Source organism: Corallococcus sp. CA054B, from assembly GCF_003611625.1.
Classification (GTDB): domain Bacteria; phylum Myxococcota; class Myxococcia; order Myxococcales; family Myxococcaceae; genus Corallococcus; species Corallococcus coralloides.
The window spans coordinates 1-57,671 of the sequence record NZ_RAVY01000014.1 but is presented as its reverse complement, the minus strand read 5'-3'; the positions used below and the strand labels follow the sequence as shown (position 1 = coordinate 57,671).

Sequence of the window (57,671 nt, the reverse complement as noted above, 5' to 3'; positions counted from 1 at the left end):
CGCGCATGAACGGGTTGTTCGCCAAACTCGCCTTCACCACGCAGTCCGCGTTGGGGACCAGCGAGATGAGGAACACCACGTCGATGAGTGACGGGTGGTTGGCCAGGATGAGCAGCCCGGAGCGCGACAGCTTCTCCACGCCCTGCAGCTCGTAGCGCAGCACGCCCAGCGCGCGCATGTAGCCGACGAAGAAGCGGAACGTGTAGTGCACCGCGAGCCGCGCCAGCCGCTGCTGCCGCTTCGGTTCGCGCACGAAGAGCATGAGCAGCGGGAAGTAGAGCAGCCGCAGCGCCAGCCCCCCCAGCCCGAAGGTGGCGAAGGACAACCCGGTGGCGAAGATGCGCCAAGGCCGGTCGAGCTTCTCAAGCATGGCGCGCCCACCGCCAACACCGGCCGCCCGTCGCGTGCTCCCACCGCGAGGCGCCGGAAACGAGGAAGCGCAGGGCACGCAGGTCCGCCGGAAGGTCCGCCGCATCCAACGGCGCGGCGGGCGAGTCCGGGGCGCTGTCCGCGCAGTCCAGGTGGATGGCGTCCGCGCCGGTGCTGGCGGAGAGGAGGCAGGCCCATGCGTGGGGAAACGCCACGTCCCGGGAGAAGTGTTCCCACGGCGTGGGCACGGGCTCGTCGTAGACGACGACCATCACCCGGGGGACGCCGTCTGACAGCAGGCCACAGGCCTCCGTGAAGGCGGCCTCCACCGTCTCTTCGCCCGCGGCGATGGCGGCGTAGGCGGACGTGTCCCCGCGCGCGATGGAGTAGAGCGCGCCGATGGCGTTGTGCACCGACAGGCTGAAGGAGGTGGGCGACAGCGGCTCCGAGCGCGCCAGCTGCGTGAGCAGCTCCACCGAGCGGCCCAGGTCTCCATAACGCGATGCGAAGATGACGGGCGCGTCCGGCGCGTCCACGTGCGCGTCATAGGCCGCCTGCAACGCGATGCGGCCCAGCCGATCCACCCGGCGTCGCATCATCGCGGGCATCGCCGCGAGCGCTGGCGTGCCTTCCGCGGGGAGCGGATGCGGGGTCGCGAGCCACGTTTCCCAGGAAGCAGGATTGACGAGTCCGGGGGCCCAAGCGGCCCAGCGCTGTACGGAGAATCCCATCATCGTGACGGAGAGGCCCCAATCGCCCCCAAAGACAACCTTTACCAAACCATTCACAGGGTGACAATTGGGCCCCTGGCCCGAGCGGGCCGGGCGCCGGGAGCCTGTCCTGCCGCCTGCTCTGCGTTCGTTGCAACCCCACGTTCTTGTTGAAGGAAGACGCAATGGGGCCTCGACCTTCACGTTCTTCCGGGTTTGTCCAGGGAGATGGCGCGCCCGTGTGTCGCGCGGTGCGTGAAAGGCCCCGCGAGTCATTCGAAATGGGCGGTGGAAACGGGTTGTGAAGGTGGCCTGCGTGACGTGGCGGCGGGCGCGCGTATTCACGCGGCGCGTGCTTCCCCTGCGCGTTTCAGGACTCGGAGGGGAAGAGGGCGCGCAGCTCGCGGAGCGTGCGGGGGCTGGCGCCGCGGGGGCCGGTGACCCAGATGCGCTCGGGCTCCAGCGCGAGTTCGCGCCAGGACACGGCGCCGCCGTCTGGCATCAGCACCTCGCCGTCCAGGCGCACCACCGAGTGGCGCCGGGACACCGCTTCCAGCCCGAACAGCAGCCGCTCCACGTCCGACCAGCGCGCGGGGGAGAACAGCAGGTCCACGTCCGACAGCGGCCGCACGAAGGGCACGCCCGAGCGGTGCTGCCAGGCCAGCGAACCGAACACGCCCACCGTCAAATCCAGCGCGCTGCCCAGGGCGATGACGTCGTCCAGGGCGGGGCCCCAGGCCGCGGGGGCCGTGGCGCGCACCTCCTGCACCGTGGGCGGCGGCAGGTGGCGCTCCACGGCGGACAGCGCCACGTGCAGTGACAGGTGGCGGCGGCCGGGCAGGGTGAGCCCCAGGCGCAGGTCGTCCTCCCGGTCCGGCAGGTCCTGGCGGGCGACGGCGAAGGGCCGGCCTTGAGCCCGCCACGCCGTGACGTGCACGAGGACGTCCGGGATCAAGGGAGAGCGCAGGGCTTCCGCCCAGTGGTCGCCCAGGTACACCCAGTCATGCCGCACCGGACGTTCACCGCCCATCAGCGGGAATCTCCTGCCGCCAGGGGGAAGCCGGGCCCGCTTCCGCGACGCGGGACGGGGCTGCCCCCGGGACAGGCGGAAGCGGAAGCGGTGGAGCTCACTCCTCGATTCATTACCCGGATTCACGCCGCCGGTGGGAGCGATCCTGCACCAGCCCGTGCCGGTTGCTCGCGGACGCGTGAATCTCCCCGGAAATCCGGGTGGGAGCAGAGCGCACGCATCAGGGTTTCCCCTGAGATTCCCCTTCCGCGCGGGGAGCTAGCGGGGCTTCTGGAGGAGGGGGCTCACGGCGCTCACGTGCTGGCGGCGCATGTCGATGAGGATGTCGTAGTTGCGCGGCTCCGGGGCGACGGGGCCGGCGGCGAAGCGGTAGAGGCCGCTCACGTCGCGCTCGCGGGGGAAGCGCTCCTTCACCAGGGCCTTGAGCATCTCCTTGGCCACCCACTCCGCGTCCACGGAGACGGAGCCGAACTCGTCCAGGTAGTGGAAGGGCGCGGTGGAGTCCGACTGCTTCGCGGTGAGGACGAAGACGCGCGGCTTCCTGTCCGGGACGACGAGGCTCGCGCCCTGCTCCATCACCGCCAGCTCCCGGCCCTGGGGCAGGGCGAACAGCTCCAGGGACTGCTCGTGCGCGAGCAGGGCGCTGAAGGCGACGAACGCGGTGAGCAGGCCCGTGGCCATGCGCGGGCCATGCCTGGGCCAGATGGTGCCCAGGTTCACCAGCGACGCGGCGAAGAACACGGCCCAGACGCCCGTGAGCGCGTTGAGCGTGCGGTAGGTGGGCCACCGCTCCCCGGCGAGGAAGCTCACCGAGTACGCCGCGCCCGACAGCGTCACCAGCGCCAGCAGCCAGCGCCCCACGCCCCCGAGCCCCGAGCGGCGCCCCTCCACCGCGATGCCCATGCCCAGGAGCGTCAGCGTCAGCACCACCATGGCCCGGTAGCCGTCCATGTCGCCTACCGGCGCCTCGTTGAGCGCGGACAGCGCGAGCGCGTTGGGGAACACGTGCGTGAGCGCCCAGACGGTCTTGTCCACCCAGTGCTTCTCGAAGCTGAGCCGGGGCGAGGGCGAAAAGACGCCCGCCTTGAACAGCACCTGGGTGACGGCGTACGCGAGCGCCAGGCCCGCGACCATCACCAGCAGGTGCTTGAGCATCCAGCGCGCGGTGTCCTTCAGCGACACGTCGCGGTGCACCACCAGCGACGCCGCCAGCAGCACCGCGGAGAACAGGCCGCTCACCTGATAGATGAGCGTCGCGGTGGCCATGCTCCCCACCGCGGCCAGCGCGTACGGCCACCGGACGGGGGCCTCCGCTCCCGGCGGACCGAGGGCGCGGCGGGCGAAGGCGAACGCGCCCAGACCCAGCATCAGCGCCAGGGCCTGCGGCCAGCAGATGCTCCAGTTGGCGATGACCTGCGCGGACGGCGTCACCGTGAGGAACCCCGCCAGCAGCGCGGCGGAGCCCGGCCTCCAGCCCTCCTTGCGCAGCAGCAGGAACACCGCCGCCGCGAGCACTCCCAGGCCGGCCACGCCCATGAGGCGCAGCCCCATCAGCCCGTCGATGCCGTCGGCCGCCTTCGCGGACACCTCCAGCATCCAGCCGTAGAGCGGGCGGCCCTGTGACGCACAGAAGCGGAGGATCTTCCCCGGCTCCTCGCGCGCCTCACGCAGGATGGCGTAGTCGTCACGCAGGCCATACCGGTGGATGACCGCGCTCCAATAGATGAGCCAGGGAAGCAGGAGCAGCAGGGCCACGGTGCCGGGAACCACCAGCGCGCGCGGCGGGAGACGCTTCATCAACGAGAAGGCCATCGAAGTTGACGCAACGTAGCAGACGCCTCCCACTGACTCCCGGAGGAACCGGGACACGGCAGCGTTCCAGTCACGGTGAGAAGGGCGGGGCTCCAACCACCTGCGCGTCCTCGCCGAACTCCGGGCCTCGGGGCGCTCTCACGACGGTGAGCACGGGCCGCGCGTCCGCGAGCGACGGGGTGAAGAGGGAGGGCTGATCCGGGTCCGCGAACACCGTCGCGAAGTCCTCCGGGGCCAGGCCTCGCGCGAGCCGGGCCGCGAACGAGTCCTTGAGCAGGCGCACGTAGTACTCGACGTCGTAGTCGCGCGCGTCGTCGCCCGTGGGCTCGCCCGGAGCGGGGCGCGGGGCGGGCTCTCCGTCCTCGGTGAGCGCTTCCGGGAGCAGGCCCGCGCGGCCGCCGGTGGCGCGGTAGATGCGCACGCGCTCGCCCAGGGACCAGTGCTCACGGCCGTTCGTGAGCAGCGCTTCGTAGGGCAGCTCCCTGCGCTGCTTGCGCGTGGCCAGGTACTGCGAGGGGGACTTGGTCAGCCGCACCTGCGCGGAGACCTCGAAGGTGGGCACCTGGCGCCGCCGGAGTGCCATCACCGCGTCCACGTACGTGTCGCGCACGGCGCGCACGTCGCCGGCCAGGAGGTGCTGGAGGGCGCGGCGCAGGAAGTCCTCGCCATAGGGCTCCGCGCGGCTGGAGCGGAAGGCCACGCCGCGCAGGAGCAGCGGCCCGGCGTAGGGCTGGAGCGCGTAGTTCTTCGGTTCGTGCGACAGCATGGCGGCGTAGCGCCCGTCGAACTCCAGCTTCACGCGCGGCGGCAGCAGGGCCGCGACCTCCGACACCACGCGCCGCTCGTCGGTCTCCGTCCAGGCCTCCGGCACCGCGAAGTAGACGCCGTCCGTGTCTGCCTCCAGCAGCGTCACGCCCCGGTGCGCCAGCTCGCGGCACATCAAGCCCAGCAGCTCGCGTCCGCGCCGCGTCACCTCGTTGGCGGCGTGCACGTCCGAGAAGCGGGTGAGGCCCACCGCGCCCAGGTAGCCGTAGGCGGAGTTGATCAGGATCTTCATCGCCGCGGAGATGGCTTCGTGCGTGTGGCGCTCCGCGGAGCCGGGCGGGGCCTTCTTCGCCTTGGCCTTCGCGTCCAGGCGTTGATCCACCAGCCGGTCCACCATCGCGAGCAGCGCGTTCAGCCGGTCGCGCTTCGGCCCGATGCGGTACTGGCGCATCAGCGACGGGTAGAGGCTGGCCACGTCCGCCTTCACGATGTGGCGCGCGACGCCGGTGGCGAACAGGTGCAGCGCCGCGCCGCTGTGGGACGTGCCGTCGCCGGATTCGTGCGCCGGCAGCGCCGCGCCCGAGCGCACGTAGGCGCGCACCATCAGCGGATCCAACACGCCCGTCGCCGGCCCCGCGTCCGCCAGCCGCTCGTAGCGCCGGGGGGCCATGCGCGCGAGCGCGAACGCCGCGCCGCCCAGGAGGTGCGCCAGCCCCGCGGCCTCCGTCACGTCCTCGCGTGCGTAGCGGCGCACGCGCTCCGGGTCCTTCAGGAAGACCTCGTGGATGCGCGCGCCGGGGATGAGCTCGCGGTCCGGTCCGGACAGGCCCAGGTGCCGCGCCACCGCCTTGAGTCCGTGGCCGGGCAGGTCGCGGGCGGCGAAGTCGTGGCGGCGCACGGCGTCCAGCGTGTCGATGAACTCGCGGCCGGGGACGGTGTAGCGCGCGCGGCGCATGGCGTCCGCGTCACGGCCTCCGGGCCCCCGGTTCAGCGCGGCGCCCCTCGCGGACGGGCGGTGGCGCAGGCCCGGCAGCCCCGCGCGGCCCAGCGCCAGCGGCACGTTCAGCCGCTTCGCGCGCTGGTCCAGGAAGGGCAGGTCGAAGCCGTGCAGGTTGTGGTTCTCCACCACGTCGGGGTCGGCCTCGCGGATGCGCGCGACCAGCCGGCGCAGGAGGTCCGCCTCGCCCGCGTCGCCGTCCGCCGTCACCTCCAGCGTCTCCGCGCGGCCATCCGGGGCCCTCAGCGCCACGAGGAAGATGCGGTCCCGGGATGGATCCAGGCCGGTGGTCTCCAGGTCGAACTGGAGCCTTCGCAGGTCGTTGAAGCCCAGGTCGCGGAAGTACGTGCGGCCGGTGGCCACCAGGTACTGCTCCTCCGGAGGCAGCGCCAGCGCCGCGGCCGGGCCCAGGTCGCGCAGGTGGCCCACGCGTTGGTCCAGCCGCTTCGATGCGCCCTTGAGCACCGCGGACGCCAGCGCGCGGCCGTCCTCCGCGCTGACGAGGAAGCGCAGCGCGCCGGGCCCCTCCAGCTCCCGGTACGTCACGGCTCCTGGCACGGGCGGCACCGGCGGCGGGCCCTCCGGGCGGAGCGCGTCCCCCAGGTGCTCCAGGTCCTGGAGCGACGCGAGCAGCACCCAGGGCCGGTACCTTGCGTCCTCGCGCAGGCGCGCGTGCGTGCCCGGCTGCCGCTTCCAGATGAAGGCGCGCCCGTCCGGCTCCGCCCAGACGGACACGATGCCCGGCGTGGGGTCCCATCCCCACAACCACTCGTCCTCCAGCGGATGGGGCGGCGGGACCATGTGCGGGGACTCGGGGGACGGAAGGCGCGGCGCGCGGGCGCTGCTCCAGGCGCTCATAGGCGCGCGAGGGCCCGCTTCGCAAGGGTGGGCGGACAGGAGCGGCGTGGCGCTGTCGGGAGGGCTTCGCATCGCGGGTGCCTGCCAGCAGCTTGAGGCCCCCGGCTGACAGCGGTATGTCAGGATTCACCGTCATGCAGCGCACCGAGCGACTCTTCGCCCTCGCCGAGTACCTGAGGGGCCGCCGCACCGGCGTCACCGCGGAGGTGCTGGCGGAGCGCTTCAGCGTGACGGTGCGGACCATCTACCGGGACCTGGACGCGTTGCGCGCCGCGGCGCTGCCAGTGGGCGCGGAGCGGGGCAGGGGCGGCGGCTATGCGCTGGACCGGGGCTACAGCCTGCCTCCGGTGAACTTCACCGCGCGCGAGGCGGCGCTGGTGGTGGCGCTGGGGCGATTCGCCATCGGCATGCGGCTGTTGCCCTTCACGGGGACGCTGGAGTCGGCGCTCGACAAGGTGCGCTCGGCGCTGTCCACGTCCGCGCAGCGGGAGCTCCTGGACCGGCTGCGCGAGCTGACGTTCCTGGGCGTGCCGTCGCTGCCCACGCGCAAGCCCGTGCGCGAGGCTCTGGAGCGCGCGTGGTTCGAGCGGCAGCCGCTGCGCATCACCTACGTGGACGGCAACTTCCTGGAGACGGTGCGCGAGGTACGCATCGAGTCCGTGGTGATGGACCGGCACGAGACGCGGCTGGACGCGGTGGACCTGGCGTCTGGCGAACGGCGCCACTTCCGGCTGGACCGCATCACCCGGGCGGAAGTGGTGGGGGCCTGACGCGCGAGGCAGGGGACGCGCGAGGGCCGGCCCTTCGACCCGGCGGGCTGAGCCGGGTGGAATGTGCACAGCATGAAGGTCAGGGGCTCCGAGCCCCAGCGCTTCCAGGAGATCCGTCCGGTGTCTTCCCCTCTTCCGCGGCACGTGCGCGTCGCCATCGTGGGTGCGGGCTTCGCCGGGCTGGGCATGGCCATCCGGCTGAGGCAGGAAGGCATCAACGACTTCGTCATCCTGGAGCGCGCGGGCGACGTGGGGGGCGTCTGGCGCGACAACGTCTATCCCGGCTGCGCGTGCGACGTGCAGTCGCTGCTCTATTCGTTCTCCTTCGCGCCGAACCTCGGCTGGTCGCGCGTCTACTCACCGGGCTGGGAGATCCAGGCGTACCTGCATGACTGCGTGCGGCGGTTCCAGTTGGAATCCTTCCTGCGCTTCGGGCACGCGGTCCTCTCCTCGAAGTGGGACGTGACGACGCGGCGCTGGGTGCTGGAGACGTCCCACGGCGTCCTCACCGCGGACGTCTTCGTGGTCGCGGTAGGCACCTTGAGCGAGCCCGTGATTCCACCGCTGCCCGGCCTGGAGCGCTTCCGGGGCAAGGTGATGCACTCGGCGCGGTGGGATGTGAGCTACGCGCTGGCCGGACGTCAGGTGGGCGTGGTGGGCACGGGCGCGTCGGCGGCGCAGATCGTGCCGGCCATCCAGCCGGAGGTGGGCCGGCTCGTCCTCTTCCAGCGCACGCCCGCGTGGGTGTTGCCCCGGGGCGACAAGCCCAACAGCGCCCTGCGAAAGGCCCTGTACCGGTGGGTGCCGGGCGCGCGGTGGCTTCTGCGTGAGGCGCTGCGCGTCCTGCGCGACAGCCTGGCCCTGGGCTTCCAGCACCCGTGGATCTTCCGGCTCGCGCAGCGAGGGGTGCTCTGGCACATGCTGAAGGGGGTGAAGGACCCGTCGCTCCGCGACCGGCTCACGCCCCGGTACACGATGGGGTGCAAGCGCATCCTCGTCTCCGACGACTACCTGCCGGCCCTCACGCGCCCGAACGTGGAGGTCGTCACCGCGTCCATCCGCGAAGTGCGCGAGGACGCGGTCGTCACCGCGGATGGCGCCGTCCATCCGGTGGACACGCTCATCTTCGGCACCGGCTTCCAGGCGACGGACATGCCCCTGGGGCACCACATCCAGGGCAGGGACGGCCGGACGCTCGCGCAGGTGTGGGCGGGCAGTCCCCGGGCCTTCCTGGGCACCACCGTGAGCGGCTTCCCCAACCTCTTCCTCCTGGAGGGGCCCCACACCACCCTGGGCCACACCTCCGTGCTGTTGATGATGGAAGCCCAGGTGGAGCACGTGCTGGGCGCGCTGCGCTACCTGGAGGCCCGGGGCGCCGCCGCCGTGGAGCCGGATCCACGAGCCCAGGACGCCTTCATGCGCGACCTGGATGCGCGGCTGTCCCGCTCCGTATGGAACCAGGGCGGGTGCCGGAGCTGGTACATGGATGCCTCGGGGCGCAACTCCGCCCTCTGGCCTGGCTCCTCCACGTCCTTCCGCCACCGGGTGGAGCACTTCGAGCCGTCGGACTACGTCACGCTTCCCCGGGCGAGCGTGCCTCTCACGCTCCGGTCTTGAGGCGAATCGCGGGGCTCAGGACTTCTTCGCGCGCTTCCGGGTCGCGGTCTTCCTCGCGGTGGCGGGCGCGCGCTTCTTCGCCGTCGCACGGCGGGCGGCCACGGTGGTTCGCGTCTTCTTGGCGCCGGAGCGTTTGGCGGCGGGCTTCGCGCGCTCTTGCGACGCGTGGTAGCGCTCCAGGAGCTTCGTGCCCTTGGTGGCGAGCCGCTTCGCTCCAGCGGTGTCCTTTGGCACGGGTTCGCCCCAGGCGCGAGCGGACAGGGCGAGGCGCGTGGGCTTGCCCTGATCATCCACCATGGGCCCGCGCGGGTGCGCGAAGTGGCGGCGCAGGAAGCTGCCCTTCCTGCGCAGCTTCTCCGGCGTGTCCTCCTTGCCCTTCACGCCGGGCTTGAGGTTCGCGCCTTCCTTCTCGTGGAACCACTCGCGGCCCGCGGCGGTGAGCCCGCCCTTTGGATCCTTCAGGCGCCGCGTGCGCGTGACGCTCTTGCGAGTGGGTGAACGGGTCGGCATCGGACGTGCTCCTCTTTGAACGCCGGTGAAGGCTTCCGCATGAGAGGTAGGTCGTCCCGGCCCTGCAGGCACGACGTGACAGGCTGCCTGCTTCCTACGGCGTGGGTTTCGCCTCCGGGGACACCAGCGAGTCCGCCAGCGCACGGATGGCGCGCGCGTGCGAGTGCCACATGTCTTCGCCGTTGAAGATGTCCAGCGGACGCTGGGGTGGCAGGCCCCGGGCCTCGTGGTCCTGGCCCTTCGCGTCGGCGTAGTGCTCGTTCGACAGGTGCACCGTCCATCCGTTGGGCAGCGGCTTGACGAGCATGTCGGAGAACGCGCCTCGCGTGGCCGTGCCCACGTGGACGACGTTCGGGAGCGCGCGCAGGGCCAGCGTGAGGACCTCGCCCGCGCTCACCGTGACGTCGCTGGTCACCACGTACACGGGCCCGTGGAAGGACGGACGTGACGAGGGCTGGAGCGTGAACTCCTGCGGCGGAACGTCCTTCGCGCCCGTCGCCCACTTGGAATACGCGCGCCCGGGTTGCGCCGTGAAGCGCTCCGCGACGGCGCGAGCCACGGCGTCGTAGCCGCCCCGGTTGTTGCTCACGTCCAGGATGACCGCGTTCGCACCCGCGAAGGTTGTCAACGCCTCGTCCAGCACCGGCTCCAGCGCGGCCAGCTCCTGGGCCAGCGTGGGCGTCCTTCCTTCCTCCCCGGCGACGAAGCCGCCCATCGTCAGCAGGTTGAGGTAGCCGACGCGGGGCGCGGCGAAGCCCCAGAGGACGCGCTGGTTTCCGACATGATGGCCCTCGCCGCGCAGCACGGTCTGGAGGGTGCCGTCGCGGTAGGCGCGCATCCATTCGCGCTGCACCTCGCGCTCGGGACGCGCCGTCGCGGCGGCTGCCTGCTCCAGCATGGCGAAGGTGCCCGTGGGTTGGGGCTCGTACGTCAACGTGTCCGAGTCCGCGTCGCCCGCGATCAGCTCCACGTGCGCATCGTTCAGCGAACGGAGCGCGTCCGCGAAGAGGGTGAACAGCGCGCGGCCGTCCATGCCCGGCGTCACCCGCGAGCGCTGCGCGTCCAGGCGGGCCAGCCAGTCCGGGTCTCGCTGGGGGAAGGAGGCGTAGTGCTCCGCGAAGGTCGCCCGGAACACGTCGAACAGCTCCAGCGCGCTCCACACATGCGGCGTGTCGCAGCGGGCGGGCAGGGCGGCCAGCCGGTCGAAGCGGTAGCGCGTCTCCCCCGGCCCGGCGAGGAAGTCCCGGACGTCCGCCGAGGGCCCCGGCTCCTGCACCCCGAACATCTCCATGAGCTCCGCCGACGATGCCGGATCCGGATGGCACCCCGCAGCCGTCTCGTGGTGCAGGCGCAGGCCCTCCGGCGTCACCGAGAGCAGCCAGCCGTACCCGCGCGAGCGCCACACGCCATGCGCGTCCGAGGCGCTGGCCTTCGGCGTGGCGTGCGGCGTGGCGCATGCGGCAATCAGTCCTGCGAGGACGAGGAGAACGGCGTCGCGCCAACTTCCTCCACCACCCGACACCCCACCGCGAGCGGGACGGGGGATGCGGAGCGTGCGCTATAAACCTCGCGCGGGGTGGAGGTGGCCTGCCCGCTGATGGGAGACATCATGGGTGGAGTCGCTCGGAAGTTGGGATGGGTGGCCCTCGCGCTGGCCGGGGCCTTCTGTCTGGGCGTGGTGGCGCTGCACCGGGGAGAGTCCATCAGTGCCATCTGGCTGGTGGCCGCCTCGGTCGCAACCTTCATGCTGGGATATCGTTTCTACGGCCGTTTCATTGCCGAAAAAGCGCTCCAGGTCGACCCGTCCCGCGCCACGCCCGCGGAGCGCCGCAACGACGGCCTGGACTACGTACCCACGGACCGGTGGGTCGTGTTCGGCCACCACTTCGCGGCCATCGCGGGCGCGGGGCCGCTGGTGGGCCCGGTGCTGGCGGCGCAGATGGGCTACCTGCCCGGTACGCTCTGGATATTGGCGGGCGTGGTGGTGGCCGGCGCGGTGCAGGACTTCGTGACGCTGTTCCTGTCCGTGCGCCGCGACGGCAAGTCGCTGGGCGACATGGTGCGCATGGAGCTGGGGCCCGCGGCCGGCGTGACGGCCATGGTGGGCGTGCTGATGATCATGATGATCATCCTCGCGGTGCTTGCGCTGGTGGTGGTGAAGGCGCTGACGCACAGCCCCTGGGGCACCTTCACCGTGGCGATGACCATCCCCATCGCGGTGGCCATGGGCCTGTACCTGCGCTACGTGCGGCCCGGCAAGGTGCTGGAGGTGTCCATCGTCGGCTTCGTGCTCCTGATGCTCAGCATCTGGCTGGGTGGTCAGGTCTCCGAGTCCGCCACCTGGGGCCCCTGGTTCACCTTCGACAGCCGCACGCTGGCGTGGCTGCTCATCGGCTACGGGTTCTGCGCGGCGGTGCTGCCGGTGTGGCTGCTGCTCGCGCCGCGCGACTACCTGTCCACCTTCCTGAAGATTGGCACCGTGCTGCTGCTGGCGGTGGGCATCGTGCTGGCGGCGCCGCACATGAAGATGCCGGCGGTGACGCGGTTCGTGGACGGCTCCGGGCCGGTGTTCTCCGGCAGCCTCTTCCCGTTCCTCTTCATCACCATCGCGTGTGGCGCGGTGTCCGGGTGGCACTCGCTCATCGCGTCCGGCACCACGCCGAAGATGCTCGCCACGGAGGGCGACGCGAAGCTCGTGGGTTACGGCGCCATGCTGATGGAGGCCTTCGTGGCCATCATGGCGCTCATCGCCGCGTCGGTTCTGGAGCCGGGCGTCTACTTCGCCATGAACTCGCCCGCGGCGCTCATCGGCACCGAAGCGGCGCAGGCGGCGGCGACGATCAGCCAGTGGGGCTTCGTCATCACCCCGGAGGTGCTGGAGCAGACGGCGCGCGACATCGGTGAGACGACCATCCTGTCCCGCGCGGGCGGCGCGCCCACGCTGGCGGTGGGCATGGCGCAGATCCTCCACGGGCTGGTGTCCGGCAAGGGGATGATGGCCTTCTGGTACCACTACGCCATCCTCTTCGAGGCCCTCTTCATCCTCACCACCGTGGACGCCGGCACGCGCGTGGGGCGCTTCATGATTCAGGAGCTGGCGGGCCTGGTGTACGCGCCGCTCAAGCGCACGGAGTCCTGGGGCGCGAACCTGCTGGCCACCGGGCTGTGCGTGGCCGCCTGGGGCTACTTCCTCTACCAGGGCGTGGTGGATCCGCTGGGCGGCATCAACACGCTGTGGCCGCTGTTCGGCATCGCCAACCAGATGCTCGCGGCGGTGGCGCTCACGCTGGCCTGCGTGACGCTGGTGAAGATGAAGCGCGAGCGCTACGTCTGGGTGCCCGGCATCCCCGCCGCGTGGCTTGTGCTGTGCACGCTCACCGCCGGCTTCCAGAAGGTGTTCGGCGGCGACGTGCGCGTGAGCTTCGTGGCCCACGCGCGGGCCTTCTCCCAGGCGGTGGCCGAAGGGCGTCTCATCGCCCCGGCGAAGTCCGTGGAGGAGATGGAGGCCATCATCCACAATGACTACCTGGATGCCGGCCTCACCGTGTTCTTCATGGGGGTGGTGGTGGCGACCATCCTCTTCGGCCTGCGCGCCGCGCTCCGAGCCCGGAGCTCGCCGGTGCCCACGTCGCACGAGACGCCCTACGTGGCCGCCGCCGCCGTCCCGGTGAAGCCGTGAGGCGCGGATTCGTTCAGGCACTCCAGCGCGGCTGGCGGCAGGCCGTGCGCACCGCGCGGTCGATGATTGGCGTGCCGGATTACGACACCTACGTCGCCCACATGCGCCGTCACCATCCGGACAAGGCAGTGATGACCTACGCGGAGTTTTTCAACGACCGCCTCCAGGCCCGCTACCGCGGCGGTGGCGGCCGGTGCTGCTGAGCGGATGAGGCGTTGAGTCTTCCGGATAAAACTGCTTAGTGGGTTTTACGGGTCAGGCCCGTTCAACCTCTTCGCAGGAGTCTGCCGTGTCTCGTACCTCGACGCCGTTCCGGATGTGGGCGCTGGGCGCCGTGTTTCTCGCATCGTTGGGAGGTTGTTCGGGCCCGGAGGACGCGCCTGCCGCCGGTGAGCCGGTGGGGAAGGTGGAGTCCGCCGCGCTGTCGACGCGGGTGGTGGGCTACCTGCCGACGTGGGCGGGGGACGTGAACACGTTGCAGTACTCGAAGCTGTCTCACATCAACTACGCGTTCGCGCTGCCCACGGCGTCCGGCGGGCTCACGGGGGTGAGCAGCTCTGACGCGCGGCTGCGCTCGCTGGTGACGCAGGCGCATGCGCAGGGCGTGAAGGTGCTCATCGCCGTAAGCGGCTGGAACGACGGCAACGACAGCGCCTTCGAGCAGATGGCGGCCAACGCGGGCACGCGCACGGCGTTCGTGAACACGGTGGTGAACTTCGTCAACGCGGCCGGGCTGGACGGCGTGGACATTGACTGGGAGTACCCGGACCCCGGCACGTCGGGGAACAACTACGCGGCGCTGATGCGCGAGCTGGGCACGGCCATGCACAGCCGGGGCAAGCTGCTCACGGCGGCGGTGGTGGCCAACGGCTACACGGGCGGCGGCGTGCAGGCGTCCGTGTTCAGCGACGTCGATTTCCTCAACATCATGGCGTACGACGGCGGGCAGCCGCATTCGACGTATGACCTGGCGGTCCAGTCGCTGAACTACTGGAAGGGGCGCGGCCTGCCGGCGTCCAAGGCGGTGCTGGGCGTGCCGTTCTACGGGCGCTCGCCGTCGAGCTACGTGGGCTATTCGGAGCTCGTCGCTCGCGACTCGCAGGCGCCCTACAAGGACAACGTGGGGGACGTCTATTACAACGGCATCGCGACCATCCAGGCGAAGACGCAGCTGGGGAAGCAGAACGGCGGCGTGATGATCTGGGAGCTGTCCCAGGACACGTCCGGGAGCACGTCGCTGCTCAACGCCATCTACTCCGTGGCGCAGGGCACGGGCGGCGCGGGGGCGTACCGGCTGGTGACCAAGGCCTCCGGCCGGTGCGTGGACATCAACGGCCCCAGCACGGCGGACGGCGCCACCATCCACCAGTGGGCCTGCCACACGGGCACCAGCCAGCAGTGGTCGATGGAGGCGACGGACAGCGGCTACTACCGCTTCGTGTCGCGCTACAGCGGCAAGGCGCTGGACGTGCGGGACGTGAGCACGGCGGACGGCGCGGGGCTCCAGCAGTGGTCCTACGGCGGCGGGAGCAACCAGCAGTTCAAGCCGGTGGCGCTGGGCAACGGCTACCACCGGCTGGAGGCACGCCACAGCGGGAAGGTGCTGGACGTGACGGGCTGCCAGCAGGGCAGCGGTGACGGCACGCTGCTCCAGCAGTGGACCTGGTCCAACAACGACTGCCAGCAGTTCCGGCTGGAAGCGCTGTAGCCCCTTCGAGGGAGGCGGGACCGGCGCGGTGCCGGCCCCGTCGTGCCCCGGGAGCCGTCCCAGGCGCGGTGCGGATGGTATAGGGGCATCCGCGATGACTGATTCACTCTCCCGGTGGGGACAGCTGCTCCGTCGTCCCATCGACCTGGGATGGGAGCGCCTGCGCGCCCCGTATGCGACGGCGCTGGGGGTGTGCTTCGCGGTGCTGGCGCTGCGCTCGCATGCGCGGCTCTTCCAGGCGCACCTGTGGGCGGAAGATGGAGCGGTGTTCCTGACGGATGCGCTCGCGCACGGCTTTGGCGCCACGTTCATCCCCTACGCGGGCTATCTGCACATCGTTCCCCGGCTGCTGGCCTGGGGCCTGTCGCTCCTGCCCATCGAGGCGTTCGCGCTCGGGCTGGCGTTCGTCATCCTGGCCATCAACGCGGCGGTGTTCGCGCTCATCGCGCGGGTCCGCTTCCGCTGGCTGGTGCCCCATGACGGCGTCCGCGTGCTCGCCGCCATGGCGTTCTGCTTCCTGCCGGGGACCTGGGAGGTGACGGGCAACCTCGCCAACCTCCACTCCATCCTCTTCTACGCGGTCATGCTCGTGGCGCTCCAGGACCTGGAGCGGCCTTTGGGAATCGCCGACGGAGTGGTGCTGCTCGCGGCGGCCTCGAGCGCGGGCGAGAGCGTGTTGCTCGCGCCGGTCTTCCTCCTGCGTGGCGTGATGCGGTGGCGTGACGGCCGGCCTTCGCGCGAGGTGCTCTGGGAGGGGCTGGCGGTGGTGGTGCTGACGGTGCCAGCGGGGGTGAACATGGTGCTCTTCCGTCAGTCCGGCATGCCCGCTTCGGACTTCGCCCACTGGCCGCTCTCCCGCATGGCCGAGCACCTCTGGAACACGCTCAACGTCCGCTACGTGCTGCACCCGGTGCTGGGCGACGGAGGGACGATGTCCTATTTCCGCCGGCCGCTCGCGGTCCGGATCCTGGTGGCGTGCGGGTTCATCGCCGTGCTCGCCCTGGGCCTTCGCCGGGTGCCCGCGCGCCCACGCGGGTTGCTGCTGGCCGCCTGCGCGTGCGTCTTCCTGTTGATCCCGCTCACCTGGTACGTGCGCTCCGGATCCGCCGATTACCCCACGTTCGGCAGGTTCTGGGATCCGGGCGTGGTGGAGGACCGCTACATGCTGTTCGCGCTCCCAGCGGGCGTCGTCCTGTGGGTGGCGGCGCTGGCGAGGTTCCGGCCCCTCTTCGCCGCGGGCCTGTGCGTCGCCGTGATGGTGCTGGCCTACCCACGGTGGGCCTTCGAGTCGTGGGGCCCCGAGCGCGACTGGGCCCGGAGCGCCCACCTCATCCGCGTGACCCGCGAGACACCGGGCGCGGAAGCCTCCGTGCCCATCAATCCCATCGGGTGGTCCGTCTTTGTTCGAGGCGCCCCGCGCCCGGGGCCGTGACCGCGGTCAGGGCTCCTGGGCCTTCGCGAGCGCGTCGCGCAGCCTGTCGGCCAGCACCTGGACGTGGGGCGGCTTCAGGAAGGAGTAGTGGTCACCGGGCACCGTGTGCGCGTCCAGCCCGCCGGGCGCGAAGGCGGCCCAGCCGTGGTCCCAGCGTGAGTCCTCCGCTTCGAACACGGTGAAGGGCCCGCTGGCCGGAGGCGGCGCGTAGACCCAGGCCGCGTGCAGGTGGACCTCGAACGCGTGGCGCATCTCGCGCAGCGGCTGCTCCGCCGCGAGCAGGGGCTGGCTGGCCTGCTCCAGCGCCTCCATCCACTGGTGCGCGGAGAGCCCGTCGTTCGGAGGCAGCGGCTGGCCCGAGGCGCGCAGCAGATCCTCCAGGAACATCGCGCTCAGCCGCGCCTTCGCGTTCGCGTCCTCCGGGTTGCCCGAGTGCAGGCTCGCGGAGGTGTCCAGCAGCGCGAGCAGCGCCACCGTCTCGCCTTCGCGACGCAGCTGGTGGGCCATCTCCCACGCGACGCTGCCACCCATGGACCAGCCGCCCAGCAGATAGGGGCCGCGCGGTTGGACCTCGCGTATCGCGCGCACGTAGAGGGCGGCCATCCGCGGAATGGATTCGCAGGGGGGCTCCGCGCCGTCCAGGCCGCGGGCCTGGAGTCCGTAGAAGGGCTGCTTCGGCCCCAGCGCACGGGCCAGCTCCGCGTAGGGCGCGACGTTGCCTCCCACCGCGTGGACGCAGAAGAAGGGACGCACGCCTTCCTGTCCCTCCTGGATCGCGACGAGCGGCGTCCACGGCGTGGCGTCGTCACGGAGCAGGCCCGCGAGGTGCTCCACGGTCGCGTTCTGGAAGAGCGCCGCCACGGGCAGCGGCCGGCCCAGCCTGGCTCGGATGGCGGACTGCAACCGCAAGGTCAGCAGCGAGTGCCCACCCAGTTCGAAGAAGTTGTCGCGCACGCCAATGGGATGCACGCCCAGCACCTCCTCCCAGATGCGCACGAGCCGCAGCTCCAGCGGCGTCCGGGGCGCCACCAGGGCCCGCGTGGCTTCACGGCCTCCTTCGGGCGCGGGCAGCGCCTTGCGGTTCACCTTGCCCGAGGGCGTCAGTGGGAACTGCTCCAGCGGGACCCAGCGCGCGGGCACCATGTATTCCGGCAGCCGCTGCTGGAGGAAGCTCCGCAGCGCGCCGACGTCCAGCGCCTTCCCGGCGGCGCCCACCACCCAGGCCACCAGCCGCTTCTGGCCGCTGCCGTCGTCCCTCGCATCGACGATGCAATCCCGCACCGACGGGTGCTGCGCCAGCGCCGCTTCGATTTCTCCCAGCTCGATGCGGAAGCCGCGCACCTTCACCTGCGCGTCGCGTCGTCCGAGGTACTCCAGCGTGCCGTCCGGCAGGAACCGGGCCCAGTCGCCCGTGCGGTACAGCCGGCCTCCCGGCGTGGGGCTGTGAGGGTCGGGGATGAAGCGGTCGGCGGTGAGGCCGGGCTGCTCCAGGTAGCCGCGGCAGACCTGGACGCCGCCCACGTACAGCTCGCCCGTCACGCCTCGCGGCACCGGGCGCAGGTGCGCGTCCAGCACGTGGATGGCCACGTTGCTCAACGGCTTACCAATGGAGGGCAGGTCCGGCCACGCCGCCGGGTCTCCCTTCAGCGACAGCGACGTCACCGCGTGGGCTTCGGAGGGCCCATAGTGGTTGTGCAGCACGGCGCCCGTGCGCTTCATGAAGCGGCGGAGCGCGGGCGTCATGCGCAGCTGCTCGCCCGCGACCATGATCTCCCGGACGCGAGTGGGGAAGGTGCCCTCGCGCTCGGCTACCTCCGCCAGGTTCTGGAGCGCGACGAAGGGCATGAAGAACCGCTCGATGCCCGCGCCTTCCAGCAGCGCGAGGAGCTGACTTGCGTCGCGGCGGACCTCGTCGGTGAGCAGCACCAGCTCGCCGCCCGCGGCCCAGGTCGCGAACAGCTCCTGGAAGGACACGTCGAAGCTCAGCGCGGAGAACTGGAGCGTGCGCGCCCCGGGCGCCACCGAGTCTCCCAGCTGCCAGTGGAGCAGGTTCACCAGCGCCTCGCGGTGCATGGCGATGCCCTTGGGCGTGCCGGTGGAGCCGGAGGTGAAGATGACGTAGGCGAGCGCCTGTGCGTTGCCCACGAGGTCGGGACGCGCGTCGGACTCACGGGAGAGGAGGTCCGCCTGCGTGTCGAGCTCCAGCGACAGCGCGGTGCCGCTGGCCAGGACGCCGCGCAGCGCACGCGACGTGAGCAGCACCGCCGCCCCCGACGCCTGGAGCATGGCGGTGAGCCGCTCCGGCGGATAGGCCGGATCCAGCGGCACGTAGGCGCCCCCCGCCTTGAGCGTTCCCAGCACGGCTACGGCGAGTTCCAGCGAGCGGTGCAGATGGATGCCTACGCGGACGTCGGCGGTCACGCCATGCCGGCGCAGGTGGTGCGCCAGCTGGTTGGAGCGGCGCTCCAGCTCTCCGTAGGTGAGCGACTCAGCTCCGAAGCGCACTGCGATGGCATCAGGCGTGCGCGTGGCCGTGGCCTCGAAGAAGGCATGGACGCCAGGCACGGCGGGATAGGGCACCGACTGGAGCGTCCACTGCGCGAGCTGCCGCTGCTCCGCGTCGGTGAGCAGGGGCAGCGTGGCCAGCGGGGCGTCCGGTGCCGCGAGCGCGCTTTCGAGGAGCTGGGTGTAGTGGTCCGCGAAGCGCGCGACCGTGTCTTCGTCGAAGAGGGCGGTGTTGTACTCCCAGGCGCTCGACCAGCCCTCGGGCGACTCGCGCACGAAGAGGGTGAGGTCGAACTTGGCCATGCCGGGCTCGAAGGTCAGCGCCCGCACGGAGACACCGGGCAGCTCCCAGGGGGCTCCGGCGTTCTGGAAGACGAACATCACCTGGAACAGCGGCGAGCGGCTCAGGTCCCGCGAGGGGACGAGCGCATCGACGAGCTGTTCGAAGGGCATGTCCTGGTGGGCGTAGGCACCAAGGCAGGCCTCGCGAACGCGGCCCAGCAGCGCGCGGAAGCTCTCCGCGCCGGAGGCATCCACGCGAAGGGCGAGGGTGTTGGTGAAGAAGCCGATGAGGTTCTCCACTTCGCGACGGCCACGCCCGGCGATGGGGGTGCCGACGACGATGTCCTCCTGGCCGCTGTGACGGGCGAGCAGCGCGTGGAAGCCCGCGAGCAGCAACATGAAGGGCGTGACACCCGCATCGCGCGCCAGTGACTGGATGGCGGCGGGCAGGGAAGCAGGCAGTGGGCGCGAGAACTGGAGGCCCTTGAAGGACTGCACGGGCGGACGCGGCCGGTCCGTGGGCAGGTCCAACGTGGGCGGCGCGCCGTCCAGGTGCTGCTTCCACCACGCGCGCTGCGCCTCCAGGGTTTCCCCCTGCATCACCTGCCGCTGCCAGGCGGCGAAGTCCGGGTACTGCACGGGGAGCAGGGGCAGGGCCGGGGATTCGTGCCGCAGGCTGGCGGCGTAGAGGGCCTTGAACTCACGCACCAGGATGTCGATGGACCAGAAGTCACAGACGATGTGGTGCATGACCAGCAGCAGCGTGTGACGCTCCGGCGCGGTGCGCACCAGCGTGGCACGCACGAGAGGGCCATGCTCCAGGTCGAAGGGCTTGCGCACCTCCGCTTCCGCACGCTGACGGAGCGCATCCTCCGAGGCCTCCTCCAGCGCGAGCGTCAGGGGCTGATGCGCACGGACGTGCTGCACGGGCTGGCCGTGCGCTTCGGAGAAGGTGGTGCGCAGGGCTTCGTGGCGCTGGACGAGCGCCTCCAGCGCGGCCTCCAGCGCGCGGGCATCCAGTGGCCCCTCCAGCTGGAAGAAGAAGGGCACGTTGTACGCGTAGCCTTCCGGATCCAGCCGCGCGAGGAACCACAGCCGCTGCTGCGCGAAGGACAGCGGCAGCGGCTGCTCGCGCGACACCTCGGCGATGGGGGGCGTCGGCGGCCCATGGCCCCCCTTCTTCAAGGCCTCCAGGCGCTCGGCGAACCTTGCCACCGTGGGTGCTTCGAAGAGCAGGCGCACGGGGACGTCCTGCTGGAGCACGTCCCGCAGGCGCGACACCACGCGCGTGGCCAGGAGTGAGTGGCCTCCCAGCTCGAAGAAGTTGTCGTGCGCGCCCACGCGGCTCACGTTCAAGAGGGGCGCCCACAGCTCCGCGACCAGGGACTCCCAGCCCTCTCGCGGCGCGACGTAGGTGTCCTTGCTCCCGCTCGCGTCGGGGGCGGGCAGTGCCTTGCGGTCCACCTTTCCCGAAGGCGTGAGCGGCAGCCGCTCCAGCTTCACGATGGCGGAGGGCACCATGTGCCCCGGCAGCTTCGCGACGAGGCGGGTGCGCAGCGCGACCTGCTCCACCTCCGCGCCGACGACGTAGGCCACCAGGCGCTTGTCACCGGGGACGTCCTCGCGCACGACGATGACCGCGTCCGTGACGCCCTCCGAGTCCTTGAGGGCGGTTTCGATTTCTCCCGGCTCGATGCGGAAGCCGCGCACCTTCACCTGCGAATCGTTCCGGCCGAGGAAGTCGAGCACGCCGTCGGCGCGCCACCTCGCGCGGTCTCCTGTGCGATACAGCCGCGCTCCTGGCGTGGTGCTGAACGGATGCGGAACGAAGCGCTCCGCCGTCAGCGCGGGCTGGTGCAGGTAGCCCCACGCCAGGCCATCACCGCCCACGTACAGCTCACCCGCCACGCCCACGGGGGCCGGGGCGCCCAGCGCGTCCAGCACGTAGGCCTGCGAGTTGGCGATGGGGGCACCGATGGGAATGGGGGCTCGCGCATCCGCGGGGACGGTCAGCCGGTGCGCGGTGGAGAGGGTCGTGTTCTCCGTGGGGCCGTAGGCGTTGACGATGAGCTGGCCCTCTTCCAGAAGTCTCCGCGCGGCCACCGGAGACATCACGTCTCCGCCCGTCAACACCTGCCGTACGCTCGCGAGCGCGCGGGGCTGCGCCATCACCATCTGCTCGAACAGCGCGGTCGTGAGGAACAGCGTGGTGATGCCTTCGCGCTCCAGCGTCGCACCCAGCTCCTCCAGCGACGGCGAGTGGGCCGGGAAGACGACCAGCTTCGCGCCGTGCAGCAGCGCGCCCCACAGCTCCAGCGTCGCCGCATCGAAGGAGATGGGCGCCAGCTGGAGGAACACCTCCTCCGGCCCGAACCGCGCGTAGTTCGCGCCCGTCACCAGCCGCACCACGCCCCGATGCGGGATGCACACGCCCTTGGGGCGGCCGGTGCTGCCGGACGTGTACATGACGTAGGCCAGCGCGTCGGGAGGCACGTGGATGCGCGGCGCCTGCGTGGACTCCCGCGCGAACGGATGCCACGACGGCTCCAGCACCACCACCCGCGCCTCCAAGGCCGCGAGCTTCTCTTCCTGTCCCGGCTGCACGAGCAGCACTGGCAGCCGCGTGTCCCGGGCCATGAAGAGGAGGCGCTCGGCAGGGTAGGACGGGTCCAACGGGACGTAGGCGCCACCGGCCTTGAGGATGGCCAGCGTGGCCACCACCATCTCCAGCGAGCGGCCGGTGCACAGGCCCACCGGGGTGCCTGCGCCCACGCCCAGTCCCCGCAGGTGATGCGCGAGCTGGTTCGCGCGGGCGTCCAGCTCCGCGTACGTCAGGTGGTTGCCCTCGAACGCCACCGCGATGGCGTGCGGCGCGCGCGCGGCATGCGCTTCGACGAGGGAGGGCAGGGACGCATCGCGCGGATAATCCGCGTGGGTGTCATTCCAGGACACCAGCAACTGCTGACGCTCGTCCTCGGAGAGCAGCGGGATGCGGGAGAGGGGCCGCTCGAAGTCGGAGACGGCGGCCTCCAGCAGCAGCGTGTAGTGCGCGGCCATGCGCGCCACCGTCGCCTCCTCGAAGAGGGCGGTGTTGTATTCCCAGAGGAAGCCCAGGCCCTCCTGGGATTCCTGCGCGAAGAGGGTGAGGTCGAACTTCGACATCCCCGTCTCCACATCCAGCGGCTCCACGGCCAGCTCCGGCAGGGCCCGCGCCGGAGCGCCTCCGGCGTTCTGGAGGACGAACATCACCTGGAACAGCGGCGCGCGGCTGGAGTCGCGCTCGGGCTGGAGCGCGTTCACCAGCTGCTCGAAGGGCAGGTCCTGGTGGGCGAAGGACTCCAGCGTCACGTCGCGCGCGAGCTCCACCAGGTCGTGGAAGCTCGTGTCCCGGGTCGCGGTGAGCCGCAAGGGCACCGTGTTGATGAAGAAGCCGACCAGCCCCTCCAGCTCCTGCCTCTGACGGCCCGCGAGCGGCGCACCGATGACGAGGTCGTCCTGCCCGCTGTAGCGGGAGAGCAGGGCGTGGAAGCCCGCCAGCAGCAACATGAAGGGCGTCACGCCATGGCGCTGCCCCAGGGCCTCCACCGCCCGGGACAGCGCGGGTGAGGCCTTCCATGCGAGGTGCGCGCCCTCGAAGGTCTGCACCGCTGGACGCGGCCGGTCCGTGGGCAGCATCAGGGCAGGAGGCGCATCCTGGAGCCGGGCCTTCCACCATCCGAGCCGCTCATCCACCGTCGCGCCCACCCATGCCAGGCGCTGCCAGCGCGCGAAGTCCGCGGGCTGGAGGGGCAGCGCGGGAAGCTCCGCCGCGGATCCACCTGTCTCCTCGCGGTAGAGCGCCTTCAGCTCGCGCTCCATCACGCCCAGCGACCAACCGTCGCAGATGATGTGGTGCAGCGTGATGAGCAGGGCATGGTCCCCATCACCCACGCGCACCAGCGTCGCGCGCAGCAGGGGGCCTTCGGCGAGGTCGAAGGGACGGCGCACCTCCGCCTCCGCCCGACGCGTGAGCGCTTCTGAGGAGGTCACCTGTTCGCGGCGCAAGAGCACGTCCATTGCCGGAGCAATGCGCTGCACCGGCTGACCCTGGTGCTCCACGAAGGTCGTGCGCAGCGCCTCGTGGCGCTGGACCAGGCGCTGAAGACTCCGCTCCAGCGCATCCGCGTCCAGGGGACCGGTCCAGCGCGTGAACCAGGGCAGGTTGTACGAGAACCCGTCCGGATCCATCCGGGTGAGGAACCACAGGCGCGCCTGCGCGAAGGACAGGGGCGGTGTCTCTCCAAATGGGCGCGGCAGGAGCGGCGGCTCCGCGTCCTGCCCCGCCTCCGGCTTCAGCGAGGCCAGGTGCTCCGCCAATTCCTCCACGGTGGGGAAGGCGAACAGCGCGCGTACGGGCAGATCCACCTGGAGCCGGTCGCGCAACCGCGACGTCACCTGCGTCGCCAGGAGTGAGTGGCCTCCGAGTTCGAAGAAGTGACCGTGCACCCCCACGCGTGGCAGTTGCAGCAGCGCGGCGAAGACGGCCGCCACCTCCGTCTCCAGCGGCGTGCGCGGGGCCACGAAGTCCCGGGCTGCTTCCGCGTCGTCGTCCGGGGCCGGCAGGGCGCGGCGGTCCAGCTTGCCGCTGGGCGTGAGCGGGAACGCATCCAGCAGCACGAAGGCCGCGGGCACCATGTACTCCGGCAGCCGCTCGCGCAGCGCCGCCTTGAGTTCCCCTGCGTCCACGGACGCCCCTGGCTGCGTCACCACGTAGGCCACCAGGTGCTTGCCCCGGGCCGCGTCCTCGCGGGCCACCACCGCCACGTCCTTCACGCCCGGCAGCTTCGCCACCGCCGCCTCCACCTCCGGCAGCTCGATGCGGTAGCCGCGCAACTTCACCTGCGCGTCGCGCCGGCCCAGGAACTCCAGCGTGCCGTCCGGCAGGTATCTGGCGAAGTCACCGGTGCGGTACATCCGCGCGCCCGGGTGCGGGCTCAGCGGATCCGGCACGAAACGCTCCGCCGTCAGGTCCGGCCGGTGCAGGTAGCCTCGCGCCAGTCCCGCCCCGCCGATGAACAGCTCGCCCGCGACGCCCACCGGCACCGGCTCGCCGTGCGCGTCCAGCAGGTACGTCCGCGCGTTGGTGATGGTGCGGCCGATGGGCGGCAGGTCCGGCCACGCATCCGGGTTTCCCTTGAGCACGTGCGCCGAGGCCGCGTGCGTCTCCGTGGGGCCGTAGTGGTTGTCCAGCACGCACCCGTCCAGCGCGTGGAGCAGCCTGCGCAGCGCGGGCGTCATCCGCAGTTGCTCGCCGGCGGTGTTGATCTCCCGCAGCGACGTGGGCACCAGCCCTTCCGCGTCCGCCACCTCCGCCAGGTGCTGGAGCGCGACGAAGGGCAGGAAGATGCGCTCCACGCCATACGCGCGCATCAGCGTGAGCAGCGCCCGGCCGTCGCGCCGCGTGTCCTCCGGCATGAGCACCAGCTCGCCGCCCGCGGCGAAGGTGGGCAGCATCTCCTGGAAGCACACGTCGAAGCTCAGCGCGGAGAACTGGAGCGTGCGCCCCCGGGGCGCGGCGGAGCGGCGCACCTGCCACTGGATGAGGTTGAGCAGCGGGCGGTGCGGCATCGCCACGCCCTTGGGCACGCCCGTGGAGCCGGACGTGAAGATGACGTAGGCCAGCGTGTCCGGCCCTCCCACGGGCTCGGGCGCTGTCGCGGGCGTGCCGGGGTCGTCCTCCAGGAACAGCCGCTCCACGCCGTCCTCCGGCAGGCCGGACGCCAGCGAGCGCCGGGTGACGAGCACCTTCGCGCGCGACGTCTGGAGCATCAGCGCCAGCCGCTCCGGCGGATAGGCCGGATCCAACGGGCAGTAGGCCGCCCCCGACTTGAGGATGCCCAGCACGCCCACCGCCAGCTCCAGCGAGCGGTCCACGCACAGCCCCACCGCCGTGTCCGGCGTCACGCCGCGCGCCCTCAGCGCGTGGGCCACCCGGTTCGCCCGGGCCTCCAGCTCCGCGTACGTCAGGTGCGCATCCCCGAAGCGCACCGCCACCGCGTCCGGGCTCCTGCGCACGCTGTCCTCGAAGAGGGCGTGCACGCCGGAGCGCACCGGCACCTCCGCGAAGGTGTCGTTCCAGTCCACCACCGCGCGCTCCCGCTCGCGCGGCGTCAGCAGGGGGAGCGCGGAGACAGGAGCCTCCGGCCGGGCGACGGCGCCCTCCAGCAGGCGCGCGTAGTGCGCGGCCATGCGCGCCACCGTCCCCTCGTCGAAGAGGTCCGCGTTGTACTCCCAGCGGGCCTCCATGCCGCTAGGGTCCTCGTAGAGGAAGAGGGTGATGTCGAAGCGCGCGACGCCGGGCTCGAAGTCCACCTCCGTCACGGTGAGGCCGGGCCACTTGAGCGCGGCCCACGGCGAGTTCACGTGCACGAACATCGCCTGGAACAACGGCGAGCGGCTGGGGTCGCGCTGGGGCACCAGCAGGTCCACCAGTTGTTCGAAGGGCATGTCCGGGTGCGCGTACGCGCCCAGGCACACGTCGCGCACGCGGGCGAGCAGCGCCAGGAACGTCGGGTCGCCGGACGCGTCCAGCCGCAGCGCCAGCGTGTTGGCGAAGAAGCCGATGAGTCGCTCCACCTCGCGACGGCCGCGCCCCGCCACGGGCGTGCCCACCACCAGGTCCTCCTGCCCGCTGTAGCGCAGCAGCAGCACCTGGAACGCCGCCAGCAGCGCCATGTACGGCGTGACGGCCGCCTTGCGGCTCAGCTCTCGGATGCCCGTGGCCAGCGCTGGAGGCATGGGCAGGCGGTACACCGCGCCCCGCGACGTCTGGCGCGGCGGGCGGGGCCGGTCCGTGGGCAGCTCCAGCGCGGGCGGCGCTCCCGAGAGCCGCTCCTTCCACCACGCGCGCTCGGCCTCCAGGAAGTCGCCCGTGAGCGTCTGGCGCTGCCAGTGCGCGAAGTCCGCGTACTGCGCCGGCAGCTCCGGCAGGCGGGGCGGCTCGTTGCGCGTGAAGGCGGTGTAGAGCGCGCTCAGCTCGTTCGCCATCCACCCCAGCGACACCGCGTCGCAGACGATGTGGTGCGTGACGAAGAGCAGCGCGTGCTCGTCCGGAGCGAGCCGCGCCAGCGTGGTCCGCACCAGCGGCCCGCGCTCCAGGTCGAAGGGCCCGCGGGCCTCGGCTTCCGCATGGTCGCGAAGGGCGCGCTCACGTGCATCCCCGTGCGTGGACAGGTCCACCCCGCGCAGGGGCACATCCAGCGCCGGAGCGATGCGCTGCACGGGCTGTCCATCCACGGAGGCGAACGTGGTGCGCAGCGATTCATGCCGGGCCACCACGGCCTGGAGCGCCCGCTCCAGCGCGCCCGCGTCCAGCGCCCCTTTCAGCCGCACGAAGAAATAGACGTTGTACGTGGCGCTCGTGCCCTCCAACTGCGCCAGGAACCACAGGCGCTGCTGCATGAAGGACAGCGGGAGCGCCTGAGCGCGGGAGACGAGGGGCAGCGGGGCGCGCTTCTTCCCCGGCGTGGCCGGCGAGGAGGTCGTCATCGGAAGGCTCCGTTACACTTCGAAGGCGGCGAAGCCGCGCGAGCGCAGGGCGCGCAACAGCACGGCGAGGACGAAGAACCCCAGGGCCGCGCTCGCGGTGACCCACCGGATGCCCCAGCGGTCCCCCAGCGCGCCCTGCAACCACACGCCCAACGTGAAGCCCACGAAGAGCAGCATCGCGCTCAGGCTGGCGATGCGCGCCTGGAGCTCGTTGGACACCCGCGCCAGGCACAGCGCGGACAGCCCCGTGAGCGTCAGCATGTACAGCGCGCCCAAGGCCATCACCGCGACCGCCGCGACCGCCAGCGACGGTGACAGCCAGTACGCCGCCGCCGTGGGGCCAATCAGCAGCAGGCCCACTTCCAACAGCCGCCCCTTGCCAAGCCGGTCCGCGAGCGCCCCCGCGCTCAGCGCCGCCAACAGCGAGCCCACGCCCTGACACGTGACGAGCACCGACGTCGCGCCCGCGTCCAGCTGGAACACCTGGATGGCCATCACCGGCGCCAGCGCCGTGAAGGGCGCGATGCACACCGCGATGGCCAGCGTGCCGCCCAGCGCCACCACCAGGGCCTCGTCCGCGAGCGCCACCCGGAAGCCCTGCCGGATGCCCGCCCACAGGCCGCCGAAGTCCGCCGTCTTCCCCGCGGCGGTGGCCCGCACCTGCGTGAGTGACAGCAGCACCGCGGCAAAGGACAGCGTGTTGAGGAGCAGCGCCCAGGCCACGTCCGCGTGCGCGATGACGAGCGCCCCCAGCGCGGGCCCGCAGATGCGGCCCAGGTTGTTCTGCGCGGCGTTGAGGCTGAGCGCGCTGTGCAGGTCCTCCTTCGGCACCGACACGGCGATCATCGCGGAGTACGCGGGCGTGAAGAGCGTCACCGCGCAGCCGTTGAGGAAGGAGATGACCGCCACCCACTGCACGGTCAGCCTTCCGCTGAAGGCCAGCACCGCCAGCGTGCCCGCGAGCACCATCTGCACCAGCGCCCCCACGCCCACCGCCCGGCGCCGGTCGAACCGGTCCCCCAGCGCGCCTCCCAGCGGCGACAGCACGATGGCCGGCAGGAACGTCAGCGCCGCCACGCCCCCCGTCCACTCCGCCCGGCCCGTGACCTTCGTCACGTACACGCCCAGCGCCAGCACCTCCATCCACGTGCCGATGTTGGACAGCGCCGCGCCGCTCCACAGCAGGGCGAAGTCGCGGTGCCTGAGCACGCGCAGCGAGGACAGGCGGGACGGAGGAGGCGTGGACACACTCGCTTTCTAATTCACCGAGAGCGCCGGGTGTTCACGGACTTCCAAGCTGTTTGGTTTAGATGGAGTTCCGGCGGAAACGTGCAGTCCTGCTTCAGTTCCGCCGGGGCAGGCGCAGGGTGAAGGTGGAGCCTTCACCCAGGGTAGAGCGGACGGAGAGCGAGCCGCCGTGCAGCTTCGCGAGCGCGGCGGCGATGAAGAGGCCCAGGCCGTGGCCGCGCCCGCGGTCCTCGTCCGCGCGCTGGAAGCGGTCGAAGACGTGGGGCAGGGCGTTGGCGGGAATGCCCACGCCCCAGTCGCGCACGTGGACGAGGACGAGGCCCGGGTTGAGCGTCAGGCCCATCTCGACGTGGCGCGACGTGCCGCTGTACTTCACCGCGTTGGACAGCAGGTTGTTGAGCACCTGGCGCAGCCGCTCCGCGTCCAACATCAGCGGCTCCACCGGATCCAGGGCGTGGAAGGAGAAGTCGAAGTCCGGCTGCAGCTCGCGCCACTCCTGGACGAACTCCTGGAGGAACGGCATCAGCTCCGTGGGCGCAAGCTTCAGCTCCAGCTTCCCATCCGCCAGCCGCGAGGCGTCCAGGATGGACGTCACCAGCCCGTTCATCCGGTCCAGCTGGCGCAGGATGGCCTCCGCGGAGCGGCGCTCGTCGTCGATGCCGCGCTTCTGCACCTTGCGCATGAGCAGCTGCGTGTTGAGCCGCGCCGAGCTGAGCGGCGTCTTCAGCTCGTGCGCCACCCAGTTGAGCATCTCCTCGCGGGCCAGGCTCAGGGCGTTGGGAGCCTCGCGCGCGGCGGGGGGCGCCTCCTGGTGGGCGGCCTGGTGGTTCTGGAGCGCCTGGCTCACCGCCTGCTCGAAGGTGGACAGGTCCACCGGCTTCGCGAGGAACGTCTGCGCGGCCTCACGCCCCTGCGGCCGCGCCGCGCTCAGGAGCAGGAAGGGCACGTCCGACAGGGTGGGCTCCGAGCGCATGGCGTGCAAGAGCTGCATGCCCGTCTTGCGCGGCATCATGTGGTCGCTGACCACCAGGTCCGGCGTCTCCGTGCGGGCGAGCAGCAGGGCCTCCTCGCCGTTGTGCGCGCGCACCACGCGGTGGCCCAGGTCCTCCACCACTTCGGAGAAGACCTCCAGGAGCGCCTCTTCATCCTCCGCGATGAGGACCAGGCTCATTCACCCACTCCTCCGATGTTGGTCCCCAGGGGGCGGGCCTGACCGGTGAGCAGGCCCACGGCGGAGCGCAGCGGGGCGAGCACCTTCACGCCCGTGTTGTTGATCTGGAACTCGCGCAGGTCCGCGGAGTATTCGCTGTCGCGCATCTTGAGCACGGACAGCAGGCGGTGCATCTGGCCGTGCAGCTCCACGTAGCGCAGGAGCAGCAGGTTCTCCCCCAGGCTGGCGACGGGCGCGTCGTTGAAGTCCAGCTCCGTGCCCACGATCTTCGACACCTCGCGGGTGACCACGGTGGTGACTCCCCGCATGCGCAGCCGCATCGCCAGCGAGGCCAGGAAGGTGCGCCGCCGCATGGGGTCCAGGATGGACAGCTCCAGCTCCGTGAGCCCGTCCAGCACCAGCCGCCTGACGCCGAGCGCGTCCACCTGCTCCAACAAGTCCCGGATGATCTCGTCCGCCTCCGACTCCATGGGTGCCAGGTAGTGCAGGGTCAGCCGTCCATCGTCCAGGAGCGAGCCCACGTCCAGTCCCACGCGCTGGGCGCGGGCCCGGAGCATGGCCGGAGCATCGAAGAAGGAGACGAAGAGCGACTTCTGCCCGTGGCGCGCGCCATCCGCGGCGAAGTGCAGGGCCACCAGCGTCTTGCCAATGCCCATGCTCCCCGCGAGCATCGTGGTGCTGAGCTCCGGAAGCCCCCCGTGCATCAGCGCGTCCAGCTCCGGAAGCCCGAACCCCATGCGCTTGAGCGTGGGCGGCTCGTCCCGGAGCTCCACGGGGACGGCCTCCATGCGCGGGATGAACTCCACGCCGCTCTTGCGCATGAGCATGAGGTGCTCTCCGACGAGGTGGGGCCGGCCGCGCAGCTTCACGACCTCCACCCGGCGCACCCGGCGCGAGCCGTGAGGCTGGACGGACAGCGCCACGATGCCGTCCACCGTGGTGGCCTCTGGCAGTTCCATCAACCGGCCCAGCGGGTACTCCGTGGTGAACAGGCCAATGCAGTTGCATGCGGCCAGGCCGATGCCCAGCTCGTAGAGGAACTCGCGCAGCCGTGCCTCGTCCTGCCAGAGGTCCCGGATGGAGCGCAGCCCGTCGATGAAGAGCATGGCCGCGCCGCGTTCGCGCACCGTCTGGAGGATCAGCTCCCGGGCCTCCTTGGGGCCCCGCTTGAGCGCGGAGTAGGCGCTGATGAGGAAGAGCTTCTCGCCCAGCAGGTCCGGCTGGAAGAAGGAGAAGGTGGACAGCGCCTCCATCAGCTTGTCGTGGGGCTCCGAGGTGACGGTGACCACCACCACGGGCGTGCCGCGCGCCGCGGCCGCGAAGGCCACCTGGCTGCACAGCACCGTCTTCCCCGACCCCGGCGTGCCGGTGACGATGAAGGACTGGCGCGGAGGGATGCCTCCGCCCAGGAGGATGTCGAAGCTGGGGATGCCGCTCTGGAAGAGAGATGTCTTGCTGCTGGGCATTCCGGGGTCCGTCGGACAGCGAGGGCAATGCGCGCGGGCTTCCGCCGTTCGGAAGAACGCGCCGGGACAAGGTGCGCACGAGGGGCGAGCAGGGCATGCCCGAAGCGCCCTGCGATGGTTTCGTGGCATAGCCGACACCCCCAGGGGGAGCCAGTCTGGTGATTCCACACCCCGGGCGGATCGGCGACCGGTCAACACCTCGGGACGCCGGCCAGGCGTCCCACCGGGCGTCAGCGCGACGGCGCGGGTTGCTCGTCCGGCGCGCGGGCGCTGAAGCCCCGGAAGAGCAGCAACGACACCACGAGCCCCACCGCGCACACCGCGGAGACGTAGTGCGCGGGCGCGAGCGGGTTCTGTTTCAGGGCGAGCGTGACGGCGAGCGGCGTGAGGCCGCCGAAGAGCGCGTACGCCACGTTGTAGGAGAACGACAGTCCGGAGAAGCGCACCGCCGGGGGGAAGGCCTGCACCATCACCGCGGGCACCACGCCAGCCACGCCCACGCAGAACCCCACGCCCGCGTAGAGCGGCACCAGGTGCTCCGGCGCGCTCGCCACGCCCCGGTAGAACAGCTGCGCGGCGACGAGCAGCATCCCCGAGCCGATGGCCATGGCCCGCGTGGGCCCCAGCCGGTCCGCGAGCAGGCCGTAGCAGATGCAGCCCACCGTGAGCGTGAGCGTGGCCACGCTGTTGGCCGCCAGCGCCTTCGCGGGCGGGATGCCGTGCAACTGCTGCATCAGCGTGGGCGTCATCAGGATGACCACCACGATGCCCGCGGTGAGCACCCAGGTGAACAGCATGGACACGACGACCGCGGGCGCGTGGCCCCGGAGCGCGGCCTTGAGCGGCAGCTCGCGCACCAGCGCCTTTCGCTGGCGCATCTCCTCGAAGACGGGCGTCTCCTCAAGCCAGCGGCGCAGGAACACGGCGAAGAAGCCGAACACGCCGCCCACCACGAAGGGAAATCGCCAGCCGTACGCCAGCACCTGCTCCGGCGTGAAGGCGGTGTTGACCGCGGTGGCCACCAGCGAGCCCAGCAGGATGCCCAGCGTGAGCCCGGAGGTGAGCGTCCCGCACGCCAGGCCCACGCGGCGCTCCGGCACGTGCTCGGAGACGAAGACCCACGCGCCCGGCACCTCGCCGCCCACCGCCGCTCCCTGCAACAGCCGCAGCGTGAGCAGCAGGAGCGGCGCCGCGTACCCGGCCGTGGCGAACGTGGGCAACAGGCCCATGCACAGCGTGGGCACCGACATCAGGAAGACGCTCAGCGTGAACATCCGCTTGCGCCCGGTCCGGTCCCCGAAGTGCGCCATCACGATGCCGCCCAACGGACGCGCCAGGTACCCCGCCGCGAACAGGCCGAACGTCTGCAGCTGCCGCAGCCAGTCCGCCGTCTCCGGCGGGAAGAACAGCTTCCCCATCACCGCCGTGAAGAACACGAAGATGATGAAGTCATAGAACTCCAGCGCGCCCCCCAGCGCCGCCAGCCCCAGGGTTCGGATGTCCCGGGCGGACAGCGGACGGGGAGCGGCCAGCGGGGACGGAGCGTCGGAAGGGAAGGTCGCCATGCGCGGAGGACCCGGAGGATATGCCGTACGCCCCGTGTGTCAGCGATCCATCACGTTGTTAAAGTGTATTCTCCGTAAAACCTGTTGACACGTTGTGCGAAACTTGTGGGGAGGTCTCGGCATAGGTATCTTCCGGGAATTGCGAGTTCCGTCCCGGGAGTACAATTTGGACAGGGTTGATACCGCGACGCCTTCGCCGGCCGCACCCGGGGTGGACATCCTCTTCGGGAAGTACCGAATGGTGCAGCGGCTCGCCACGGGCGGGATGGCGCACCTGTTCCTGGCGACCATCGACGGGCCGGACGGCTTCTCCAAGGCGTGCGTCATCAAGCGCATCCTGCCGGAGTACGCGAACCTGGAGCCCTTCGCGCGGATGTTCGCGGACGAGGCGAAGGTGGCGGCGCTGCTGACGCACCCGAACATCGTGCAGGTGTTCGACTTCGGGAAGATCGACGGTCAGTACTACCTGGCGATGGAGTGGATCCAGGGCCAGTCGCTGGACCGCATCATGCGGCACGCGGCGGCGGCCAACATCCCGCTGGGGCCCCGGGTGACGGTGGACGTGGGCCTGGCCATGTCGGACGCGCTCACGTACGCGCACGCGAAGACGCTGTCGGACGGGACGCCGCTGAAGCTGGTGCACCGGGACATCACGCCGGGCAACGTGCTGGTGTCGCGCGACGGCATCGTGAAGCTGGCGGACTTCGGCATCGTGAAGAGCTCCGTGAACCTGGAGCGCACGGTGGCCGGGGTGGTGAAGGGCAAGTACGCGTACATGTCCCCGGAGCAGATCACGAACCGGGAGCTGGACCACCGCTCGGACCTGTATTCGCTGGGCATCGTGCTCTACGAGGCGTCCACCGGGCGCCGGCTGTTCAAGCGCGATTCGATGGAGGCCACCATCATGGCCGCGTCGGCGGGGGACGTGCCGCCGCCGTCGCACGTGGCCCCCGGCTTCCCGCCGGACCTGGAGCGCATCCTGCTCAAGTGCCTGGCGAAGGACCCCGCGCAGCGCTACCAGACGGCGCGCGAGCTGCACGACGACCTGGAGCGCTACCGCACGGCGCAGCACTGGACGTCCGGCGGCCGGGAGCTGGCGTCGCTGATGGCCACGCTCTTTCCGCCGGATGCCTCCGGCCGCGTGTCCACGGCGCTGGCGGTGCCGGGGTCCATGCCAGGCTCGTCGCCGGGGGCGTCCGCGGACGCTTCGGGCATGGGCTCCACGCGCATGCCCAGCGGCATCTCCGGCCCGTCGCCCTTCGCGCCGCCGGAGCACGCGGTGGACCTGCGCGAGCCGAGCGCTCTGGTGCCCACGAGCATGATGCCCCGGAGCACCGGGACGGGCTCCACCACGGGCGTCATCCCGCCGCCGGAGCAGGCGGCCGCGGACGGGGCGTTCCCCTGGGGACTGGCCGCGGCGGCGGGCGTCGCGCTGGTGGGCAGCGCGGTGTTCTGGCTGTTCATCGCGTGAAGCGCGGGCGCACCGTGTCGTCGTGGGAAGTGGGACTTTGAACGTGAAGAATCAGAAGACCTGGGTCGCCGTCATCCTGCTGGGCACCGTGGCCGTGAACGCCGGGGCGTACCTGGTGGTCCGCTCGCGCAAGGCCGCGCAGCCCGAGCCCGTCGCCACGAGGCCTCCCGCGCCCACGCCCGTCGTGGCCCCACCCCAGACCGTGGCGGCCGTGGCCCCGCCCAAGGAGGACGCGAACGCGGGGCTGGTGCGGGCGCTGCGCGCGTCGGGCCTGGCCGCGCTGGAGGACCGCGACTACGAGCGCGCGGTCGAGCAGTTCACGGAAGCGCTCAAGCTGCGTCCGGATGACAGGGACAGCGACCTGACGCGGCTGTTGGGCATCGCCACCGACCTGCGCGCGCGTGAGCAGTCGAAGACCGCGCAGGCGCCCACGCCGCGTGAGCCGGCGCACACCCGCGCGCCGCCCCGCACGCGCGCCGCGAAGCTCGCCGCCGCGCGGGCCGCCCGCGAGCAGCAGGCCACTCCGGCCGCCGCGCAGGAGGATGCGCATGGCGGGCTCCTGCTGGTGACGTCCACGCCGCCGGGGCTGGTGGTGATGGTGGATGGCAGGGCGGTGGACCTGACGCCGGCGCGGCTGCCGGTGTCCGCGGGCACGCACCGCGTGGTGCTCGCGCAGGGCGACCGCCGCCTGTACGAGGAGACGGTGGAGGTGGACGCGGACTCGGTGCGCTCGCTCAACCGCGACCTCACCGGGGAATTGGCGCCGCCCGCGCAGAAGCCGGCCGTGGCGCCGGTGGCGGCCGTGACCCCGGTCTCGCCCCCAGCGGCGGGTGGACCCGTGGCGCCCCCGCGCGACCCGGAGCCCACGCCGCCGCCGGAGCCCTCCGTGGCCAAGGCCGCCGTGGCGGCGCAGCGGGGCGACCTGGAGGTGACGTCTCCGGGGCTCTATGGCGAGGTGTGGATCAACGGCCGGCCGTATGGCTTTCCGCCCATCTCCGCGCAGGCCCTGCCGTCCGGCCCCGCGAAGGTGGAGGTCCGCGTCAACGGCGAGGTGAAGCGGCGCATGACGGTGGAGGTCGAACCGGGCCGCAGCACCCGCGTGCGCGTGAAGTGAAGCAAGGCTCACCCCCGCATTCGACGCAGCATTCGTAGTCCCAGAAGCTACCCCCCCAACTTCGAGAAGGTTGTTTCGTATGGGCTTCACCAGGCACGGGCGTCGTGTGTGTGTATGGCTTGCGCTGCTGGGCGCGGGCACGGGCTTCGCGCAGACGGCGCCGGAGCCCACCCTGAACCCCGGTCCACCGGAGACGCCCTCCGCCCAGGCGCAGCTGGAGGAGGAGCCGGAGGTGCACAGCCAGGTGGCGTCGTTCGCCATCACGAAGCTGCATGACTCGCCGGCCGTGGTGACGGCCATCACCGCGGATGAGATTCGCGCCTCCGGTGCGCGCGACCTGATGGACGTGCTGTTGCAGGTGCCCGGCTTCTTCTTCGGCGTGGACGTGCAGGGCACGGTGGGGCCGGGCTTCCGGGGCCTGTGGGGCCAGGAAGGCAAGGTGCTGCTCATCATCGACGGCAAGGAGATGAACGAGCAGCTCTACTCCACCATGCAGCTGGGCCACGAGTTCCCGGTGGAGCTGATTGAGCGCATCGAGGTCGTGCGCGGTCCCGGCTCCGTCATCTATGGCGGCAACGCGGAATTGGCCGTCATCAACGTCATCACCCGGGGCATCCAGGGCAGCACGGACGCGCTGGTGGTGGGCACGTACGGACAGCTGACGCACGGCCTGGGCCGGCGCAGCCTCACGGTGTCCGGCCGCAAGGTCTTCGAGAGCGCGCCGGGCCTGAGCGCGTTCGCGTCCGCGTCGCTGGGGCAGGGGCAGCGCAGCGACGCGGTGTTCGAAGACTTCTACGGCGACTCCGCGAGCATGAACGGCGCGTCGGCGATGGACCCCACGGTGGTGCAGGCGGGCGTGGGCTACCGGGACCTGCAGCTGAGCATCCTGTACCAGCGCCAGGACACCACGTCCGTCGTGTCCGTGGACGAGGTGCTGCCCACGCCCGCGAACACCGACTTCGAGTCGTTCCACGCCGAGCTGAGCGACCGCTTCCGGCCCACGGACCGGATTGAAATCATCCCCCGGCTGAACCTCACGCTGGGTGAGTCCTACCGGGACTCGGACGAGTCGTCGGAATTCTTCTACGACAAGCGCTACCGGCGCCTGCGGGGCCGGGCCCTGGCTCGCTGGGCGGCGTTCGACTTCCTCCAGCTCACGGGCGGCGTGGACCTGGCGTTCGACCAGGGACAGCTGCGCGGCCCCGCGGGCATCGGCCTGCAGGAGCCCTTCAACGGCGACGAGGACGTCGTCTCCTACCGCAACGTCGCGGCCTTCATGGAGGTGTACTCGGACAACCCCATCGCCACGGTGGTGGCGGGCGCGCGCTTCGAGGACCACAGCGCCTTCGGCAGCTCGTTCGTGCCGCGACTGGTGCTGCTCAAGTCCTTCGGGCCGGTGAGCGGCAAGGCGCTCTACAGCCGCGCCTTCCGCGCGCCGGGCATCGAGAACATCTCCCTGGGCGACGACGTCCGGCCGGAGCGCACCACGGTGTACGAGCTGGAGGCCTCCGTGCGCCTGGGCGAGGGCCAGAGCTTCAGCGCCAACGCCTTCGACGTGGGCGTGACGGACCCCATCATCTATTCGTACGACCCGATCACCGCGTCGGAGGCGTACCGCAACCTGGGCCGCCTGGGCAGCCGGGGCATCGAGCTGGACTACCGGCTGCGCGGGTCCTGGGGCCGCGCGCAGGCGGGCTATTCGTTCTACCGGCCGGGCGGGCGCAACGACGTGGAGGACTACCTGGTGCCCGGCCAGCCCAACGCCTTCACCGGCCTGCCCACGCACAAGGTGACGCTGTCGGGCACGGCGAAGGTGCTGCCGTGGCTGTCCGTCAGCCCCACCGCCGTGCTGGTGGGCCAGCGCTTCGCCGTAGGGGCCCCGGACGAGGAGGGCGTGTCGGAGGTCCAGACGCTGGCGCCCCGGCTGCTGCTCAACCTCTTCGTGCGCGCGGAGAACGTGGGGACAAAGGGCCTGGAGATTGGCGCGGGCGTCTACAACCTGCTGGGCAGCGACTTCCGGGTGGCCCAGCCCTACAACGGCGGCCACGCGCCCCTGCCGGTGTTCAGCCGCGAGTTCATGGTGAAGCTCACCTACCTCTTCGAGCCGTCCTACGACGACGAGTAGCCTGGCCGTCAGCCAGGACGCATCCGACGTTGCGCAAGGGCGTGGCGGGGCGTAGGGAAGCCGCCTGCCATGTCCGAGAACACCCAGCTCCTCGAAGCCGTCCGGAAAGAAGCCAAGCCGGGACTCTGGTCCAAGGGCGTCAGCCTCGCGCGGGACGGTGCGGTGGCGCTCCAGTCGCGCACGGGCTCGGAGGTCGAGCTGCGCGTGAAGGTGGCGGGCCGGGCCGTGGCCTTCACCGTCGTCCTCTATCCGGGCGACGAGGCGTGGGAGTGCGACTGCCCCAGCCCGGTGGACCCGTGCGAGCACGTGGTCGCGGCGGCCATCTCCCTGGACAAGGCGGAGAAGCAGGACGCGCCGCTGGAGGCGGTGTCGGAGCGCTGGTCGCGCGTGGTGTACCGCTTCACGCGCGTGGAGGGCGGGCTGCAGCTGCACCGCGTCCTCGCGCACGCGGACGGCACGGAGGAGCCGCTGGAGGACCTCACCGGGCGCCTGGCGAAGCCCCAGGCCGGCGTCACGTTGCAGGTGGAGCAGGTGGACCTGGTGATGGAGCGCCTGTTGGAGCGGCGCACCCGGGGGCCGCTGCTCGCGGAGAAGCTGGACGCGCTGCTGCGGGCCCTGGAGCCCGCGCGCAACGTGCTGCTGGACGGCCGGCCGGTGGCGGTGTCCAGCGAGGTGCTGCCCCCGCGCGCGAAGGTGGAGGACAAGGGCCAGCAGTGGGTCATCACCATCACGCGCGACCCGCGCATCACGGAGGTGGTGAGCCCCGGCGTCGCGCTGACGGCGGAGTCCCTGGTGCGCCTGGGCGAGACGGCGATGACGGGCGCGTGGCTCCAGCACCTGCCGCTCGTGCGCACGTATTCGCCGGAGCAGCTGGGCGAGTTGTCCGCGAAGATATTGCCGGAGCTGGCGCGGCGCATGCCGGTGGACATGCGCAGCCGCCGCCTGCCGCCGCTGGACCGCGACCTGAAGCCGCGCATCCTGCTGGAGCTGAACCAGCTCACCCAGGGCCTGTCGGTGCTGCCCACGCTGGTGTACGGCGCGCCGCCGACGGTGCGCATCGACAACGGGCGCATGGTGTACCTGCGCGGCGCGGTGCCGCTGCGTGACGAGGCCGCGGAGCAGAAGCTGCTCCACCAGCTGCGTGACGAGCTGAACCTGGTGCCCGGGCGAAGGCTGACGGTGCAGGGCCCGGAGATGATGCGCTTCGCGGACAAGCTGCGGAAGTTCCGGGGCGACCTGGGCGGCGACGCGGCGGGCATCGTCAGTCCGGACATGCGCCTCAAGCCATCCCTGCGCGTGGAGGGCGGCGCGTCTGGCGCGGGCGTGCCGGAGGTGCGCTTCACGCTGGAGTTCGAGGTGGAGGGCGGCAAGGGCGGCGCGCGCACGGTGGACGCGGCGGCGGTGGTGCGGGCGTGGACGGAGGGGCTGGGGCTGGTGCCGCTGGACGGTGGTGGCTGGGCGCCGCTGCCCCGCGCGTGGCTGGACAAGAACGGGCAGCGCGTGGCGGACCTGCTGGCCGCGCGTCAGGCGGACGGCCGTGTCGCGAACCACGCGCTGCCGGAGCTGACGCAGTTGTGCGAGTCGTTGGACCAGCCGCCGCCTCCGGGATTGGACAAGCTGGCCCCGCTGGTGGAGGGCTTCGAGAAGCTGCCGCCGCCGGTGCTGCCCGCGGAGCTCAACGCCACGCTGCGCGCGTATCAGCAGCAGGGCGTGAGCTGGCTGTCGTTCCTGAAGGGGGCGGGGCTGGGCGGCATCCTCGCGGACGACATGGGTCTGGGAAAGACGCTCCAGACCATCTGCATCCTGGGACCCAAGTCGCTGGTGGTGTGCCCCACGAGCGTGCTGCCCAACTGGGTGGCGGAGCTTCAGCGCTTCCGGCCTTCGCTGAAGGTCTGCGTGTACCACGGCCCCGGCCGCAAGCTGGACCCCGCGGCGGACATCACGCTCACCACGTACGCGCTGCTGCGCCTGGACGCGGCGGTGCTGGGCGCGCCCACGTGGGAGGCGGTGGTGCTGGACGAGGCCCAGGCCATCAAGAACCCGGAGAGCCAGGTGTCGCGCGCGGCGTTCGGGCTCAAGGCGAACCTGCGGCTCGCGCTCAGCGGCACGCCGCTGGAGAACCGCCTGGATGAGCTCTGGAGCCTGATGCACTTCACCAACCCGGGCCTGCTGGGGGGCCGCCGTCAGTTCGAGGAGAAGACGGCGCAGCCCATCGCGGACGGCAAGCCCGGAGCGGCGGATGGACTGCGCCGCCGCATCCGCCCGTTCATCCTGCGCCGCCTCAAGCGGGACGTGGCGCCGGAGCTGCCGCCGCGCACCGACTCCGTGATGCACGTGCAGCTGGATGAGCGCGAGCGCTCCGTCTACGACGCGGTGATGGCCGCGACGCGCGCGGAGGTGGTGGCGCTGCTCAACGAGGGCGGCAGCGTGCTCAAGGCGCTGGAGGCGCTGCTCCGCCTGCGACAGGCGGCCTGCCATTCCGCGCTGGTGCCGGGGCAGCACGCGAAGACGTCCTCCAAGGTGCAGACGCTGGTGGACGCGCTGGAGACGGCGGTGTCGGAGGGCCACAAGGCGCTGGTCTTCTCCCAGTGGACGTCGCTGTTGGACCTCATCGAGCCGGGGCTCAAGGAAGCGGGCATCGGCTTCGAGCGGCTAGACGGAGCGACGGCGAACCGGGGCGAGGTGACGTCGCGCTTCCAGGGCCAGGACGGAGCGCCGGTGCTGCTCATGTCACTGAAGGCCGGAGGCACGGGCCTGAACCTCACGGCGGCGGACCACGTGTTCCTGATGGATCCGTGGTGGAACCCGGCGGTGGAAGCGCAGGCCGCGGACCGCGCGCACCGCATCGGGCAGGAGCGGCCGGTGATGGTCTACCGGCTCGTGTCCCAGGGCACGGTGGAGGAGAAGATTTTGGGCCTCCAGGAGAAGAAGCGCGCCCTGTTCGAAGCCGCGCTCAGCGAGGCCGCGGGCGCCGCCGCCATCACCCGCGAGGATCTGCTCCAGCTCTTCGCATAGGGCGTCGGCGTCACTTCAAGACGCCGCACGTCCGCCAATCTCCGGGAAGCGCTCGTAGGCCCGCTTGAGCGCTTCCAGGTGGGCGGGATTGTCCAGGTCGAGCGGCCCGTCAGTGAGCTGCACGACCCACCCGCCCGATGCCGTACGCCGCGCCCGTGAAAGCAGTTCGGTGTCGCGAACAGGATCCGGGAACCCGATGGCCCGTGCGGCAGCAGCTGACCAGTAATTCAGCCATCCCAGGCGGTGGGGAATCTCCGGCGACTTCATGGCACCCGGGGACGTGAGCACCGGCAGGCCGCGAGGAGGCACCTCCAGGTCATCTGGCCGATTCCTCGTCTGGCGCGCAATGTCCACGCTTGCCCTGAACGGCGTGGCGTGCCCCCAGTGTCCGCGTGCGATTTCGGCCACGGCCTCCAGCACATCCGCTACCGCCGCGAGCCCGACTTCGTTCGGAGGCAGCTGCGCATGGACCTCCAGTTGTGACTGACCGCCTGGAGCGCTACCCGCTGGTGATTCCCACCCGGAAATCATCACGGGGAGGTTCTCGTCGCCGTTACACACGAGAGGGAACCCCCCATCCTTGGTTCCCTCGGTGAGCCATGCGTCGCGTTGTGGCAAGGCGATGGTGCGTCCGTCTTCGGAAACCCTCCACTCCAGGCGCAGACCCGGGAACGCACGCTCCATCCCATGAACCAAGGCGATGGGGCGGTTGTCGTCACCCACGAGTGCAGGCGCGTAGACGATGAGATTGATTTTCCGTTTGGCTGTCATCTCAGCACCAGTCCATGACGACGATAAAGCCCTTGAGATCCGGGGCCGCTTCTTCCAGCGCGTCCTTATGCGCTTCGCTGCGTACGCCAACCCGGAAGTCGAATCCGCAGGCCCGAGCGAGGTCGCGCTCAATCCGCATCTCGGGCACCTGGTCTCTGATTACCTGTCCCTGGAGAAAGTCACTGAAGGTATCGAAATTGTCGGTCTTGACCTCCCAGAGCACGCGGGTAGTCAGTTGCAGCGCGTCGAAATTCTTCCCATTCACGAACACATCCCAGCCGGGGAAGCTGTTGTTCGGAATCTTGTCGGCGCACTTGTTGTGCGGGTCATTGCCGCCACGGTGATTCACTGGGATGGGCTCGCAGTTGTCACGGCGCGACCGGCCCACGGGCACGGGCGGCACCGGGGGCTGCCAGTCCCGTCCCGCTGGCTCCGGTTCGAGCTTGGGTTTCCGCTCCGCTACGGTCGCGCGAGGTGCCCCCTTCGTTCCTCGTGATGCCGCGGCTTCTTTCGGGTAGAGGTGGCGGAGTTCATACGCATCCAGCGCTTCCTTGATGGCGACGGCGACCACCACCACGCCAATAACGATCACGGCTCCTACGGCAATCTCAGGAGCGGCCAGCACACAGAACCCAACCCCCACGGCAGCTGCGCCAGCGGATGCGACCGCGCATCGTCCCGTGGTGTCGTGGAACTCGACCCGGTCATGGTCGAGGGCCTGGTAGCACCGCTCCACCAGCACCGGCCAAGGCTGGGAAGCCTCGCGCACAACGCACCGGCCACCGTCAGTCCAGGGCAGCGCCGCCGCTCGCTGGAGGTTGGCAATCCTTGGGCTACGCGACGCCGTCCTTCCAGGGCTCGGAGGAGTCACAGCGCATGCAGAGAGGAAGAGGAGGAGTGCGGCGCAGGCACGGAGTCGCATATGGAGTCGAGCTGTCCCCCGGCGCTACTGCGCGGCGAACGTCACCGCCACCTTCGCGGCGTCCGGGTCGCTGAAGCGCAGGAGGTCCTCTCCCTCCTGCTCCAGCGCGTCGCGGTCCGCCTTCTTCACCGGTTCGAAGGGCTTGCACACCAGCGTCGCGGTGCCCTTCTTGCGCTCGGTGCTCCACGAGCCCGCGACGTGCCCGTTCACCAGGAACACGTTGAGCACGCGCAGGTTCTTCGTGGACAGCTTCTCGCGGTGCTCCTCCGGCACGACGCGGGTCCGGTCCGCGTGGGAGAGGCTGAGGTTGTCGAAGTCCGGCAGGAAGCGCACCGGCGCGGGCGTCTCTTCGGCCGGACGCGGGGCCTTGGGCAAGTCGAAGAGGACGCGCTTCTTCTCGTCGCGGAACTCCACCAGCTTGCCGCGCACCTTCTCGAAGGCGTCCTTCAACGGCTTGATGCCGGACCAGGACTGCATGTCCGCCACCGTGGCGGGACCGAAGGCCGCCAGGTAACGCAGCACCAGCGGCGACACGTCGTCGTCCGTGGAAAGCTTCTCACCCAACCACGACTCCGCCAGCGTGAAGCCGGAGCTGCCGGGCCAGCCCCACTCCAGTCCTTCCTCTGGCACCTGGACGAGCGGCAACCCCACCCGCGTGGCGAAGCCCATGGCCCGCTCGTCGCCGCCCACGTGGTGCTTCAGCAGGTGCGCGCGCACCTCCTCGAAGGTGCGGGGCTGCTCCTGGAGGAAGGGCTTCGCGGTGGCCAGGAGCGCGGGCAGGTCCAGCGCCGTGGCGCGCTCCTTCAGCACGGAGCGCAGGGCGGCATCGAGCAGGGGCTGGAAGAGGCCGCGGTAGCGCAGGTAGTCCTTCGCGGTCATCAGGTGCAGCGTGCCGCGCATCATCGTGCCGCGCGCCAGCTCCCGCTTCAGCGCCAGCTTCGTGAGGGCATCGCGTTGGAAGCCCTGGAGGCGCGACCAGAGGGCCAGGTACGGCGGACGCGCGAGCTGGGCTTGAAGCCCCACCAGGTGCTCGATGGCGCGCGGCACGGTCATCTTCTCGCGCGTGAGCAGCAGCTGACGCGCGAGCGTGGCGCGGTTGAGGGCCTGACGGGACAGGACGTCGCTGGGCATGCGCCCCAGCATACCCAGCGGCTCTCAGCGCGTGAGCGCCGGAATCACCTTCTCACCGAAGGCCTCGATGAAGCCGTCCTGCTCGCGGTTGACGTTGTGCAGGTACAGCCGGTCGAAGCCCAGGCGCAGGTCCTCGCCCAGCCAGTCCACGTGCTGCTGGAGGCTGCTGGAGACGCGCAGCGGGCCGTCCAGGTCGTGCGGCTGCACCACGTTCGCGGCCTCCTGGAACTGCGCGGGAGAGCGCAGGTCGGTGAGCACGCTGCTGGCGAAGATGTTGGACGCCCACTGGTTGTACGCGCCTTCACGCGCGAGCTCGTCGTCCTTCGCGTAGGACAGCTGCACCTTGAGGAACAGGGGCTTGCCCTCGCCGCCGCCTTCGCGGAAGGCCTCCACCACCTTGCGCAGCTCCTCCGGGGGCCTCGCGGTGGTGATGAGCCCGTCCGCCCAGCTTCCCACCCAACGGGCCGTCTTCGGCGTCACGGCCGCCCCCACCAACAGGGGCATGTCCTTGGGGCGCGTGTAGAGCTTCGCCTCCTCCACCGTGACGAGCCCCCGGTGCGTCACCGTCTCGCCTCGGAAGAGGGCGCGCATGATGTCCACGCACTCCTTCAGGCGCGCGTTGCGCAGGTCCTTCGCGGGCCAGCCCGTGCCGGTGATGGCCTCGTTGAGGTACTGGCCGCTGCCGAGCGCCATCCACGCCCGGCCGGGATACATCTCGTTCAGGGTGCCCAGCGCCTGCGCGACGATGGCCGGGTGGTAGCGCTGGCCCGGCGCCGTGACGGAGCCGAAGGACAGCCCGGTGGTCGCGAGCGCCGCGCCCATGAACGCCCAGGCGAAGCCGCTCTGTCCCTGCGCTTCCGTCCACGGGTGGAAGTGGTCGGAGTTGAGCGCGGCCTGGAAGCCCGCGCCCTCCGCCTTCTGACTGAGGCGCAGGAGCTCGCTGGGCGGGAACTGTTCGTGCGACGCGTGGAAACCGATGAGAGGCATGGGTGCGCCCACCCTGGAGCCGGAGCGGTCCGGCCGCGAGGCCTCTCTTCGCGCGAGTGTTGGCTGAACGAACCCTGGCGGCCCCCGGGTGTGGGGTTCCTCACGGCGCGCAGGAGTCTCCGGATGCCGCCTGGAACCAGAGGGCTAAAGGGAAGGGAATGATTGAAGACCTCTGGTACAAGAACGCGGTCGTCTACTGCCTCGACGTCGAGACGTTCATGGACGGCAACGGCGACGGCGTGGGGGACTTCGTGGGCCTGCGCCGCAAGCTGGACTACCTGGCGGGCCTGGGCATCACCTGCCTGTGGTTGTTGCCCTTCCAGCCCTCGCCCAACCGCGACAACGGCTACGACATCAGCGACTACTACGGCGTGGATCCGCGCCTGGGGGACCTGGGCGACTTCGTGGCCTTCACCCACGAGGCGAAGCTGCACGGCATCCGCGTCATCATCGACCTGGTGGTGAACCACACGTCGGATCAGCACCCGTGGTTCCAGGCCGCGCGCAAGGACCCGGACAGCAACTACCGCGACTACTACGTCTGGGCGAAGAAGAAGCCCAAGGACGCCCACAAGGGCATGGTCTTCCCGGGCGTGCAGCCCTCCACGTGGACGTACGACAAGGAGGCGCGCCTCTGGTACTTCCACCGCTTCTTCCACTACCAGCCCGACCTCAACGTCGCGAACCCGGAGGTGCGCGAGCAGATCCTCAAGGTGATGGGCTACTGGCTGGAATTGGGCGTGTCCGGCTTCCGCGTGGACGCGGTGCCCTTCCTCGTGGAGCTGAAGGGCGTGAAGAACCCGGACGTGAAGAACCCCTACAAACTGCTGGAGGAGATGCGCGAGTTCCTCTCCTGGCGCAAGGGGGACGCCATCCTGCTCGCGGAAGCCAACGTCACCATGAACGAGGTGGTGGAGTTCTTCGGCGACAACGACCGCATGCAGATGGTGTTCAACTTCCTGGCGAACCAGAACTTCTACCTGTCGCTCACGCGAGGGGACGTGACGCCGCTGGTGCAGGCCCTGAAGTCATCCCCCAAGCTGCCGCACACGGCGCAGTGGGCGAACTTCCTGCGCAACCACGACGAGCTGGACCTGGGGCGCCTGCCGGACGAGGACCGGCTGGAGGTCTTCGAGGCCCTGGGACCGGACAAGGGCATGCAGCTTTATGACCGGGGCCTGCGCCGCCGGTTCGCGTCGATGCTGGACGGAGACCGCCGCCGCATCGAAGTGGCCTACAGTCTGATGTTCTCACTGCCGGGGACTCCAGTGCTCTGGTACGGCGACGAGCTGGGCATGGGGGAGAACCTGTCGCTCGTGGAGCGGCAGGCGGTGCGCACGCCCATGCAGTGGAGCCCGGAGCCGCACGGCGGCTTCACGGTGGCGCAAGAGCCGGTGAAGCCCCTGGTGTCGGAGGGACCGTTCGGCTTCCGGCAGGTGAACGTGGCGCAGCAGCGCCGCGACTCAAGCTCGCAGCTCAACTGGACGGAGCGCATCATCCGCGCGCGCAAGGAGTGCCCGGAGCTGGGGTGGGGCGCGTGGAAGGTGCTGCGCACGGGCAACAAGGGCGTGCTGGCCATCCGGTACGACTGGAAGGGCAACGCGCTGGTGGTGCTGCACAACCTGTCCGCCCGGCCCTGCACGGTGAAGCTGGATCCGGGCGGCGAGGAGCCCTGCACGCTGTTCAACGTGCTGAGCGAGGACCACTCCGAGCCCGTGGATGGCCAGCGCCACGTGCTCACGCTGGAGGGCTACGGCTATCGGTGGTTCCGCGTGGGGTTGGAGAACCCCGCGCGCAAGCACCGGACGGAGCCGCTGCCCTGAGCGACGCTCAGAACATGTTGGCGATGTCCTTCACCGGCTGCGGGGCGGCCTCGGTGTTGCCCAGCGCGCCCATGACGCCTCCGAAGATCATCCCGGCCGGGTTGGCGCGGCCCTTGGTGATGGAGCCGATGACGCCCTCCGCGGCGCCCTTCAGGGTGTTGACGTAGCCCTTCGCGGCGCCCTCGAGGACGCCCTTGAAGCCGCCCTCCGAGTTGCCGATGCCCGTCAGGACGTTGCTGACTCCCGGCAGGAACCACAGGGCCTTGCCCGCCTCGCCCGCGGCCCACTGGAAGTTGTCCTTGTTGCTGCCGTCCGCCTTCACGTGGGTGTCCTTCGTGGTCGGCAGCTGGTGCTCGCCCAGGAAGGAGTAGCCCTTCTCGGCGAAGTCCTTGACCATGCCGGCCTCCGTGCCGTGGCGCGCGTCACCGTCCTTGGTGATGCCCTCGATGTTGCCGTCGCCCTTGCCGTTCTGGACCTTCTTCGACCGGTCGTCGCCCGTGGAGGCCTTGGCGCTGTCGATGAACTCCAGCACCTTGGCCAGCCGGTAGACGCCGTCGGCGTTCTGCTTGGGGTCCTTCAGGTCCAGCTTGGGGTCGATGCCCGTCTGCTTGCACAGCTGCTCGAACTTGATGTCCTTCTGGCGGCCCAGGTTCTTCAGCGCGGGCGTGTCATCGACGATCTGCGCGGCGGACCGCTTGTCCCCGGCCGGGCGCTTGTCATTGGCGCTCGGGACGCCGGAGTTGGAGGACTCCGGAGCCTGAGCCGGCTCCCTGGCCTGAGCTGGAGCCAGGTTCTGGAGTTCCGGAGGGAGTCCCCGGGGGGCGAAGGCGACCGGGGCGCTGAGCGCGCCCAACGCCCCCTCCATCGGGAGCATCGCGAGCGGCTGCCGCCGGCTGATGATCTCCGGCTGGAACGAGTCCACCTGGCTGAAGCCCCGCGCGGGCATGCTCCGGGAGGCGTCCGCGACAGGCCCCGCGGAGAGCTGTGCCCTCGGGTTGACGAGGGAGGACTCCGCGGTGATGGGGCGCATCAGGGAAGAGGAGCGGGCCGTGGCCTTGAGGTCGATCATGGTTTTCACCTGGGGTCTGAGCAGCGACGTTGCCTGACCTCATTGCAGCGGGCATGCCGACCCGGTGAACCGCGCAACCCCTGGACTTCACAAGGAGGGAGCGCTCGCGGCAGGCATCCTGCTGGTGACCGCAGTCACCAGCAGGATGGCGCGAGTCATCAGTTCATCTCCACCTTCTGGAAGAGCTGCTCCGGCGGGGCGATGCCGTCGGAGAAGTCCAGGATGGAGGTGTAGTAGGTGGGGTCGTTCCAGGAGCCGTAGAGCACCTGGTCGTGGCCCAGGCCGCGGAAATCCCCCACGAGCATCCGGTTGGCCAGCAGCGTCGGGTAGTAGCTCACGCCCTGCGCCTCGCTGTAGCGCACCTCGGCGGGCGCGACGCCGTCGAGGAAGTCCGCGATGAGCATGGCCGTGCCGGTGGTGCCGTTGTTCACCAGCAGGAGCTGGTCGTAGCCCAGGCCCCGGAAGTCACCCGCCGCCTGGTTGTCGTCCGCGTCCATCAGCCCGTCGAGCACGGTGAAGGCACCGGAGGCCTCCACGTAGCGCACCTGCGCCGGCGCCACGCCCGCGCTGAAGTCGAGGATCTTCACCCGCGCGCCCGTGCCGGAGCGGTTGAGGCAGAGCACCTGGTCGTAGCCCCGGTTCTGGAAGTCGCCCACGTAGAGCCGGTCGTCCGGCTCGGAGCAGTCCTCGAAGGAGTTCGGGCCGCTCCACTCCTCGCGGTAACCGTCTTCCGCCGGGGCCACGCCGTCGCTGAAGTCGGCGATCATCACGCGGCTCCCCACGCCGGAGCGGTTGAAGAACAGCACCTGAGCATGGCCCCGGTTCAGGAAGTCGCCCGCGAGCTGCAGGTCCTCCGGGTCGTGCCAGCCGTGGAGCAGCACGCTCTGGCCCCAGGACTCGTGGTAGCGCACCTCCGAGGGGGCGGCGCCGTCGCGAAAGTCGTTGATCATCACCCGGCCGCCGTAGCCGTCGGTGTTGATGAAGAGCATCTGGTCGTAGCCCAGGCCCCGGAAGTCACCCTGGAGCTTGATGTCACCGGGGTTGTGCCAGCCATTGAGCAGGACCGACGCGCTCCAGGCTTCCTGGTAGTGGAAGATGGGGAAGGCATTGGCGTTGACGTAGCCGGAGACCAGCACGCGCGGGCCATAGCCGGACCCGTCAACGGCGATGAGCTGATCCGCGCTGCCCGTGCCCGCGAAGACGCCCGCCTTGTAGACGGAGGGCATGGCCAGCCGGAACGTCTTGGGGGCGTTGACGAGCAGCGGGCTGTGGCGGCCCTGCTGATCCAACGCGTAGATGCGCAGCGTGTGCTCCAGGCCGTCCACGTAGTGGTCCGGGATGCGGAAGGAGAAGCCGTTCGCGCCGGACGCCATGGGGTAGAGGTTCTTCACGTCCGCGCGGTAGAGGTTCGCCACCACGTTGGCCACGGACGCCGGGTTTCCGTCGATGGAGTAGTAGACCGTGATGGACGCCGACGGCGAGTCCAGGTCCAGCGCCCAGCCCGTCACCGTGCCGTCGTAGGAGATGTTCTCCAGCGTGCCGAAGGCGCCCGGCAGGTTGAACGTGCGCGGCGAGCCCGCGAGCAGCGGGTTGTGGATGTTCTGCGCGTCGATGCCGTAGACGTGCATCGTGTGGTTCTGGCCGTCGCGGAAGTACGCCGGCACGGGGAAGTAGAACCCGTGGTTGCCCAGGATGCCGTCGTGCGCGGTGTTGACGTCCGGGCGCGCGACGTTCGCGAGCGCGGAGCCGCCGAACACGCCGACGCCCGCCGGCCCGTCGATGTAGTAGTGCACGTCCGTGGAGACGGACGGTGACGCGGTGTCGAAGGTCCAGCCCTTCACGTAGCCGGTGGAGGTGATCTCCTCGAAGTTGCCCTTCGTCTCGCCCGGGTACATGGACGCGGCGGAGGCGATGTCACCCGCGCTCAGGGCGATGCGCTGGCCAATGAACTGGCCCCCCTTGGGGCGGATGGTCTCCATGGGGTCGCCGGTGACGGGGTCGGGCTTGCCGAACGCCGTGGGGCCGTAGTGCATGATGGACCCGTAGTCATAGGGCCCGAAGTCGTCGCCGTTGCTGATGTGCTGCTCGAAGGCGCTCTCACGGCCGGGGAGGATGTTCTCCGGGATGATGTCGACGAAGAGGTCGCGGTCCTCGCGGCTCTGCTCGTGCCAGAAGCCGATGGCGTGGCCCAGTTCGTGGATGACGTTGCCCAGGCTGCACACGCCCTCCAGCGTGACGAACTGCCGGCCGCCCTGGCGTCCCACGGAGGAAGAGCACCCCTGGCCCTTCACGAAGTAGACGTGGTCGACGGAGGTGGGCGTGCTGGCGGAGATGGGGACGAAGCGCAGGCCCGTGCGGCGCTGCCAGTGCCGGATGGCGTCGTTGACGACGAAGTTGTCATCCAGCGAGCCGTAGACGTGGACGTACGGGACGACGCCGTTGGGCCAGCGCTTGCTGCTGCCGGAGACCTGGATGCTCTCCGCGGAGACGCGGTTGGCGGCCTGGGCCTTCACCTTGGGGGACTCGCGCTCCACGTCCTCCACGGTGCCCAGGATGATGTCGCCCTCGAAGATGGCCAGGCCGTCGATGGCTTCGTACTTCACCTCGCGGGCGTCGGCCTTGGGGCCAATGCGGACCCACGCGGAGCGCATGCCGGAGATGGCGGGCGACTGTGGCGCGGGCGGGGTGGTGGGTTCGGCGGCGTCTTCCGGGCGGCAGGCGGTGCCAAGGCAGGCCACGGCCGTGAGCGCCCGGATGAACCGGGCGTGATGGGTGATGCGCATGGGTGATTCCCCCTCATTGGGAGTCGCGATGACTCGCGGTGCATTACGGAAGGACTCGCGGAGCTTGGCTGTGCGGTGGTGACGTTTCCCACGCTAAGAGGGGGCTCCGTCATGAGCCCTGCTCCTTCCGAATCCCCGCTCCCTTCGCGTGTCGCGCTTCGCTGCGCGCTCGCGTTCGCCGTGCTGTACGCCTGCTACGTAGCGCCGGAGGGAATCGGAGGAAGGCTGCTGGGGAGCTTCGCGGTGACAGCGGCGCTGATGCTGCTGTTCCACGCGGTGGCCTGGGGCGTGGGGCGGTGGCTGGGCTACCGCAATGGTTTTCATGCGTATGCGTTGGAATGGCGCGGCTCCGCGCTCGCGCGGGCGCTGGCGGTGATGCTGGTGCTCAAGCCGGTGTCCGTGCTGGTGGGCGTGTGGCTGGGGGTGATGCGCGCGCAGCCCCTGGAGAAGCCTCAAATGGGCACGGCGCTGCTGGTGGCGGTGCTGGGCGTGGCGGTGTCCACGTTCGTGCCGTCGGTGGCGGAGGACATCGTCGCGCGCGGCTTCTGGTACCGCGCGTGGCCGGTGGTGGGGCAGGGCGCGGGCTACGTGGCCCTGTCCGCGGGCGTGTTCGTGCTCACGCACGTGTACCGGCTGGGCAACGGCCCGCTGGAGTGGCTGATGTTGTTCTGCACGGGCCTGGCGTACGCGGCGGCGGTGGCCCGCACAGGCTCGCTGTGGGGCGCCGTGGGGCTGCACTGGGGATGGAACCTGGCGAACGGACTGCTGGACCTGCAGCTGGACATCACGGCGGTGGGCCAGGGGGGCCGCATCCTGTCCACCGTGACGGGCCTGGTCGCGCTGGGGCTGGTGGTGCTGCTGCCGAAGCGACGTGACGCCACGGTGTAGGTGGCGGCTTCTGGAGCTTCGGGTTACAGACTCGGGGGAGGAGGCTCGCGATGCCCGCTCCCCTGACGCGGCGCCCGGAGACGAAGTCGTTCAGCATCGAGGACCTGCTCGACCGCGTGCGGCGCGGCGAGGTGCGCATCCCCGACTTCCAGCGCCCCCTGCGGTGGACCGCGGAGGACGTGCGCGACCTGCTGGACAGCGTGTACCGGGGCTATCCCATCGGGACCCTGTTGTTCTGGCGCCGGGAGGCCCCCGCCGCCAACGTCAGCTTCGGCCCCGTGCGCATCGACGCGCCCTCCACCAGCCAGGGCCTGTGGGCCGTGGACGGCCAGCAGCGCGTGACGGCGCTCGCGGGGGTGCTGCTGCATCCGTCCTACGGCGATGAAGCCGGACGCGATGACTTCCACCTGTACTTCGACCTGGAGACGGAGGAGCTGCACGCGCCTCCGGACGCCGGGACACCGCCACCGCACTGGCTGCCCATGAACGAGGTGCTGGACAGCGAGTCGCTGCTCCACTGGCTCAACCGCTACCCGGGCCGTGAGGCGCACCCGGAGCACCTTCGCGCCGCCATCCGTCTGGGCAAGGCCATCCGCGAGTACCAGGTGCCCGCGTACGTCGTGGACACGGCGGACGAGAAGGTCCTGCGCATCATCTTCAAGCGCCTCAACACCGCGGGTCGCCCGCTCACGGATGAAGAGGTGTTCAACGCGCTGTACGTGGGCTCGCGCTCGCTCAGCCTGGAGTCGGTGACCGAAGGGCTGCGGGAGCTGGGCTTCGGCAACATCCCGGAGTCGCTGCTGCTCAAGGCCGTGCTGGCCGTGCGTGGCCTGGACTTCACGCGGGGCTACCAGGAACAGCTCAACCAGGACGACGAGCTCACGGAGACCGTCCGCCGCACGGACCGGGCGCTCCGGGACGCCATCGTGTTCCTCAAGCGCGATGCGTTCATCCCGCACCTCAAGCTCCTGCCCGAGCCAGAGACCTCGCTGGTCCTGCTGACGCGGTTCTTCCAGCTGCACCCCGAACCGTCACCGCGCTCGCGGGAGCTGGTGTCGCGCTGGTTCTGGCGCCACATCGTCTTCGGCGGCTGGGGGCTGAAGCCCGCGGAGGCCCTCCAGGTCTTCGCGGCCATCCGCTCCGACGAGGAGCGCTCCATCCAGGCGTTGCTGGGACAGGTTCCACCGCCGCTCATCCGCTGGTGGATGGAGACGGGAATGCCCGTCATTCCCAACGCCCCCATGGGACCTCCGCTGGTCCTGCGCATCGCGATGATGTCCCTCCAGCCTCGTCACCTGCTGACAGGGGCCGTGTTGGAGCCTGGAGAGTTGCTGGAGCTGCCGGGCGAGGGACTCCAGCCCATCCTCCCGCCGGGTGACGCGCGGTGGATGACGCCCGGAATCGTGGACCGCCGGATGGTCCGGCGCGTGATGGACGGGACCTTCGGCTTCCTCTTCCAGCCCCCGGTGCCGGGGCGCTCGCTCGTCCAGGTGCTCGAAGCACGGCCGCCCCCGGCGGAGGAGATCCTCCAGAGCCACGGGCTCACCCCGAAGGCCCTGGACGCCCTGAGGGGCAGTGACGGGCTGGGGTTCCTCCAGCTGCGTCAGGCGGTGCTGGAGCCCGTCCTGCGCCAGTTCATGGAGGCCCGCACGCGCTGGGACGACTCGGACCGGCCTTCGCTCCAGTCGATGATCATCGACGACGATGAGGACTGACATGGACCCCACGCTCCCCGTGTCCACCACGGGCATCCTCGACGTCCTCATGGGTGACGTGCACGTCGGCACGCTCACGCTGCTCGCGGACGAGCGCATCGAGTTCAGCCTCTCCGAGGACTACCGCCAGCGCTACCCGCGCCCCGTCCTGGGCCAGTTCTTCGAGGACGACCTGTCGCGCCGCCACACCAGCCGCATGCGGCTGCCGCCGTTCTTCTCCAACCTGCTGCCCGAAGGGCCGCTGCGCGACCTCATCTCCGAACGCCAGCACATCGCCCGGCAGCGCGAGTTCTTCTTCATCGCCCACCTGGGCGCGGACCTCTCCGGCGCCGTCATCGTCCGTCCCGCGGGCGAGCTCGCCGGCCACGACGCGCCGCTGGTGGACGTCCCCACGGAGCCCGTGTCGGACGGCGAACCGCTGCGCTTCTCGCTCGCGGGCGTGCAGCTCAAGTTCTCCATGCTCCGGCGCGACCGGGGCATGACGCTGCCCATGGGGGGCCTGGGCGGAGACTGGATCGTCAAGCTCCCGGACAACCGCTACGACCGCGTGCCGGAGAACGAGCTGTCCATGATGACCTGGGCGCGCGCCACCGGCATCGACGTGCCGGAGCTCCAGTTGCTCCCGGTCTCCGAGCTGCACGGCCTCCCGGAGGGCATCACCCTGCGCGAGGACCTGGCGTACGCCATCCGCCGCTTCGACCGGCCGTCTCCCGGCCGCCGCGTGCACATGGAGGACCTGGCCCAGGTGCTGGGGCTGTACTCCGACGAGAAGTACAAGAAGTACAACTACGAGACCATCGCCAACGTGCTGCTCAAGGTCGCGGGCCTGGACGCGCTCCAGGAGTTCCTGCGGCGGCTGGTGTTCATCATCGCGTGCGGCAACGGCGACGCGCACCACAAGAACTGGTCCCTCTTCTACCCGGACGGCACGCGCCCCACGCTGTCGCCCGCGTACGACTTCGTCTCCACCATCCAGTACATGCCGCAGGATCAGCTCGCGCTGAACCTGGCGAAGTCCAAGCGCTTCGAGGACGTGTCGCTCCAGAGCTTCGAGCGGCTGGCGCGCAAGCTGGGCCTGGCGGACGAGGACGTCCTCCCGGTGGTGAAGGGCGCGGTCGAGGTCGCGCTCGACGCGTGGACCACGCTGCGCGCGGACCTGCCCATGCCGGAGCTCTTCAAGCAGCGCATCGAGGAGCACTGGAAGCGCGTCCCGCTGCTCCAGGGCAACGTGAAGCGCAGCTCCGGCGAGCTGCGCCAGACGGTCAACGCCTTCTTCACTCTCTACAACGAGCTGCCCCGCCTGGGCCCTGGCAGCGACGCCAGCACCCGGGAAGCGCTGCGGCGCCTGTCCCCGCTGCCACCCTCGCCGCGCGTGCTGGACCTGGGCGCGGGCACCGGACGGCAGTCGCTGGTGCTCGCGCGGGAGCTGGGCACGCGCGTCACCGCGGTGGACCTGCACCGGCCCTATCTGGACCGGCTGGAGCGCGAGGCCCGCGAGCAGGGATTGTCGGACGCCATCGTCACGCGCCAGGAGGACATGAGCGCGCTGTCGCTGCCGCCCGGCTCCTTCGACCTGCTCTGGTCCGAGGGCGCCATCTACCTGCTGGGCTTCGAGCAGGGCCTGCGCCAGTGGCGGCCGTTGCTCGCGGCCGGTGGGCAGGTGGCCGTCACCGAGTGCACCTGGCTCACCGACGTCCGTCCCCCGGAGGCGGTGCGCTTCTGGGCCGCCGGGTATCCGTCCATGGGCAACATCGCCCAGAACCGCGCCAGCGCGGAGGCCGCGGGCTTCACGGTGCTGGACACCTTCACGCTGCCCGCGTCCGCGTGGTGGGACGACTACTACACGCCGCTCCTCCAGCGCATCGAGCGGCTGCGCCCCACCGCGGACGCGGCGCTGCGCGAGGTCATCGCGGCGGCGGAACAGGAGGTGAACCTGTACCGCCGCCACGGGGACAGCTACGGCTACGTCTTCTACCTGCTGCGTTCGCGCGAGGCCTGACGCCTCCTAGCGGCGGCTGTTCAGGTAGTCCGCGTGCCACGCGGCGGGCAGCACGGCCAGCACGTCCGAGGCGACGGGCGTGTGCTTCTGCCGCGCCAGGTCCGTCTGCATGCGCGCGTCACCGACCACGAAGCCGTTGGCGATGAGCGTGTGCTCCTTGGCGCCCACGTCCAGCAGCTCCGTGTCCGTGCCCAGGGTCAGGTTGTAGACCTGGCCCTTGAAGGGCACGCGCTCCACGGAGGCCAGCGTGGCCTCGCCGTCCTTCGTCACGAGCACGTCGCCCACCGCGAGCTCGCCCGCCGTCACGACGCCGCGGGTGCGGCTGACCATGGGGTGGGTGTTGGTGACGAGCACGTCCTGGCCCTTGCCCGCCTTCAGGCGCACCATGGGCTGGGACTCGGTGCCCTTCGTCACGGTGGTGACGGTGAGGGCGCGGCCGGACGTGTTCGAGAGCACCCGGTCACCGACCTTCACGGACTCCACGGGGACGGACCTGCCGTCCGCGCGCAGCACGCGCGTGCCCGCCGCGAGGCAGCTGTTCTTGAAGTCCAGCACCGCCAGCCGGCGGAAGCCCACGCGCGTCACAGGGCTGAAGCCGCCACCGGAGCGGGGGCACGTGGCGTTCACCGTGGTGAAGGCCTGCATCGCCACGTCCTGCTCGTGGGCCAGGCAGTCCGTGCCCAGGTCCATCAGCCCGTTGAAGGGGATGCTGGACGCGTCCGCGCCCGTGCCCAGCGGCAGGCTGCCCGTGAGCACCACCGTGCCCGGCGTGGTCGCGGCGACGTTGTTCACCTTGCAGCGGCCACCCGCGCTCAAGAGGACGATGTTCACCTCGCTCTTCACCGTCGTCACGGTGCAGTTGGCCGGCAGGCCGGTCACGTAGGTGCCTCGCGCGGGCAGGTACAGCCTGGCCGCGTTGAACGCGCCCGGCGTGGGCCAGTAGGCCGTCGTGTCCGGCAGCCACTTCTTCGCGGCCACGGACGTCTGGGCATTCACCGCCGCCACGCCCGTGTAGCCGCCCGCGAAGGCGGTGATGTTGCCGGCCGCGTCCTTCTTCGCCAGCGTGTAGTCGCAGTCCAGCGCGCCCGTCGCGGAGCCGCGCTCCAGGCAGGTGCGGATGGCGTTGCCCGCCAGGCCCGTGCCGATGAGCTCGCGCGGGTGGTCGAAGTTCAGGCCCGGCGGCAGGAGCAGCACCGTGGTGTCCGCGGTGGAGTAGAAGGTCTCCATCCGGCCGCTGGCCTCGTCGTAGGCCATGGCCACCGAGTCGTAATACAGGACCCGGTCCGGACCCGCGTCCAGCACCACGTTCAGCGGATCCGTCTCCAGCGTCTTGGCCAGGTAGTCCTCCGTGGCCGTCGTGGCCAGCAGCTGGAACTCCTGGCGGTCCGGCGTCGTGGAGTACGCGTTGAAGTCCACGTAGGAGTAGTCCGCTCCGCCAGCGCAGGTGAGGTAGCCCGAGCCCTGGAACGTCGTCTCGCCGCTGCCGTGAGCGATCTCCTCCAGCGGCAGCAGGTGGCCGCACCACTCGGCGGTCGTGTTCTGCGCCTTCACCTGGCCGGAGGCCTTCTCCGCCAGCACGCGCTCGCGCTGCCGCGACAGGCTGGAGAACAGGCGCGGGGAGTTGGCCGGGGTGTTGCCCGCCGCCTCCAGGCGCTTCATCAGGAAGGCGTACTGATCCGCGTCGCCCAGGTCGAGCGGCATCTGGGTGCCATTGGCGTGCTGCTGCTTCCACTGCGCGTACAGCTTCGACATCTTCAGCGAGTCGTGGGCCCGGTCCTGGCGCACGGCGGCCGTCGGCGCTTCGCGCGTGGGCTCGGCCGTGCAGCCGGCCATGAGAGGAGTCGAGAACACCATCGCCGACAGGGCGAGGCGCTTCCAGCTGGGGGTGACGTGGAGCATCGGGGAACTCCGCGAACCGGACGCCTTCTCACCATGAGTATTGGCTCGGTTCACATTAAGTATGCCCTCGGTGCTCCTGGATGTCCCATGAAATCAGGTTGAAGTCTGTGATGTCCGCGTGCCTGTGATTGGGAGGGCAGAGACGACAGGGATTGAGACATCCCGGGTCACGATGGGACAGGGATGTAGCGCGGGAGGTTCCGAACGGAGAGGATGGGCGGCCCATGTCGGCCCCCGCCCCCCGAGCCGTCCCCGCCGGGGACACGCCCACCGACGCCTCGCTGACGCTGCTGAGCATCCCCGGCACGACGCAGGCGGAGGTGGACACCTACTGGCTGAAGCACGTGTATCAGGGCGACCGGCTGCCCCAGCTCACCCTGCGCGCGGTGCTCCTGGGCGCGGGGCTGGGCGTGCTCACCTGCGCCACCAACCTCTACGCGGGCCTGAAGACGGGCGTGGCGTTCGGCGTGGCCGTCACCGCCGCGCTGCTCGCGTCCGCGGCGCATGGGACGCTGCGGCGCCTGAGCTCCCGTGCCGCCGGGAGCCCTCTGTCCCTGCTGGAGCTGGGATGCGCGCAGACGGTGGCGTCGTCGGCGGGGTACGCGACGGGCGGCGCGCTCGTGTCGGTGCAGGGGGCGTGGTTGTTGACGACGGGGCACCACCTGCCCGGGGTGACGCTGCTGGCGTGGACGTTCCTGTTGTCCGCGCTGGGCGTGCTGTTCGCGGTGCCGCTCAAGCGGCAGCTGGTGGACCGGGAGCAGCTGCCGTTCGCGTCCGGGACGGCGGCGGCGGCGACGGCTCGCGCGCTGCATTCGGGCGGTGAGGCGGCGGGGCCGCGGCTGCGCATGCTGGGCGTGGGTGGGCTGATCGCGGGTGTGTTGACGCTCGCGCGGGATGGCTTCGGACGCTTGCCGTATGCGCTGGCGTTTCCTGGGACGCTGGGTGGGGTGTCGCTGGAGCGGTTGGGTTTCGCGCTGGAGACGGGGCTGATGCCGGTGGGTGGAGGCGCGCTCCTGGGCGTGCGCGTTACCGCGTCCATGTGGCTGGGAGCGCTCGTGGTCCATGGCGTCGTCGCGCCCCGGTTGATGGCGGCGGGCGTGGTGGCTCCGGAGGGGGATTTCCTCGCGTGGGCGCTGTGGCCGGGCGCGGCGGCGCTCACCACCGCGTCGCTGTTGCAGTTCGCGCTCCAGGCCCGCGTATGGGGCCGGGCGCTGCGGGGGCTGTGGGGGCCGCGTCAGGCGCCGCATCCCATTGAAGCGCTCCAGGTGCCCGGGCGGTGGTGGGTGGCGGGGATGCTGGTGTTGACGCCCGCGACAGTGGTGCTGGCGCGGGTGGGCTTCGGCGTGCCGGTGCCGCATGCGCTGCTCGCGGTGGCGCTGTCGTTCGTGCTGTGTCTCATCTCCTGTCGTGTCACGGGGGAGACGGACGTGAGCCCCGTGGGCGCGCTGGGGCAGGTGACGCAGCTGACGTATGGCGTGCTGCTGCCGGGAGATGTGCGCGCGAACCTGGCGACGGCGGGCATCACGGTCAACGCGGCGTCGTCTTCCGCGGACCTGCTCACGGACCTGAAGGCGGGGCACCTGCTGGGTGCGAATCCGCGCCGCGTGTTCCTGGCGCAGCTGGTGGGGTGTGTCGTGGGGGCGCTGGTGGTGGTGCCGCTGTTCTACCTGCTGGTGCCGGAGCCGTCCGTGCTCGGGTCGGAGCGCTTCCCGGCGCCGGCCGCGACGGTGACGGCGGGCGTGGCGCAGGTGCTGGCGTCGGGGCTGGACGCTGTCTCGGTGGACCTGCGGATCGCCATGGCGTGGGCCGCGGGCGCGGCGGCCGTCCTTACGCTGGGGGAGCAGGCGCTCCCGGAGCGCTTCCGCCGTTGGACGCCCTCGGCGGTCGGGATGGGATTGGCGTGTCTGCTGCCTGCTTCCACCTGCCTGGGGTTCTTCC

At 70.7% G+C, this 57,671-nt stretch carries 34 protein-coding genes (1 of these 34 running past the window's edge); 15 read left to right on the top strand and 19 right to left on the bottom strand.

Going from position 1 to position 57,671, the window contains the following annotated elements; genetic code table 11:
• The 5 genes from D7V80_RS05910 to D7V80_RS05890 form a co-directional block, all read right to left on the bottom strand.
• Nucleotides 1-370, bottom strand: the 5' portion of a protein-coding gene (locus tag D7V80_RS05910) for a 1-acyl-sn-glycerol-3-phosphate acyltransferase (RefSeq protein WP_120587226.1). It extends 410 nt beyond the left edge of the window; only the first 370 of its 780 coding nucleotides appear in the window; it begins with the start codon at nt 368-370; its stop codon lies off the left edge, out of view.
• Nucleotides 363-1,100 (bottom strand): beta-ketoacyl synthase chain length factor, encoded by a 738-nt coding sequence (locus D7V80_RS05905; RefSeq protein ID WP_120587246.1) that lies wholly within the window; start codon nt 1,098-1,100, stop codon nt 363-365. Before D7V80_RS05905 ends, D7V80_RS05910 begins: the two co-directional genes overlap by 8 nt.
• 349 nt (nt 1,101-1,449) lie before the next feature.
• Nucleotides 1,450-2,109 (bottom strand): malonate decarboxylase holo-[acyl-carrier-protein] synthase, encoded by a 660-nt coding sequence (gene mdcG / locus D7V80_RS05900; RefSeq protein ID WP_120587225.1) that lies wholly within the window; start codon nt 2,107-2,109, stop codon nt 1,450-1,452.
• A gap of 258 nt (nt 2,110-2,367) precedes the next feature.
• On the bottom strand, nt 2,368-3,906 hold the full coding sequence (locus tag D7V80_RS05895; protein ID WP_233585164.1) for a hypothetical protein: 1,539 nt from the start codon (nt 3,904-3,906) through the stop codon (nt 2,368-2,370).
• Between the two features lie 85 nt (nt 3,907-3,991).
• On the bottom strand, nt 3,992-6,484 hold the full coding sequence (locus D7V80_RS05890) for a ribonuclease H-like domain-containing protein (RefSeq protein ID WP_120587245.1): 2,493 nt from the start codon (nt 6,482-6,484) through the stop codon (nt 3,992-3,994).
• Between the two features lie 191 nt (nt 6,485-6,675).
• Between D7V80_RS05890 and D7V80_RS05885 the strand changes: the two genes are divergently transcribed.
• Both D7V80_RS05885 and D7V80_RS05880 read left to right on the top strand, forming a co-directional pair.
• Nucleotides 6,676-7,311, top strand: a complete 636-nt coding sequence (locus D7V80_RS05885) for a YafY family protein (protein WP_014398634.1) — start codon at nt 6,676-6,678, stop codon at nt 7,309-7,311.
• A gap of 72 nt (nt 7,312-7,383) precedes the next feature.
• Nucleotides 7,384-8,928 (top strand): NAD(P)/FAD-dependent oxidoreductase, encoded by a 1,545-nt coding sequence (locus tag D7V80_RS05880; protein WP_120587223.1) that lies wholly within the window; start codon nt 7,384-7,386, stop codon nt 8,926-8,928.
• Between the two features lie 15 nt (nt 8,929-8,943).
• Here D7V80_RS05880 and D7V80_RS05875 read toward each other — a convergent pair whose 3' ends face one another.
• Nucleotides 8,944-9,438, bottom strand: a complete 495-nt coding sequence (locus tag D7V80_RS05875; protein ID WP_120587222.1) for a DUF6321 domain-containing protein — start codon at nt 9,436-9,438, stop codon at nt 8,944-8,946.
• A gap of 94 nt (nt 9,439-9,532) precedes the next feature.
• Complete coding sequence (locus D7V80_RS05870) at nt 9,533-10,843, bottom strand: S41 family peptidase (RefSeq protein WP_120587221.1); 1,311 nt, start codon at nt 10,841-10,843, stop codon at nt 9,533-9,535.
• A gap of 192 nt (nt 10,844-11,035) precedes the next feature.
• Here D7V80_RS05870 and D7V80_RS05865 point away from each other — a divergent pair, with 192 nt between their 5' ends.
• The 4 genes from D7V80_RS05865 (at nt 11,036) to D7V80_RS05850 (ending at nt 16,257) form a co-directional block, all read left to right on the top strand.
• The gene (locus D7V80_RS05865; protein WP_304987108.1) at nt 11,036-13,117 is read left to right on the top strand and encodes a carbon starvation CstA family protein; all 2,082 of its coding nucleotides are present in this window, start codon (nt 11,036-11,038) and stop codon (nt 13,115-13,117) included.
• Entirely contained in the window at nt 13,114-13,320 is a 207-nt protein-coding gene (locus tag D7V80_RS05860; RefSeq protein WP_120587220.1) for a YbdD/YjiX family protein, read from the top strand. The genes D7V80_RS05865 and D7V80_RS05860 overlap by 4 nt, the downstream gene beginning before the upstream one ends.
• A gap of 86 nt (nt 13,321-13,406) precedes the next feature.
• Entirely contained in the window at nt 13,407-14,825 is a 1,419-nt protein-coding gene (locus D7V80_RS05855; RefSeq protein ID WP_120587219.1) for an RICIN domain-containing protein, read from the top strand.
• A gap of 94 nt (nt 14,826-14,919) precedes the next feature.
• Complete coding sequence (locus D7V80_RS05850) at nt 14,920-16,257, top strand: hypothetical protein (RefSeq protein ID WP_120587218.1); 1,338 nt, start codon at nt 14,920-14,922, stop codon at nt 16,255-16,257.
• A gap of 6 nt (nt 16,258-16,263) precedes the next feature.
• Here the strand turns inward: D7V80_RS05850 and D7V80_RS05845 are convergent, their stop codons facing one another.
• From D7V80_RS05845 to D7V80_RS05825, 5 genes are all read right to left on the bottom strand, one after another.
• Nucleotides 16,264-26,571, bottom strand: a complete 10,308-nt coding sequence (locus D7V80_RS05845; RefSeq protein ID WP_120587217.1) for a non-ribosomal peptide synthetase — start codon at nt 26,569-26,571, stop codon at nt 16,264-16,266.
• A gap of 12 nt (nt 26,572-26,583) precedes the next feature.
• Nucleotides 26,584-27,819: an MFS transporter gene (locus D7V80_RS05840; protein WP_120587216.1), complete on the bottom strand. Its 1,236-nt coding sequence runs from the start codon at nt 27,817-27,819 to the stop codon at nt 26,584-26,586.
• A gap of 94 nt (nt 27,820-27,913) precedes the next feature.
• Nucleotides 27,914-28,990 (bottom strand): hybrid sensor histidine kinase/response regulator, encoded by a 1,077-nt coding sequence (locus D7V80_RS05835; protein WP_120587215.1) that lies wholly within the window; start codon nt 28,988-28,990, stop codon nt 27,914-27,916.
• Nucleotides 28,987-30,456: an ATPase domain-containing protein gene (locus tag D7V80_RS05830; RefSeq protein ID WP_120587214.1), complete on the bottom strand. Its 1,470-nt coding sequence runs from the start codon at nt 30,454-30,456 to the stop codon at nt 28,987-28,989. The genes D7V80_RS05835 and D7V80_RS05830 overlap by 4 nt, the downstream gene beginning before the upstream one ends.
• 230 nt (nt 30,457-30,686) lie before the next feature.
• Nucleotides 30,687-32,021 (bottom strand): MFS transporter, encoded by a 1,335-nt coding sequence (locus D7V80_RS05825; protein WP_120587213.1) that lies wholly within the window; start codon nt 32,019-32,021, stop codon nt 30,687-30,689.
• A 238-nt stretch (nt 32,022-32,259) separates the two neighbouring features.
• Between D7V80_RS05825 and D7V80_RS05820 the strand changes: the two genes are divergently transcribed.
• The 4 genes from D7V80_RS05820 to D7V80_RS05805 all read left to right on the top strand — a co-directional run bounded on the left by D7V80_RS05820 (nt 32,260) and on the right by D7V80_RS05805 (nt 39,746).
• The gene (locus D7V80_RS05820) at nt 32,260-33,492 is read left to right on the top strand and encodes a serine/threonine-protein kinase (RefSeq protein WP_233585163.1); all 1,233 of its coding nucleotides are present in this window, start codon (nt 32,260-32,262) and stop codon (nt 33,490-33,492) included.
• 43 nt (nt 33,493-33,535) lie between these two features.
• A complete protein-coding gene (locus D7V80_RS05815; protein ID WP_120587243.1) occupies nt 33,536-34,606 on the top strand; it encodes a PEGA domain-containing protein in 1,071 nt (356 codons plus the stop codon).
• A 106-nt stretch (nt 34,607-34,712) separates the two neighbouring features.
• Nucleotides 34,713-36,731 carry a TonB-dependent siderophore receptor gene (locus D7V80_RS05810; protein ID WP_233585162.1) on the top strand — a complete coding sequence of 673 codons (2,019 nt, stop codon included), beginning with the start codon at nt 34,713-34,715 and terminating at the stop codon, nt 36,729-36,731.
• A 69-nt stretch (nt 36,732-36,800) separates the two neighbouring features.
• Nucleotides 36,801-39,746: a DEAD/DEAH box helicase gene (locus D7V80_RS05805; protein ID WP_120587210.1), complete on the top strand. Its 2,946-nt coding sequence runs from the start codon at nt 36,801-36,803 to the stop codon at nt 39,744-39,746.
• A 15-nt stretch (nt 39,747-39,761) separates the two neighbouring features.
• On the opposite strand, the gene D7V80_RS05800 is transcribed toward D7V80_RS05805, so the two are convergent.
• From D7V80_RS05800 to D7V80_RS05785, 4 genes are read right to left on the bottom strand one after another with little or no spacing between them, the layout of a single operon-like run.
• The gene (locus D7V80_RS05800) at nt 39,762-40,517 is read right to left on the bottom strand and encodes a DUF5953 family protein (protein ID WP_120587209.1); all 756 of its coding nucleotides are present in this window, start codon (nt 40,515-40,517) and stop codon (nt 39,762-39,764) included.
• A gap of 1 nt (nt 40,518) precedes the next feature.
• Entirely contained in the window at nt 40,519-41,439 is a 921-nt protein-coding gene (locus D7V80_RS05795) for a DUF6310 domain-containing protein (RefSeq protein WP_120587208.1), read from the bottom strand.
• 24 nt (nt 41,440-41,463) lie between these two features.
• Entirely contained in the window at nt 41,464-42,570 is a 1,107-nt protein-coding gene (locus D7V80_RS05790) for a winged helix DNA-binding domain-containing protein (RefSeq protein ID WP_120587242.1), read from the bottom strand.
• A gap of 24 nt (nt 42,571-42,594) precedes the next feature.
• On the bottom strand, nt 42,595-43,557 hold the full coding sequence (locus tag D7V80_RS05785; RefSeq protein ID WP_120587207.1) for a TIGR03885 family FMN-dependent LLM class oxidoreductase: 963 nt from the start codon (nt 43,555-43,557) through the stop codon (nt 42,595-42,597).
• 158 nt (nt 43,558-43,715) lie between these two features.
• On the opposite strand from D7V80_RS05785, the gene D7V80_RS05780 reads away from it, so the two are divergent.
• Nucleotides 43,716-45,380: an alpha-amylase family protein gene (locus tag D7V80_RS05780; RefSeq protein ID WP_120587206.1), complete on the top strand. Its 1,665-nt coding sequence runs from the start codon at nt 43,716-43,718 to the stop codon at nt 45,378-45,380.
• A gap of 7 nt (nt 45,381-45,387) precedes the next feature.
• On the opposite strand, the gene D7V80_RS05775 is transcribed toward D7V80_RS05780, so the two are convergent.
• Nucleotides 45,388-46,449, bottom strand: a complete 1,062-nt coding sequence (locus D7V80_RS05775) for a hypothetical protein (RefSeq protein ID WP_120587205.1) — start codon at nt 46,447-46,449, stop codon at nt 45,388-45,390.
• A gap of 158 nt (nt 46,450-46,607) precedes the next feature.
• Nucleotides 46,608-49,232, bottom strand: a complete 2,625-nt coding sequence (locus D7V80_RS05770; protein WP_120587204.1) for a M12 family metallopeptidase — start codon at nt 49,230-49,232, stop codon at nt 46,608-46,610.
• A 111-nt stretch (nt 49,233-49,343) separates the two neighbouring features.
• Between D7V80_RS05770 and D7V80_RS05765 the strand changes: the two genes are divergently transcribed.
• From D7V80_RS05765 to D7V80_RS42585, 3 genes are read left to right on the top strand one after another with little or no spacing between them, the layout of a single operon-like run.
• Nucleotides 49,344-50,120: a CPBP family intramembrane glutamic endopeptidase gene (locus D7V80_RS05765; protein WP_120587203.1), complete on the top strand. Its 777-nt coding sequence runs from the start codon at nt 49,344-49,346 to the stop codon at nt 50,118-50,120.
• Nucleotides 50,121-50,170: 50 nt separating this feature from the next.
• Nucleotides 50,171-51,835 (top strand): DUF262 domain-containing protein, encoded by a 1,665-nt coding sequence (locus D7V80_RS05760; protein ID WP_120587202.1) that lies wholly within the window; start codon nt 50,171-50,173, stop codon nt 51,833-51,835.
• A gap of 1 nt (nt 51,836) precedes the next feature.
• On the top strand, nt 51,837-53,834 hold the full coding sequence (locus D7V80_RS42585; RefSeq protein WP_233585161.1) for a HipA domain-containing protein: 1,998 nt from the start codon (nt 51,837-51,839) through the stop codon (nt 53,832-53,834).
• A gap of 6 nt (nt 53,835-53,840) precedes the next feature.
• Here D7V80_RS42585 and D7V80_RS05750 read toward each other — a convergent pair whose 3' ends face one another.
• A complete protein-coding gene (locus D7V80_RS05750) occupies nt 53,841-55,733 on the bottom strand; it encodes a Hint domain-containing protein (RefSeq protein WP_120587201.1) in 1,893 nt (630 codons plus the stop codon).
• Between the two features lie 224 nt (nt 55,734-55,957).
• On the opposite strand from D7V80_RS05750, the gene D7V80_RS05745 reads away from it, so the two are divergent.
• On the top strand, nt 55,958-57,671 hold a 1,714-nt coding region (locus D7V80_RS05745), incomplete at its 3' end, for an OPT family oligopeptide transporter (RefSeq protein WP_147446995.1).

Coding starts and splice junctions, on each gene's coding strand:
- D7V80_RS05865 (WP_304987108.1), top strand. CDS start 11,036: ATGGGAGACATCATGGGTGGAGTCGCTCGGAAGTTGGGATGGGTGGCC.
- D7V80_RS05845 (WP_120587217.1), bottom strand. CDS start 26,571: ATGACGACCTCCTCGCCGGCCACGCCGGGGAAGAAGCGCGCCCCGCTG.
- D7V80_RS05765 (WP_120587203.1), top strand. CDS start 49,344: ATGAGCCCTGCTCCTTCCGAATCCCCGCTCCCTTCGCGTGTCGCGCTT.
- D7V80_RS05850 (WP_120587218.1), top strand. CDS start 14,920: ATGACTGATTCACTCTCCCGGTGGGGACAGCTGCTCCGTCGTCCCATC.
- D7V80_RS05820 (WP_233585163.1), top strand. CDS start 32,260: ATGGTGCAGCGGCTCGCCACGGGCGGGATGGCGCACCTGTTCCTGGCG.
- D7V80_RS05890 (WP_120587245.1), bottom strand. CDS start 6,484: ATGGTCCCGCCGCCCCATCCGCTGGAGGACGAGTGGTTGTGGGGATGG.
- D7V80_RS05825 (WP_120587213.1), bottom strand. CDS start 32,021: ATGGCGACCTTCCCTTCCGACGCTCCGTCCCCGCTGGCCGCTCCCCGT.
- D7V80_RS05775 (WP_120587205.1), bottom strand. CDS start 46,449: ATGATCGACCTCAAGGCCACGGCCCGCTCCTCTTCCCTGATGCGCCCC.
- D7V80_RS05875 (WP_120587222.1), bottom strand. CDS start 9,438: ATGCCGACCCGTTCACCCACTCGCAAGAGCGTCACGCGCACGCGGCGC.
- mdcG (WP_120587225.1), bottom strand. CDS start 2,109: ATGGGCGGTGAACGTCCGGTGCGGCATGACTGGGTGTACCTGGGCGAC.
- D7V80_RS05835 (WP_120587215.1), bottom strand. CDS start 28,990: ATGAGCCTGGTCCTCATCGCGGAGGATGAAGAGGCGCTCCTGGAGGTC.
- D7V80_RS05895 (WP_233585164.1), bottom strand. CDS start 3,906: ATGAAGCGTCTCCCGCCGCGCGCGCTGGTGGTTCCCGGCACCGTGGCC.
- D7V80_RS05785 (WP_120587207.1), bottom strand. CDS start 43,557: ATGCCTCTCATCGGTTTCCACGCGTCGCACGAACAGTTCCCGCCCAGC.
- D7V80_RS05805 (WP_120587210.1), top strand. CDS start 36,801: ATGTCCGAGAACACCCAGCTCCTCGAAGCCGTCCGGAAAGAAGCCAAG.
- D7V80_RS05750 (WP_120587201.1), bottom strand. CDS start 55,733: ATGCTCCACGTCACCCCCAGCTGGAAGCGCCTCGCCCTGTCGGCGATG.
- D7V80_RS05880 (WP_120587223.1), top strand. CDS start 7,384: ATGAAGGTCAGGGGCTCCGAGCCCCAGCGCTTCCAGGAGATCCGTCCG.
- D7V80_RS05760 (WP_120587202.1), top strand. CDS start 50,171: ATGCCCGCTCCCCTGACGCGGCGCCCGGAGACGAAGTCGTTCAGCATC.
- D7V80_RS42585 (WP_233585161.1), top strand. CDS start 51,837: ATGGACCCCACGCTCCCCGTGTCCACCACGGGCATCCTCGACGTCCTC.
- D7V80_RS05830 (WP_120587214.1), bottom strand. CDS start 30,456: ATGCCCAGCAGCAAGACATCTCTCTTCCAGAGCGGCATCCCCAGCTTC.
- D7V80_RS05885 (WP_014398634.1), top strand. CDS start 6,676: ATGCAGCGCACCGAGCGACTCTTCGCCCTCGCCGAGTACCTGAGGGGC.
- D7V80_RS05905 (WP_120587246.1), bottom strand. CDS start 1,100: ATGGGATTCTCCGTACAGCGCTGGGCCGCTTGGGCCCCCGGACTCGTC.
- D7V80_RS05800 (WP_120587209.1), bottom strand. CDS start 40,517: ATGACAGCCAAACGGAAAATCAATCTCATCGTCTACGCGCCTGCACTC.
- D7V80_RS05795 (WP_120587208.1), bottom strand. CDS start 41,439: ATGCGACTCCGTGCCTGCGCCGCACTCCTCCTCTTCCTCTCTGCATGC.
- D7V80_RS05790 (WP_120587242.1), bottom strand. CDS start 42,570: ATGCCCAGCGACGTCCTGTCCCGTCAGGCCCTCAACCGCGCCACGCTC.
- D7V80_RS05780 (WP_120587206.1), top strand. CDS start 43,716: ATGATTGAAGACCTCTGGTACAAGAACGCGGTCGTCTACTGCCTCGAC.
- D7V80_RS05770 (WP_120587204.1), bottom strand. CDS start 49,232: ATGCGCATCACCCATCACGCCCGGTTCATCCGGGCGCTCACGGCCGTG.